The sequence below is a fragment of the Nesterenkonia sp. K-15-9-6 genome (genome assembly GCF_052656005.1).
This window is the reverse complement of record NZ_JBQYEY010000008.1, coordinates 57,672-114,507: the sequence shown is the minus strand read 5'-3', so window position 1 is coordinate 114,507 and position 56,836 is coordinate 57,672. Positions and strand designations below refer to the sequence as shown.

The following is a 56,836-nucleotide window of genomic DNA, read 5'->3' as shown; positions in this document are numbered from 1 at the left end:
CTCACCGAGGCCGCGCACAATGACCAGAAGCTCTACGACTCCACGCAGACGCTGCTCGGCAGCCTGCACTCCACCTCCGCGCGGGGGTACTGGGGTGAGGTGCAGCTGCGCCGCATCGTGGAGGCCGCCGGGATGATCCCCCATGTGGACTTCGTGGAGCAGCACACCGGCACCGGAGGCGACGGCGCCATGCTCCGACCGGACATGGTGGTCCGCCTGCCGGGGAACCGCCAGCTGATCATCGACGCCAAAGCCCCGCTCAGCCCGGAGGACCCGGCCGCTCAGGCGAAGGCGTTGAGGCACCATGTGGGCGTGCTGGCCTCGAAGGACTACGCGTCCACCGTGGAGCACTCCCCCGAGGTCATCTTCTGCTTCGTCCCCGCCGAGTCCCTGCTCTCCTCCGCCCTCGAGGCTGAGCCGGAGCTCCTGGACCACGCCCTGTCGCGCGGCGTCTCGCTGGTCTCACCCGCCTCGCTGCTCGCCGCGCTCAAAGCGGTGGAGACGTCCTGGCGGCAGGAGCGGCTCGCGCAGAACATCCGAGAGATCGTCGAGCACTCCCGAGAGCTCTACCGTCGCCTGGCCAAGATGAACACGCACCTCTCCGCCACGGGCAACCGACTGCGCCAGGCAGTGAGCGCCTACAACCAGCTGATCGGCAATATGGAGCGTCAGGTGCTGCCCAAGGTGGAGACGATCAGCCGCCTGCAGCTCGCCCCGACCGAGGACGAGCGCGGCGGCGACGAGCAGGCGCCCTTGGAGGACCTCGGCGAGACGCTGACGCTGGACCACGTCGACGCCGAGGTCAACGACCTCGGCCCGCGGCTCTCCCGCGGCGCGGAGTGACCGACAGGCTCATCGTGACCTACAGGCTCAGGCCGAACACCCACAGCAGCAGCGTCATCGACACCAGAGTGATGACGACGACGGCGGCGACGTTGAGCCACACGCCTCCCTTGACCATCTGTCCGATGGTCACGTACCCGGAACCGTAGGCGATCGCGTTCGGCGGGGTCGCCACCGGCAGCATGAAGGCGCAGGTGGCGGCCAGCGCCACTGGGGCTGCGAGCACCAGCGGGTCCACCCCGGTGCCCATCGCCACACCGGAGGCCACCGGCAGGAACGTCGCCGCCGTCGCCGTGTTGGAGGTCATCTCCGTCAGGATCAGCACGCCGGCGGCGGCCAGCAGCACCAGCACCCAGACGGGCACGGTGTTCAGGCCCTCCATCTGCTCACCCATCCAGGCGCTCAGGCCGGAGGCGGAGAACTGCGAGGACAGCGCGAGCCCGCCGCCGAAGAGAAGCAGCACGCCCCACGGCAGCTTCGCCGCGTACTCCCAGTCCAGCAGGCGGCCCCCACGCTGGGCCCCACCGGGCAGCAGGAACAGCAGCAGCCCCACCACCATGGCGATGCCGGCGTCCGAGATGAACGGGTCCTCCATGCCCAGCAGCTGCTCGGACACCAGCGGGATGAACACCCAGGCCACCGCCGCGGCCACGAAGATCAGCAGCACGCGCAGCTCCCCCGAGCTCATCGGGCCCAGCTTGTGCAGCTCACGGCTGATCAGGTCGGCACCACCCGGGATGGTCTTGATCTCGGGGCGGAACAGCAACCTGGTGAGGACCACCCACACCACCACCAGCATCACGATCGCGATCGGCACGCCCACCAGCATCCACTGACCGAAGCCGATGGTGACGTCGTGGTTGCTGGCCATATGACCCACCAGCAGAGCGTTCGGCGGGGTGCCGATGATGGTGGACACCGAGCCCACCGATGCGGCGTAGGCGATCCCCAGCATCAGGGCGGTGCCGAAGTTGGACTTCACCGCCTGGGCCGTCTCCCCCGGATCGGCCTCGGCGTCCGTGTCAGCGGCCGAGGCTGTGGCGGGGTCCTCCCCCTGGGTGATGCGGTGGACCAGCATGAGCACCGAGATGCCGATGGGCAGCATCATCACGGCGGTGGCCGTGTTCGAGACCCACATCGACAGGAACGCGGTGGCGATCATGAATCCACCGATGAGGTTCGCCGGCTTCGAGCCCATGGCCCGCAGCGTCATCAGAGCGATCCGCCGGTGCAGGTTCCATCGCTGCATGGCCAGGGCCAGCATGAACCCACCCATGAAGAGGAAGATGATGTTGTGCCCGTAGTTCGCGCCGATGACGTCGACGGTGACCGGGTCCTCGCCGGCCTCCGCGGCCGGCACGAGCACTGGGAAGACCACCAACGGCACCAGGGCGGTCGCCGGGATCGGGATCGCCTCAGTCATCCACCACACCGCCATGAGGACAGCGGTGGCGGCGGTGAGCCTCGGCCAGACCTCGAGGTCGCCTGGCATCACCAGGTAGATGAGCACGGCACCGAGCAGTCCGCCGAACAGGCCGATCATGCGGCGCAGGAACGTCGGCTTCGGCAGGGGCTCGGCCCGGGCGCCCACCGAGAGGCGCTCACGCTGATCGCGGGCCGAGGTCTGCGGGTCGTACTTCTTCAGGTGGTCGCCGGTGACGCGGGAACTCGGGGTCATCATCGATCTGCGCTCCTGGTCTGAGGTCGTCAGGGCGTCACAGATCACACACCGTGACGCGCGGCACAGATTCTACCCCGTGGTAGTCCTCGCTCAGCCGCGCTTGCGGCCTCCGCGCGTGTTCGATTCGTCCCCGACCTCCTGGAGCGCCTTGCGGATCTCCTTGGGCAAGCTGAAGATGATGTCCTCCTCGGCGGTGACGACCTCCTCGACGTCGTCGTAGCCGTACTCCTCCAACAGCCGCAGCACGTCCTGGACCAGGACCTCCGGCACCGACGCCCCGGAGGTCACCCCGACGGTCTGGGCGTCCTCGAACCAGGCCTCGTCCACCTGGTTGGCGAAGTCCACCCGCTCGGCACGCGTGGCCCCATACTCCTTGGCGACCTCCTTGAGCCGCACCGAGTTGGAGGAGTTCGCGGAGCCCACCACGATCACCAGGTCGGTCTGCGGGGCCACCTTCTTGATGGCGGCCTGCCGGTTGGAGGTGGCGTAGCAGATGTCATCGCTGGGCGGGTCCTGCAGGTTCGGGAACCGCTCCTTGAGCTTCTGGACGGTCTCCATGGTCTCGTCCACCGACAGCGTGGTCTGCGAGAGCCAGATGAGCCGGTCCGGGTCCGGGACCTCGATCTGGTCGACCTCCCAGGGGCCGTTGACGATCGTAGTGCTCTCCGGCGCGTGCCCGAAGGTGCCCTCGACCTCCTCGTGCCCGTCATGGCCGATGAGCAGGATGTGGAAGTCGTCCTTGGTGGTGAACCGGACAGCCTCGCGGTGGACCTTGGTCACCAGCGGGCAGGTCGCGTCGATGGTCCGCAGCTTCCGGTCCTCGGCAGTCTGCTTCACCGCCGGAGAGACGCCGTGGGCGGAGAAGATCAGCAGCTCACCCTCGGGGACCTCGTCGGCCTCCTCCACGAAGATCACGCCCTTCTCCGTGAGCGTGTCCACCACGTGGCGGTTGTGCACGATCTCCTTGCGCACGTACACCGGGGGGCCGTAGCGCTCCAGGGCCTTCTCCACGGCGACGACGGCGCGGTCGACTCCGGCGCAGTAGCCGCGCGGGGCGGCGAGCAGCACCTTCCGATCGCCCGAGAACGACGATGCGGCGGCCACCTCCTCCGGGCTGCGGCGCTTGCGCGGCACCATCGGCGTGGGCACGGAGATGTGCCGGGCGCGCGCGGGTGCTTCCGTGGTCGCACTGGTAGTCATGCGGCTCAGTCTACCGGCCTGGCCCTACGGAATCAGACCCGATGCAGGGGATCGTGACCCACGGAACGCCGCCCTCGCGCACCGCTGGTCGCCGCCCCGAGCAGGCCGATCACGACGGCGACGCCTCCTGCGGCGGAGAACACCCACCAGGCCGGCTGGGCCCAGTCCGTGAAGCGACCCTCCACATGGTCCAGCAGCACCGCCACAGCCTCCGGCACCGGCTGGTGCGGGGTCATGTCCGGGGAGGCGACGGTCGACGCCATCCAGATCCCCGCCACCACGGCGACCAGCCCGGCCAGCGCCAACGCCGCCCAACGTCCTCTCCCCGCACCGATCAGCAGCGCCAGCGCACCCACTACGACGGCGGCCCCGGCGATCACCGGCCAGTGGCGGGCCGCCTCGGCCGCGGTCGCCCAGGGGTAGGGATCCACGCCGTCCTCGGCGAGGGCGTCGAGGTCGATGACCACCTCGGGGGCCAGCGCGTCGAAGCTGGATTCGTCGAGGAACGGCAGCCAGCCGAGCATCCCGTCGAGACCGTCACGCAGGGGCTCGGTCACCGCGGCCGCCACGGGACTGAGATCCAGGGTGATGTCCAGGTCCTGAGGGGATCCGGTGCCGCCGTCATGGAACAGCCGGGCCAGTTCGGCATCCACCCCTTCCCGGGTGGTCTGCAGGGTCTCGTCCCAGGCCTGAAGGGTGCGGTCCTCCTGCAACAGAGACCCGGCGAACCCGGAGACGGTGTCCCGCACCCCTGAAGGCAGCGCCTCGACGTCCTGTCCGGTGAGCTCCTCCACCAGGAGACCCACCACGGCTTCGCCGAAGGGTTCCTGGGCGGGGAGGTCGCCGGCGATCTCCCGGACGGGCTCCTCCTCGCGGAGCAGCTGATCGAGCTGTCCTCCGGCGAGCGCGGCCGCCGCCAGCAGGGCAGCGAGCAGGGCGCACAGTGTGCTGAGCAGGTGTCGCACGAGCCTCCTGTCCGCGTCCGGACCGCGTTCCTCCACAGGCCGGGCGAGCCCAGGGGCGTCGTCCACAGTCCGGTCGGCTGGGAGGAACGTGTCGGCGGGGATGAGTAGAGTGTCTGGCAGCACCGATCGTACCGGCGTCCGAGGAGGAACAGTGACCGAGGCACACCCCGGGGACGGTCCGCAGCGCTCTGCGATGCCGGCCAACAGCCGGGAGACCTCTCCGGAGACTCCGTGGCCGCTGAGCCACTTCTCCGGGAAGCTCAAGGCGCATATCGAGAAGGTCACTCCCACCTGGGTGGAGGGCCAGCTGGTGGAGTTCACCCTGCGCAACGGCAACGCGTGGATGACGCTGCGGGACCTGGAGCAGGAGGTCTCCTTCAGTGCGGTGGCCTGGCGCAACGTCGCCTCCGGGCTCGACGGCGTGGTCCAGCCCGGCTCCCGGGTGGTGGCGCAGGTGCGCCCCAACCTCTATGAGAAGACCGGCAGACTCTCGCTGGTCACCCAGCAGATGCGCCCGGTGGGTCTGGGCGATCTGCTGGCCCGGGTGGAGCAGCTGAAGAAGCAGCTGGCCGCCGAAGGGCTGTTCGCCGCCGACCGCAAGAAGCCGCTGCCGCTGCTGCCCTCCCGGATCGGACTGATCACCGGCCGGGACTCGGACGCGAAGAAGGACATCCTGCGCAACACCCACGCCCGGTGGGCCGCCGCGCAGTTCGAGATCCGGGAGGTCGCCACCCAGGGCGCCACCGCGCCCGTGGAGGTGGCCGCGGCCCTGGCCGAGCTGGACGCCGACCCACAGGTGGACGTCATCGTCATCGCCCGCGGCGGCGGCGCGCTGGAAGAGGTCGTCCTGCCGTTCTCCGACGAGCGTCTCATCCGTGCCGTGGCCGCCGCCCGGACCCCCGTGGTCTCGGCCATCGGCCACGAGGCGGACCGTCCCCTGCTCGACGAGGTCGCCGACGTGCGCGCCTCCACCCCCACCGGCTCGGCGAAGCTTCTGGTGGTGGACGAGGCGCTCGAGCGGGAGAACATCTCACAGGCGCGCGCCCGCATGTCCACCGGCGTGCAGCGCATGGTGGCCCGGGAGGCCGAATGGCTCAGCGCCGTGCGCTCCCGGCCGGTCCTGGCCCAGCCGGAGACCATGGTCACGGTCCGCTCCGAGGAGCTGGCGGGACTGCGCCGCCGGGCCCTGGTCTCGGTGGAAGCCTCCGTGGCACGGGCGCGGGACTGGGTCGGTCAGGCCCGGGCCCGGGTCACCGGCCTCTCCCCGCAGTCCACACTGGACCGCGGCTATGCGGTGGTCCAGACCCATGCCGACGACGGCGCCCTGGATGCCGAAGGGCTGCCCACGGCGCGCGGCGGGTGGCAGATCGTCCGCGATGCCGAGACGGTCGCCGTCGGGGCACCGCTGCGGGTGATGGTCGCCCGCGGAGAGCTGACAGCACGGGCCGCGCGGGTGATCGCGGCCGAGGACGAGAACTGAACGGGAGAAGGCAGCACATGACGCAGAGCACGGATCAGAACCCTGAGCACGGCCCTGGGCAGAACTCTCAGTCCGACCCCGGGCAGAGCTTCGCCGGAGCGCAGCTGGAGGACATTGAGACGATGAGCTACGAGCAGGCCCGGGAGGAGCTGATCGCCGTGGTCACCAAGCTGGAGACCGGCGGTGCCCCGCTCGAGGAGTCGCTCGCCCTCTGGCAGCGCGGCGAGGCGCTGGCCGACCGGTGCGAACGATGGCTCGACGGCGCCTCCGCCCGCCTGGAGGAGGTCCGCCGCAGCCTGGAAGGTACCGGACCCGACCAGGGATGAGCCGGAGCGGGTCTGAGTCGGCGCTCAGCTGCTCAGCAGGCGCTGCCGCTCGGTCTCGATGTCGAACCCGGCCCGCGGCCACCCCAGCTCCAGGTCCTCCAAGGTGGCGATCAGCAGCTCCTGGACCGCCAGCCGGGAGTACCACTTGCGGTCGGCCGGCACGACGTGCCAGGGCGCCCAGTCGGCGTCGGTGGCCTCCAGCAGCCTCGAGTACACGGTACGGAACAGGCCGAAATCCGCTCGCGCCTCCGCGTCGGAGGGATCGTACTTCCAGTGCTTCTCCGGCCGGTCCAGTCGGGACAGGAGCCGCTCCAGCTGCTCCTGGGGAGACAGGTGCAGGAACACCTTCACCACGGCCACACCGCGGCGGACCAGCTCCGCCTCGAACAGCCGCAGGACCTCGGTCCGCTCGGCCAGAGGCTCCGGGCTGAGCGTCCCCGTGACCGCCGGGACCAGCACGTCCTCATAGTGCGACCGGTCGAAGACCCCGACATGGCCCGGCGCAGGGAGCCGGCGGATGATTCGGCGCAGGAAATGCTCCCGCCGCTCCGCCTCCGTCGGTCGTCCGAAGCCCGCCACCGAGACTCCCAGGGGATCCATCGACCCGACCACATGCTTGACGGTGCCGCCCTTGCCGGCGGCGTCCATCCCCTGCAGCACCAGCAGCACCCGAGGCCCTGGCGGCACCTCATCCAGGGCGCGCGTCACCTCGGGGGTGAGCAGCCGTGCGGCGCGTTCCTGCTCCGTAGCCTCGCCTCGGGGCACACGGTGGACGAACCTGTCCATGACGACGCGACGAGTCTGCTCCTCCGCGGCCGCCTGATGGGCCCAGAGCCGCTCCTGCGCCTCGGCCAGGACCTCGGCCCGCTCCGCGAGCAGCCTCCGGCCGCGCGCCTTCTTCCCGGAGAACTCCAGACGCCGGCGGGTGGGGACGTCGTCGAGGCTCAGCGGGGAGCCCCACCGATCGACTCTGAAGATGCGACGGGGGTCGGCGTCGAAGGGCTGGTCTCCCATGACTGGTCTCTCAGCCGCGTGCCGCGGCGGTGCGGTACTCCTCCAGGAACTCGGCGATCCCGGCGATGGCGACCTCCAGGTCCTCCACGCTGGGCAGGGTGACGAGTCGGAAGTGGTTGTCATCGATCCAGTTGAACGCCCGCCCGTGGGAGACCAGGATCTTCTGCTGCCGCAGCAGCTCGATGACGAACTGCTCGTCGTCGCTGATCGGGTACATCTCCGGGTCCAGGCGCGGGAACAGATACAGGGCGCCGTCCGCCTGCTCCACAGTGACCCCGGGGATCTCCGCCAGCAGCCGGTGCGCCGTGGTGCGCTGCTCGTAGAGCCGCCCGCCCGGGGCGATGAGATCCTCGATGGACTGGTGACCACCCAGGGCGGCCTGGATCGCATGCTGGGCCGGCACATTGGCGCACATGCGCATGTTCATCAGCAGGGTCAGGCCCTCCAGATAGTTCTTCGCCCGGTGCGTGGGCCCGGAGACGAAGATCCATCCGGACCGGAATCCCGCCACCCGCCAGGTCTTCGACAGCCCAGAGAACGTGATGGTGAAGACGTCGTCGGCCAGCGTGCAGACGTTGACCATCTCCGCGTCGTCGAAGGTGATGTTCTCGTAGATCTCATCGGCCAGCAGGATGAGGTTGTGCCTGCGGGCGATGTCCACCATCGCCTCCAGGACATGGCGGGGGTACACCGCCCCGGTGGGGTTGTTTGGATTGATGATCACCAGGGCCTTGGTGCGGTCGGTGACCTTCGACTCGATCTCCTCCGGGTCCGGCCACCAGTGGTTCTGCTCGTCACAGACGTAGTGCACGGCCCGGCCCCCGGCGAGGGTGGTCGCACCGGTCCACAGCGGGTAGTCCGGAGCGGGGATCAGCACCTCGTCCCCGGGCCCCAGCATCGCCTGCAGCACCATGGTGATCAGCTCGGAGACCCCGTTGCCCAGGTAGATGTCATCCGGGTCGGTGTCGGTCATGCCGCGGGACTGGTAGTACTGGGCCACCGCGATGCGCGCCGAATAGATCCCCTGCGAGTCCGAGTAGCCCTGGGCGTTCGCCAGGTTGTTGATCATGGTCATCCGGATCGAGTCCGGCGCCTCGAAGCCGAACGGGGCCGGATTGCCGATGTTCAGCCGGGTGATCCTGTGCCCCTCGCGCTCCAGCCGGGCCGCCTCCTGGGCGATCGGGCCGCGGACGTCGTAACGGACGTCCCGAAGCTTGGGCGACTGGGTGAAATCCTCGAACTCCTGCATCCCCCCATCTTGCCTCACTGCGGGGCGGCCCGGCGCAGATGACACCCGCAGGGCCGCTCATCGGCATCCACCGAGGCTCAGCCCCAGTCCTCCGGCTCGGCGATGAGGTTCTCCTCCACCAGCCAGTACTCGGCGGCGTCCTGCGGCTCCAGCCCGTCGTCACCGTCGATGAGCTGCCGCAGGGTCACCATCGCCTCATCGTCCAGCCGGGAGGCGATCTGGTCCACCACATCAGGCATCTCCTCGGATATCCCGGCCTGGACCACCGGGACATGCTGCTCCTCTCCGAACGCCTGTTCCGCGTCCTGCAGGACGATCAGCGCATGCTCCCGGATGCCCGGATGGGAGTCGGTGATGATGGCCGCGTCGATCTCGGCAGTGATCACCTGACGCAGCAGCTCTCCCTCCGTACCGGTGAGCACCTCCTCCGGCTCACAGTCATAGAGCTCCTCCAACAGCGGCTCCGGATCCGGAAGGTCCTGCCGGATGCCGATGCGCAGCTCATCACAGACGGCGGCGAAGGCCGGATCGTCCGCCTCTGCGCTGAGGTCGATCTCATGCTGCTCCGCCGTCACCGTGGTGATGACCATGGCGTTGGAGAGCACGGCGGTCGCCGGCTCCAGCAGCTCGGTGCCCGGTGCTTGGGCCTCCAGCTGGGACTCGACGACGCTCAGCAGCTCCTCCGCGGACGGTCCCGGCTCCACCTCCTCAGCCGTGTCGTCCTCCGCCTGCAGCTGCTCGGCCAGCGGCAGCGTACGCGCCAGGACCATGTCGTAGCCCGGGTCCTGCTCCTCGGCCATCGCCAGGACGAGCTCGCCGACCTCGGCGTCGCGGGGCTCCACCACCGCAGGGGTCTCCCGGGAGTTCAGCGCCAGCGAATAGATGTGCGCCACCGTCCGGTCCAGTCCGTGGTCCGGGACCGCGATGGTCCACGCACGTTCGGCCGCCTCCCCCGTAGGCTCCTGGGCAGGCGGCGGCCCCGAGCAGGCCGAGACGACGAGGAGCACCGGAAGAAGCGCCGGAAGAAGCACCGGAAGCAGGGCCGGAGGCAGGGCTGAGCGACGGCCGGGCGGAGAGGTCATGGCTGCCATTCTAGGGGCGGACCGCCCGCCCGCAGCGCGCAGCAGGAGGCACCGTGGCCGCACACGCGCGACGGCGTCCGTGCACGTCACGCGCCCTGAACGCTTAGGCTGGAGGTGATGACACGTGATCCTGCCGATGTCGAGGTGGAGCTCAGCGGTGCGGCGCCGCTGATCACCCGTCTGCAGTCCCTGCTCCACGGACCGCAGGCCGATGAGCCGCGTGCCGAGACCGCGCGCGGCTGGCTGGACCTGGCCTACGAGGCCGCCTACGGCGAACGGTATTCAGCCGCCGCTGCCGCCGCACAGGCGGGCCTGTCCGCCGCCGGCGGGCAGGACCCGGAGAACCGGCTGATGCTGCTGCGGATCCTCGCCGGCGTCCACGAGATGCGCGGCGACACGGAAGCCTCCACTCCCTACGTGACCCAGCGTGTCGCCCTGCTCCGGGAGCTGGGGCGCACGCGCCAGGCCCGTATCGAAGAGGAGCTGGGCCCGATGCTGCTGCGAGAACCCGATCACGTGGAGGGCGAGATCCTGGCCCGTGTGGCCGAGCAGCTGCGCGACGAGGATGCGACCGCTGGCCGACCCAGCCTGGAGCTGGCCGATGTGCTCTCCTCCCAGGCGGTCCGGGTGCTGCATGACGAGGGCCCCGAGGCCGCTCTGCCGGTGGTCGAGGAGGCCGTCGACATCCTCATCCGCCTGGATCGCCCCGAGGCGCTGGCCGGGGCCCGTATGTTCCTGGCCCACACGTTGCTGCTCACCGGCGAGTCCGCCCGGGCCCTGCACGTGGCCGAAGAGGTCATGGCCGCGCCGGCGAACCGTGCGGTCCGCGGAGCGATGGCGATGCTGCGGGCCACCATCCACCACCATGACGACCGGCCCGAGGAGGCGATCGCCGACGCGATGACCTCCACCGAGCTCTACGCGGCCTGCGGAGTGCGCAAGGGTGCGGCCTCCGCGGCGGCCCTGCTGGCCAGCCTGACCTCCGCCGCCGACCAGGACGAGACCTCCGTGCTGGCGTGGCGGGTCGCCGTCCAGCAGGCCGAGCTCGGTGAGTTCCCCGAATCGCGGATGCTCACCCTCGCCCTGGGCCAGCAGCTGCTCGAGCTCGAGCGGTTCGAGGAGGCAGAGAAGGTCCTCGACGCCCTCTCCGTACGGCTGACGGGATCCTCCGAGGACGCGTCCGTGCGCGCGCGGGCGCTCATGGGTCTCGGCCACGCGGTCACCCAGCAGAAGCGCCCCCTGGAGGCCATGGCGCACTGGGAGGAGGCCGCCGCCCTCTTCCGCTCGGTGGACGAGATCGAAGAGTCGGCGCGGGCCCACCTCGCCGCCGGTTCCCTGGCGGCCTCTCTGGAGCGCCTCGACGCCGCAGAGTCGCACCACCGCAAGGCCCTCGAACTGGCCCGGACCTCCCAGGAGGACGACCCTGCGGTGCTCGTCCAGGCGCTGCATTCGCTGGGCCATCTGCTGACCCGCACCGAGGACCCCTCCGGGGTGGCGCATCTGCAGGAGGCCCTCGACGTCGCCCAGGAGCACGGCACCGACTGGCAGGTCGCCGACATCACCGACTCCCTGGCGCGCGGCTATGTGGCCCTCGGCGACGGCGCCGCCGCCGTCGCCCGCGCCCTCGACGCCGCGGACCTGTTCCTCGCCGCCGGGGACGATCGGTCCGCCGGCGGGGCGGAGATCTTCGCCGGGAAGGTCCTGCTGGAGATGGGCCGCGCGGACGAGGCCGAGGCGATCCTGCGCATGGCCGTGGGCGACCGGCAGTCCGAGCATGATCTGGTCGCCGAGGCTCTGGAAGGGCGCATCGACGCGCTCATGCGGCAGGGCAAACCCGAGGAGGCCGCCGAGCTGCGGCGGGAGCTCACGCGCCTCAAGCGCCGGATGAAGCCGTGAGACAGCTGACCGTCCGCACGCGGGCGCTGCTGATCATGGTGTTCCTCACCGTGCTCACCCTCGTGCTCGCCGGCACGGCCGCCTACCTGCTCCAGCGCGTCGAGACCTACCGGACCATGGACGACTCCCTGGCCCGGACCGTCACCGAGTTCATCCAGCTCGGCGAGGACGGCAACGACCCCGAGACCGGAGAGCCGTGGCGCACCGCGGACCGGCTCATCTACGTGGGCATGCAGCGCACGCTGCTGGCCGAGAACGAGTCCATGGTCGCGATGCGAGAAGGGAACGTACGCCAGACCCCCAACGCACAGCAGCCGGTGCGGCTGGAGAACGACCCTCAGTTCCTGGACTGGGTCCTGGCGCAGGATCCCATCACCGAGCGGCGCATCCAGACCGTGACCACCGATGTCTCCACCTACCGCGCCGTGGCCGTGCCGGTGCAGATGGCCGAGGACGACTCGCACACCCTGTTCGTGCTGGCCGTCGACGTCGAGGCAGGGATGACGGCCCTGAACCGGACGTTCCTGACCTACGCCGGAGTCGGCCTGGGCGCGGTGGCGATCACCGGAGTCGTCGGCTGGCTGATGGTCGGGCGCCTGCTCGAGCCGATCCGGCGGCTGCGCCAGACCGCCCGCTCCATCACCGAGACCGACATCTCGCGGCGCATCGACGTCCACTCCCGGGACGACCTCGGCGAGCTCACCGTCACCGTGAACGAGATGCTGGACCGGCTCGAGACCGCCGTGACCTCCCAACGCCAGCTGCTCGACGACGTCGGCCATGAGCTGCGCACCCCGCTGACCATCGTGCGGGGCCACCTCGAGCTGGTGGACGCCCACGACCCCGACGACGTCGTCGCCACCCGTGACCTCAGCCTGGATGAGCTGGACCGCATGAGTCGGCTCGTGGAAGACCTGGTCACGCTGGCAAAGTCCGCACAGGTGGACTTCCTCGCCCCGGCCGCCACCGATGTGGACCTGCTCACCGACCAGGTCTTCGACAAGGCGGCCCTGCTGGGTGACCGCAGGTGGCGGCAGGACGGCACGGCCCGGGCCGTCGTGCCCCTCGACGCCCAGCGCATCACCCAGGCGTGGCTGCAGCTGGCGCACAACGCCGTGAAGTTCTCCGAGCCCGGTTCCGAGATCGCGGTGGGCTCCGCGCTGCGCGGCGGCGCCCTGCGCCTGTGGGTGCAGGACTCCGGAGCCGGGATCAGCCCCGAGGACCAGGAGGCGATCTTCTCCCGCTTCGCCCGCGGGACGAACTCCTCCCGCACGGAGGGCTCCGGGCTGGGGCTGACCATCGTGGACAGCATCGCCCAGGGCCACGGCGGGTGGGTGGACGTCATGTCCTCCCCGGGTCATGGATCCACCTTCACCATCGTGCTGCCGATCCAGAGTCTCGAGATGCTCCAGACCGCCCGCCCGACCGCCCCGACCAGCCTGACCAGTCTGACCAACCCAGGAGGGACCCGATGAGCAGGATCCTCGTCGTCGAGGACGAAGAACGGATCAGCGCATTCGTCGCCAAAGGACTCCGAGCCGCCGGCTTCGAGCCGCACATCGCCCGCACGGGGACGGAGGCGATCGTGGCGCTGGCCAACGCCCACTTCGACCTGGTGATCCTGGACCTCGGGCTGCCCCAGATGGACGGCTTCGAGGTGCTGCAGAAGGTCCGCTCCACCGGCAACGCGGTGCCGGTGATCATCCTCACCGCCCGGTCCTCCGTGGAGGACACCGTCCAGGGGCTGTCCTCGGGTGCCCAGGACTACATGGCCAAGCCGTTCCGGGTGGAGGAGCTCGTGGCCCGGGTCCGGCTGCGCCTGCGGCCCGACCCGCAGGCGCCCAGCGGCCCCGAGGAGGTCACCGAGCTGGAGCACGCCGGACTCCGTCTGGACCTGCCCAGCCGGCAGGCCAGCGTGGACGGCCGGGCCGTGGAGCTCTCCGCCCGGGAGTTCACCCTGGCAGAGGTGCTGCTGGAACATCCGCGGCAGGTCCTCTCACGGGACCAGCTGCTGGACATGGTCTGGGAGTCCAGCTCGGAGACCAGCTCGAACGTCGTCGACGTCTACATCCGGTACCTGCGCGCCAAGCTGGGTGCCGAGCGGATCGTCACGGTGCGGGGCGCCGGATATCGTCTGGCCACTGCGGAAGAGCTGGCCCGGCGCTGACGAAGCCCAGCAGCGCCTCCGCACAGGTGAGCCGATGCTCGGCCTGCGCCTCCCAACCATCCCGCCGCGAGTCCCGGGCGCCAGCCACCAGGGACAGCGCCACCGAAGCCGCCCGCAGGCGCAGCGCCTGGGGATCCACCGCCTGGGCGAAGACCCGGGCGAACCGGTCCAGGGCGGCCGGGGCGTGGACGTACCGCGAGTCCACCGCCGGCAGGACCGCGACGTGCCCCAGGAAGCAGGCCAGGTCGTCCACCCGGTGCCCCGGCCCCAGGGAGTCCACGTCCAGCAGGCAGGAGATCGTCTCCTCCTGCATCAGGACGTTCGCCTCGTAGAAGTCACCGTGGGTGGGCACCACAGGGCCGCGCTGAGTGAGCGGCAGCCCCTCCATGATGGCCCGCTCCAGCCGACGGATCCGATCGGCACAGTGCGGCAGCGCCGACACGGCCGCGGAGGCATAGGCAGGAAGGCGGTCCGTCCAGGCGTCGCGCGCCGGCAGAGTCATCACCGCCGCCGGCATCGCATCGAGCAGCTGGACGAATCGGGACGGGTCGACGGCCGCGCCGCCGTCGGCGAGCAGCTGCTCCGCCAGCGACTCCCCCGCTCCCTCCTGCAGCGCGACGACGTCGCCCACCGGCTCACGGACCGGCCGCGGCGCAGGGATGCCGGCGTCAAGAAGCATCCGGTGGCGGGCATCGAGGTCGCGCGCCCGTCCGGCTCGCAGCACCTTCAGGTACAGGCGCGTGCCGTCGTCGAAGTCCGCGGCGATGACCGCCCGGCGCAGCGGCCGGTAGCTGATCGTCTCCAGGGCGACGAGCCGTCGCCCGGCTCCCCAGTGCTCCACCACGGAGGCCGGGTCGGTGGCCAGGCGCAGACCGGGAAGGCAGGGGTCCAACGGATGCTGCCAGATCGCCAGTCGGCCGTAGGGACTGTGCGAGTGGACGATGCCGTCGGCGTCGGCCGGCACGGACTCGGTCGTCATCCCCACATAAAGCTCGTCCACGTGGTCCGAGGTCTCCGTGTACACCCCGGAGGGCCAGTGCCGGGGCACCACCGGGCGGGCGGTGGCCACACGGTAGATGCCGGTCACCCCGGCGCCGGGACGGTGCTGGAGGGACTCCAGGTGGATGGAGGTGGCGTAGACCCCCGTGTGCTGGACGGCCACCGAGATCGGCGAGTGGGCGTCATAGGACTCCATGAAGGCCAGCTGCTTGGCCTCCAGCTGCGCCGTGCTGGGCGAAGGGGCGGCCCGAGGGGCCTGCGGCGGTAGGTCGACGGCCATGGAGTGGTCGCGGCTCAGGCGCGTCGGCGCTTGAGCACCGCGTCGAGGTCGAGGGACTGCTGGACCGCCGTCTGGGGGCGGGTCGGCGTCGGCGGAGCGACGGCCGGGCTCGAGGCCGTCCGGCCGATCTTCACCTCACCGGAGGGCTTCGGCTCCGACGGGGTGAGCGGCTCCGGAAGGGGCCGTTCGGCCTTCTCCGCCTCCAGGTACTTCGGAAGCGGCAGCTCCCGGGGCTCCCACGGCTCGGCCGGCGAGGAGGCGGCTGCCGCGGGTGCGGCGGGCTCCTCATCAGCGGGGAACGTCTCAGCCAGGTCCACCGGCAGGCCGTCGTCGTCGACCTCCTGCAGCGACCGCGGACCGCCCACGCCGCGCTCATCAGAGGTCAGGGCGTCGAACGGCGCCGTGCGGCCGGTCTGCTCCGGCACCGCCGCCGCCGTGTTCGGCACGGTGGGACGGCGCAGCCCCGCGGCGTCGACGTCTGGGTTCATCGCCTCCTGCAGGGCGGCGTCGAGACGCCGCCGCCGGCGACGACGACGGCGCGTCACGGCCATGGTGCGCAGCGTGGCCAGGCTGGCCAGCACCACGGCGGCGCAGAGCAGCGGGGTGACGACGGTCAGTGAAGTGACGGCGGCCAGGACACCGGTGACGACGGCGGCCAGCAGCGCGATCAGCCCGATCACCGTCACCAGGGTCCTGCCCCAGTGGATGGTGAGTCGGCCCGACGCCGCGGCCGCGGGCGCTCCGGTCCTCGATGCGGCGCTGGCTCCGCCGCGTGGAGTGGTCGCAGACATGCTTGCCCTTCTTCGGGAGGTCTCCGAGGGTCGGCTCGGGAGGCGCTGGGCCCGGATGATCAGCGCCGCCAGGAAGAGCCCGGCGATCAGGGCGAACAGCACCGACGAGTGGATGGGCAGGCTGGGGATCACGTTGATGATCGCCATGTCGAGGCGACCGATGCCCAGCGTCACCGTGAGTCCACCTGCCCTTCGTCGGCACCATCGCGTCCTGCACACCGGGGGTTACGCAGATCATGAGGTACGGCACCAGCGTAGCCGATCCGCGGCCCGGTTCCGGCGATCTGCGGCCGGCGACGCGAGGCGTGTCACATCAGCCGCCTCAGCAGCCCGTCACCGATCTCCTCCGAGGTCAGCGCGAAGCTGTGATGGTCCCGCCACTCCCCCGCGATGTGCAGGAACCGCTCACGCAGTCCCTCCTGCCGGAAGCCGAGCTTCTCCACCACGCGCAGGCTCGCGGCGTTCTCCGGCCGGATGCTGATCTCCACCCGATGCAGACCCCGGGAGATGAACAGGTGGTCACACGCCAGCGCGACGGCGGCGGTCATCAGGCCACGCCCGGCGTGCCCCTGATCCATCCAGTAGCCGATCGAGGTGCTGCGCGCAGACCCTCCGATGATGGGGCCCACGGTGACCTGGCCGATGAGACGCTCGGCGGCGTCCTCAGAGTCGGCGACGACATCGCCCTGTTCCGCGGGGCGGAACCACAGCAGCCAGGGCAGGTGGCTGCCGGCCCGGGCCTGGCGGGCCATGGTGCGGGCCATCTCCCGGAATCCGGCCGGGGTCACCTCCGTGACAGGATACTCGGGGGTGGTGGCGTCCCAGGGGGCGAGCCAGTCACGGTTGGCGGCCCGCAGCGCCAGATAGCGGTGCTCGTCCCGCATCGTCAGCGGGCGAAGTCGGATCTCCCCCGCCGGGACGGCGGCTCTGAGAGTGGTCGGCCAGTCCATGGCTGTGCGTCTGCGTGCCATCGTCGGCGAGCCCCTCAGTCCCGAGAGAGCGCGAAGCTCAACGTGTCCAGCCCCAGCATGCCCAGCTGGAGGACCTCAGTGTGGAAGGCTCGCAGGTCGAAGGCGGCCCCGTCGACGGCCTCACGCCGAGCCCGCTGCTGTTCGATGATGCGCTGACCCACCTTGTAGGAGGGCGCCTGTCCGGGCCAGCCGAGGTACCGGACGAACTCGAAGTCCAGCTGAGCCTCGGAGATCGGCAGGTGCTCCCGGAGGAAGGCGCGCCCCGCCTCCGGGGTCCAGGTTCCGCCGCCGTGTTCCCGAGGCGCCGGCATTCTGCAGTGGACCCCGATGTCGAACACCACGCGGGCGGCCCGCATACGCTGCATGTCCAGCATGCCCATCTGGTCGCCGAGATCGTCGAGGTGCCCGAGCTCGGCCATCAGCGTCTCCGCGTACAGCGCCCATCCCTCGGCGTATCCGGAGACGAAGCAGCCGTGGCGCCGCCAGGAGTTCAGTCGGTCCTTCACCAGGGTGGCGGTGGCGATCTGCAGGTGATGGCCCGGCACGCCTTCATGGTAGACCGTGGTGGTCTCGGCCCAGGTGGTGAACCGGGTGTCCGACGGCGGCACCGACCACCACATCCGGCCCGGCCGGGTGAAGTCGTCGCTGGGGCCCGTGTAGTACACCCCTCCGTCCTGGGTGGGCGCGATGCGGCACTCCAGGACGTCCATGGGTGCGGGGATGTCGAAGTGGGTGTCCTTCAGCGCGGCGACGGCGTCGTCGGAGAGGCGCTGCATCCACGCCTGCAGGGCCTCGGTGCCGTGCAGCTGCCGGGCGGGGTCCTCGTCCAGGATCCGTTTGGCCTCCGCGATGTCGGCGCCGGGGCGGATCCTCTCCGCCACCTGCTGCTGAGCCTCGACGATCCTGGCCAGCTCCTCGAGCCCCCACCGGTAGGTCTCCTCGAGGTCCAGCACGGTCCCGGTGAACACCTGGGAGGCCAGCCGGTAGTGGTCCGGACCCACCGCGTCCTCCTCGGGAGCATCGGGCAGCAGATCGTCGGAGAGCCGCTCCGCGAGCCGCTGGTAGCCTGCGGCGGCCGCGGCGACGGCCTCGGCGACCTCGTCGACCGTGCTCTCCTGGACTCCGGCTCTCCGAGCGGCGTCGACGAAGGTGCTCAGGGCGCCCTCGGACCGCGCATAGTCCCGGCACTGCTCGGCCACGGCGACGACCTGTCGACGGGCCGGGACCTGACCGAGGCTGCGCGAGTGGCGCAGGGACTCCCAGTACCCGTCCAGCGCACCGGGCAGGTTGCGCAGCCGCCCGGCGATCTGGGCGAAGTCCTCTGCGGTGTCCTGGGGCATCAGCTCCAGGACCATGCGCACGTCCTGAGGCGCGGAGGCGAGGTTGTTCAGCTCGGTGCGACCGGTCTCGTGCAGGGCGACCTCCAGGCCCAGCCGTTCACGCATCGCGTGCAGCGTCACCGCGTCGGTGTGGTCTTCCGGGATGAGCCCGTCCAGCCCGGCCAGTGCCCGACGGTGCTCCGCGACGACCTCCTCCCGTCCCGCCGGGGACAGGTCGGAGTACTCGGTCTCGACGCCGCGTCGACCCAGGACCGTGGCCTGTTCGGGGCTGAGCGCGAGCAGCCGCTCGAAGTGCTCCTCGGCGTGGGCGTCGACGGCGGTGGGTGTGCGTGAGGTCATATCCGCATGCTATCGCGCGCTGATCAGGCGAGGCGCGGGCAGCGGACCCGTCGGGCCGGGTGCTACAGGTGCACGTGCAGGCGGCGGGCCGCCTCCGCCAGGGAGCCCGACAGCGACGGGTACACGGTGAAGGTGGCGGCGACGTCGTCGACGTGGATCTTCTGCGTGACCGCCAGAGCCAGCGGGAAGATCAGCTCGGAGGCGCGCGGGGCGACCACGACGGCGCCGATCACCGTGCCCGAACCCTTGCGGGAGAAGATCTTGACGAAGCCGTCCTTGACGTTGGTCATCTTGGCCCGCGGGTTGGTGGCCAGGTCCAGCTTCACGACGTCAGCCTGATACTTCCCGGAGTCCACCTGCTCCTGGGTCACCCCCACAGTGGCGATCTCCGGAGAGGTGAACACGTTGGAGGCCACCTGGTGCAGCTTCAGGGGCTTCACGGCGTCGCCCTGCATGTGGGAGATCGCCACCCGGCCCTGCATGGCGGCCACGGAGGCCAGCGGCATGACCCCGGTGCAGTCGCCCGCGGCATAGACGTTGTTCGCGGTGGTGCGGGAGACGCTGTCCACCAGGATGTGCCCAGACTCGGCGGTCTCCACCCCGCACTCGGCCAGTCCGATGTCCTCGGTGTTGGGGATCCCGCCCACGGCCATCAGGCAGTGGGAGCCCTCGAGCACGCTGCCGTCGGTCAGGGTGACGCGGACTCCCTCGGCGGTACGCTCCACCGCCTCGGCACGGGACTGGGAGGCGACCTGCACGCCGACCCGGGCGAAGGAGTTCTCCAGCACGCGGGCCGCGTCGGCGTCCTCACCGGGCAGCACGCGGTCCCGCGAGGAGACCAGGGTGACCCCGGCCCCGAGGCGCCGGTAGGCGGAGGCGAACTCGGCACCGGTCACGCCTGAGCCGACCACGATCATGTGCTCGGGCACCTCGGTGAGGTTGTAGGCCTGGGTCCAGTTCAGGATCCGCTCGCCGTCGGGCTGCGCGCTGGGCAGCTCCCGCGGGTGCGCCCCGGTGGCGACCAGGACGGCGTCGGCCTCCACCAGCTGCGTCTCCCCGCCGGCAGTGGTGACCTCGAGGTGATGCGGCGGCACCAGTCGACCGCGGCCCCTGATGACCGTGACCCCGATGGCCTCCAGGGAGGCCTGGATGTCCCGGGACTGGTCATGGGCGAGCTTGAGCAGACGTTCGTTGACCTTGGAGATGTCGGCCCAGGCCTCGGTCTCATAGGCGTCGCTGCTGTGGTCTCCGAAGCGGACGCCGAAGGCGGTGGAGGCGTTGACCCGACGCATCGCATCGGCGGTGGCGATCAGCGTCTTGGACGGCACCACATCGGTGAGGACCGCCGAGCCGCCGAGCCCCTTGTCCTCCACCACGGTGACCTGGGCCCCGGCGTCGGCGGCGACGAGCGCGGCCTCATATCCGCCCGGGCCGCCGCCCAGGATCGCAACACGGTCAGGGGCGAAGTGCGTGCGGAAGTCAGGTGAAGTCACGGGGACCATTGTGCCGACTCGTCGGGGGTTTTCATAGCTGGCCGCGGGACCGCCCAGGTAGATTGGTGTCGATGAGCGAGAACATGCAGCACGTGGCCCATGAGCCCGACCTGACCCCCACCAACGACCCGACCGCCCCGGCGAACAAGCTCGCCGAACAGGCGGCGTCTGTCCTGCTCGAACGCGCCGGCGTCGACGCCTTCGACCTCGCCTGCACCCTGGGCTCCGGATGGGGCGAGGCCGCCGAGCAGCTCGGCGAGCAGATCGCCGAGATCAGCGCCGACGACGTCCCCGGCTTCCACGTCTCCGGAGTCTCCGGCCACACCGGCACCCTGAAGGTCTTCCGCACGCCCGCCGGCGCCACGATCCTGGTGGTGGGCGCCCGCACCCACTACTACGAAGGGCGCGGCGTGGACGCTGTGGCCCACGGAGTGCGCACCGCGGCAGCGGCCGGGGCGCGGACCATGGTGCTGACCAACGGCTGCGGCGGACTCGACCCGGACTGGGCGCCCGGGACTCCCGTGCTCATCAAGGACCACATCAACCTCACGGCGACCTCCCCGCTGCGCGGGGCGCACTTCGTGGACATGACGGACCTGTACTCCCCACGGATCCGGCAGATCGCCCGGCAGATCGACCCTGCGCTGCCCGAGGGCGTCTACGCGCAGTTCCCGGGCCCGCACTACGAGACCCCCGCCGAGGTCCAGCACGCCCGGATCATCGGCGCCGACCTGGTGGGCATGTCCACCGCGCTGGAAGCGATCGCGGCACGGGCCGCCGGCATGGAGGTCTTCGGGATCTCCCTGGTCACCAACCTGGCCGCCGGCATCTCCGACGAGCCGCTGAGTCACCAGGAGGTCCTCGACGCCGGACGCGAAGCCGCCCCGCGCATCGCCTCGCTGCTGGCGAAGATCATCGCCGGATCCCTGGAGGACTGAGGAGGGCTGGATCTCCCGTCGTGCTCGCCGCCGCGCCCGGATAAGCTGGACCCACCCGCTGGACACCAGGGTGAGCCCACGACCGAGGAGCTGAGACGAGTGCCGGAGACCACGAACGTCACTGTCAAGGACGAGCTGCGCAGCACCGTCCGCCGCTGGATCCAGCTGGATCCGGACCCCGCCACCCGCGGAGAGCTCAGCTCCCTGCTGACCCGGGCCGAGGGCTCCGACACCGAGGCGGCCGACCAGCTGGCCCGACTCTTCGCCGGTCGGCTGGCGTTCGGCACCGCCGGGCTGCGCGCCGAACTCGGCCCGGGCCCGCTGCGCATGAACCGGCTGGTGGTCCGGCAGACCGCCGCAGGGCTGCTGCGGCACGCCGAGGAGAAGCTGGCCGAGGCGGACGGCGACGCCGCCGGCGCGCGGCGGATCGTGATCGGCTACGACGCCCGCCACCAGTCCGACGAGTTCGCCGCAGAGACCGCCCAGATCTTCGCGGCGGCCGGCTGGGAGGTCCACGCCTTCGACCGACCGGGCCCCACTCCCCTGCTGGCTCGTCAGGTGTTGGTCCGGGACGCCTCGGTGGGTGTGATGGTGACCGCCAGCCACAACCCTCCCCGAGACAACGGCTACAAGGTCTATCTGGGCGGCGTGCTGTCCCGCCTGCTGGAGCCTCACGGCCGCGGTGCCGGAGCGCAGATCACCGCCCCGGTGGACACGCAGATCGCGGCGACCATCGCCGCCGTGGTGGCCGAGGAGTTCGCCGGCGACCTGGAGGTCCGGCCGGCGGCGGCCCCGCAGATGCCCGAGGGCACGCTGCCCATCGACGACGACGCCCGCGCCGCCTACCGGGAGGAGGCTCTGGAGCTCCTGGATCCGGCGGAGTTCCCGCACCGGGACCTGACAGTCGTCTACACCGCCATGCACGGCGTGGGCGGAGAGATGGTCACCGAGCTGCTCGGCAAGGGCGGCTTCGCCCGCGTGGTCCCGGTGGCCGAGCAGTTCGACCCCGACCCCGACTTCCCCACCGCGGACTTCCCCAATCCGGAGGAGCCCGGCGCCCTGGACCTGGCCCTGCAGGCCGCCGCCGAGCACGACGCCGACCTGGTGCTCGCCAACGACCCTGACGCCGACCGGCTCTCCGCCGCCGTCGTCGACCCCGCCACGGGCCGGTGGCGGCAGCTCTCCGGCGACGAGATGGGGGCGCTGTTCGGCGCCCATCTGCTGCGCCGGGGTCCGCTGCGGGGCGCCGCGGACGGCGCGGCGCCGGTGATGGCCAACTCGATCGTCTCCTCCCGGCTGCTGGAGCGGCTCTGCGAGGTTCGCGGCGTCGGCCATTCGGCCACCCTGACCGGATTCAAGTGGCTGGCCCGGGTGGAGCACATGAGTTTCGGATACGAAGAGGCCATCGGCTTCAACGTCGATCCGACGCATGTCAAGGACAAGGACGGCGTCTCGGCGGCGCTGATCTTCGCGGAGCTGGTCGCCGATCTCAAGGCCCGCGGCAGCTCGGCCGTCGACGCCCTGGACGAGATCGCCGCCGAGGCCGGGGTGTTCGTCACCGACCAGGTGACCATCCGGGTGGACGACCTCAGCCAGCTGGGCGAGGTCACTGCGGGGCTGCGGGCGGAGCCGCCGGCCGAGATCGCCGGGGCCGCCGTCGTCGAGGCCCTGGACCTGACCCGGGACCCGCTGCCCGGCGGTGTCCTCGACGAGGCCACCGTGACCGACGCCCTGATCTACCTGACCGCGCAGGGCGATCGCGTGATCGTGCGGCCCTCCGGGACCGAGCCCAAGGTCAAGTGCTATCTGGAGGCCGTGGCCGACACTCCCGGCGTCGACTCCTCCACCGAGGCCATCGCGGAGGCACGGCAGCGTGCCGCTGCGCGGCTGGGCGAGCTCCGTGAGAGCATGGAGCGGCTTCTCGGCTGACCGCCGCAGACGGCATCCACCATCCCTCGGCCGACCCGCCGAGACACGACCTCAGCGACACCCGCGCAGGAGAGACCCATGAGCACCACGCCCGACGGCGCCCCTGTCCCCGCCCCCCGCGACATGGCCGGCCTGATCGACCACACCGTGCTGAAGCCGGAGACCGACGAGTCCACGGTGCGCCGTGTGGCCGCCGAGGCTCGCGAGCACGGCTTCGCTTCGGTGTGCGTGAACCCGCGCTGGGTGCCGCTGGTCGTGGAGCTGCTGGACGACAGCCCGGTGAGGACCTGCACCGTGGTCGGCTTCCCGCTCGGCGCCACGACGACGGCGGCGAAGGTCGCCGAGACCCAGGAGGCGACGGCCTCCGGCGCCGAAGAGATCGACATGGTGGTCGACATGGCCGCGGCGAACGCCGGTGACGCCGAAGCGGTCGAGTCCCAGATCCGGGCGATCGCCGAGGCGGCGCACGCCGGGGGCGCCACCCTGAAGGTCATCCTCGAGACCGCCCTGCTCAGCGAGTCCGCCAAGGAGCTCGTGTGCCGGGCTGCTGAGGCCGCGGGCGCGGACTTCGTGAAGACGTCCACGGGCTTCGCCGGCGGCGGGGCCACGGCGGAGGACATCGCCCTGATGCACCGGCTCGTGGGAGGCCGCCTGGGCATCAAGGCCTCCGGCGGTGTGCGCACCTACGAGGACGCCGTCGCGATGGTCTCAGCGGGGGCAACACGCATCGGCGCGAGCTCCTCTCTTGATATCGTGGGAGCAGACGACACGACGTCCGCAGCCGGCGCCGACGCCAGCTACTGAGCAGCGGACATCGACCACTGGCCGCCCAGCGGGGCCATGAAGACTTCCTCAGGGGGAACCACCACATGATCAGCAACGGCAAGGTCAAGGCCTACTCCGGCCAGGGCAACCTCGTCGGCAATCTCATCGCCTTCCTCTTCGTGTTCGGCCTCCTGGTCGGCTCAGTGGTGGCCATCGGCTTCTGGAGCCTGGAGAACGCCTGGATCCCGGGGCTGTCCTTCATGGCCCTGTGGACCCTGGCCTTCTTCGTGGCCAAGGAGGTCATCGGACGGTCGGACTCGCTGGAGCACCAGGACCTGCACGGTGAGCACGGCGATGCCGTCGAGCCGAAGGCCCACTGACCGCTCTGCCCCGCGCTGAGAGACCGCTGAGACCCTGACGGCACACCCCACGGCACCCGCCCGCTCCGATCGCGCCTCCGGACGCAACATCGGAGTGGATCTGCTGCGGGTCATCTCCGTGGCCGCCGTCGTCATCGGACACGCCTATCCGGGCATGCCCGGCGAGGAATATCTGCAGATCTGGCGCATGCCGCTGTTCTTCTTCCTGGCCGGGTTCTTCTTCTCCACCTCCCGGACCTTCTCCGGTGAGGTCGCCGTGCGCTGGCGGACCCTGGCCACCCCGTACCTCACCTGGTTCCTGATCCTGCTCGGTGCGGTGTGGGCCATGGAGCACACGCCGTGGCCGTTCGGGGAGTACGTGATCTCCGGGGCGCTGGCCGGCGGCGCCTCCACAGACATGCCGTTCCTGGCGTTCTGGTTCATCTCCGTGATGTTCTTCGCCGCCCTGCTGCTGCGCCTCCTGGTGACCCTGCCCTGGTGGGTGGGCGTCGTCGTCGCACTGGTGGGCCTCACCCTGGCGGAGATCCCGGAGTCCCGGATGGCCTATACCCTGCTGGGCATCGGACTGGTGCCGGCGTGCACCACCTACATGCTGGCCGGCTACTGGTTCCGCCGCCATTTCTGGAGGATCCCCCGCGCCGTGCCGGTAGGGGTGCTCTGCCTGATCGTCGGGTTCGGCGGCGTCGTGCTGGGCGCGGAGACCATGAACATGAAATGGTCCGGCTTCGGCACGTACCTGCTCTCGCCGATGCTGGCGATCCTGATCTGCTGCGGGATGGTGCTGATCTTCTCCACGCGGGTGGACGCAGTGCTGCGCCGCCTCCCCTCTGCGGTGACCGTGATCTCCGAGCTGGTGCGCACCGGAACCCTGGTGGTCTTCGCGCACGCACTCGTCCTCTACCTGGCGCTGCGCTGGCTCGGCATCGAGGAGCCCCTCACCCGCACAGCGCTGGCGCTGGCCCTGTGCTGGGCCCTGGGGGTGCTGGTCAACCGGACGCCGCTGTCGCCGTACCTGACCGGACTGCCGGCGCGAAGATCGCCTCGAACACCTGCTCCAGCCAGCTCAGCAGCGCCTCGTCGGTGAGGTCCTGGCCACCCACCCGGGCGGTGGTGGGCCGCGGGAGGAGCACCGCTGAGAGCGACGACTTGATCTGAGACCCCGGGTACAGGCGTTCCAGGCGCATCTGACGAGACTCGGGCAGCTCCTCCACCGGGGCGAAGCGGATGAACTTCCCCTGCACCCCGATGTCGGAGATCCCGGCGGCCCGGGCGCGGTTCCGCAGGCGGGCCACCTCCACCAGGTTCTGCACTGCCTGGGGCAGCTCCCCGTAGCGGTCCTGCCATTCGGTGACCACCTCGGTGATCTTCTCCTCGGTGTCCGCGGCCGCCATCTTCCGGTAGCCCTCCAGCCGCAGCCGCTCCCCCGGGACGTACTCCTCCGGGAGGTGGGCGTTGATGGGCAGCTCGATCTTGACCTCGGTGATCTTCTCTTCGGCGTCGCCGCGGTAGTCGGCCACCGCCTCCCCCACCAGGCGCAGGTACAGGTCGAAGCCGACCCCGGCGATGTGTCCGGACTGCTCGCCGCCGAGCAGGTTCCCGGCCCCGCGGATCTCCAGGTCCTTCATGGCCAGCTGCAGCCCGGCGCCGAGCTCGTTGTTCGCCGCCACGGCCTTCAGCCGCTCCAGGGCGACCTCTCCCAGCGGCTTCTCCGCAGGGTAGAGGAAGTAGGCATAGGCGCGCTCCCGGGAGCGGCCCACCCGGCCGCGCAGCTGGTGCAGCTGGGAGAGCCCGTAGGTGGAGGCGCGGTCCACGATGAGCGTGTTCGCGTTGGAGATGTCCAGGCCGGTCTCGATGATCGTGGTGGAGACCAGCACGTCGAAGCGCTTCTCCCAGAAGTCCTGGATGATCTGCTCCAGGCGGGACTCGCTCATCTGGCCGTGGGCCACTTCCACGCGAGCCTCCGGCACCAGCTCGCGCACCTTCGCCGCAGTCGCCTCGATGGAGGAGACGCGGTTGTGCACGAAGAACACCTGCCCTTCGCGCATGAGCTCACGGCGGACGGCCGCCGAGACCTGCTTGTCCGTGAACGGCCCCACATAGGTGAGCACCGGGTGCCGCTCCTCCGGCGGGGTGGCCAGGGTGGAGGTCTCCCGGATCCCGGCCATGGACATCTCCAGGGTGCGGGGGATCGGGGTCGCGGACATCGCCAGCACGTCCACATTGGTGCGCAGCTTCTTCAGCGCCTCCTTGTGCTCGACGCCGAAGCGCTGCTCCTCGTCGATGATGACCAGCCCCAGGTCCTTGAACTGGACCTCCTTGGAGAGCAGACGATGGGTGCCGATGACGACGTCGACGTCGCCTGCGGCGATCCCGGCGATGATCTCCCGGGACTCCTTGGCCGTCTGGAAGCGAGAGAGCGCCTTCACCGTGACGGGGAAGCCGGCGAACCGTTCGGTGAAGGTCTCCTGGTGCTGGGAGCTCAGCAGCGTGGTGGGGACCAGCACGGCCACCTGCTTGCCGTCCTGGACGGCCTTGAACGCCGCCCGGACCGCGATCTCTGTCTTGCCGTAGCCGACGTCGCCGGAGATCAGCCGGTCCATGGGAACCTCTCGCTCCATGTCCCGCTTGACCTCCTCCATGGTGGTCAGCTGGTCGGGGGTCTCCGGGTGCGGGAAGGCGTCCTCCAGCTCCCCCTGCCAGGGGGTGTCCGGGCCGAAGGCGTGGCCCCGGGAGGCCATGCGCGCCGCATAGAGTCGGATGAGCTCGCCGGCGATCTCCTTGACCGCGCGCTTGGCCTTCTTCTTGGTCTGAGCCCAGTCGCTGCCGCCCATCTTGGACAGGCTCGGGGCGTCCCCTCCCACATACTGGGACACCTGGTCCAGCTGGTCGGTGGGCACCATGAGGCGGTCCTTGGGGCCTCCACGCTTGGAGGGGGCGTACTCCAGGACCAGGTACTCGCGGATCCCGGCGGTGCCGGCCTTCACCGCCTGCGGAGAGCCCACACGCCGCTGGACCAGCTCCACGAACTGGCCGATGCCGTGCTGCTCGTGGACCACGTAGTCGCCCTGCTTCAGGGCCAGCGGGTCCACCGCGTGACGACGACGACGGGCCGGCATGCGCCGCGAACCGGTGGATCCCGAACGCATGGAGCGTCCCAGCATCTCGGACTCGGTCAGCAGCGCCAGCTGCAGCGGGTCCACGGCGAAGCCCTGCGAGACCTCCGCAGTGGTGACGGTGATCCTCCCCGGGGAGGGGGCCTCCTCGAGGCTCTCCACCAGCTCGGCGGGGACCTCATGCTCGGCCAGCAGCTCGGCCACCCGCTGGGCCGAGCCGTGCCCGGCGGTGGTGACCACCACGGACCAGTGGTCCCGGGCCCGCTCGGCCAGGAACTGCATGACATCCTCCACGCTGCCGCGATACCCGATGGGCTCACGGGAGTCGAGGGAGACGATGTCGGCGTCCTGCTCGAGCTCCTCGTCCAGCCCCAAGGAGGTGATCGACCACCATCCGGCGCCGTGCTGCAGGGAGGCCTCCCGGGTCTCGCCCAACGTGGCGAAGGAGCCGGCGGCCAGGCCCTCCTGCTCGGCGGCGGTGATGTCCAGCGGCGCGGCGCCGCCGTCGGGGGCTGCGGCCCAGGCCGCGGCGAGGAACTCCTCATTGGTGGCGGCCAGGTCCTGGGCGCGGCCGCGGGTGCGCTCCGGCTCCACCACTACGGTCAGTGATCCGGTCGGCAGCTGGCTGACCAGGGGGACCATACGGTCCACGAGCACCGGGGCCAGGGACTCCATGCCTTCGGGCGCCAGGCCGTCAGCGATCTTGGTCAGCAGGTCCTGGGCGTGCGGCATCTGCGGCAGCAGCTCCTTGGCCCGGGCCCTGACGTCCTCGGTGATCAGCAGCTCCCGGCAGGGGGCGGCGTCCACGGCGCTGGGATGCTCGTCCTCCTCCAGCGAGCGCTGATCGGCCACGGAGAACCGGCGCATCTGGTCGATCTCGTCGCCGAAGAACTCCACGCGCACGGGATGGGGCTCGGTCGGCGGGAAGACGTCGAGGATTCCACCGCGCACCGCGAACTCGCCGCGACGGGTGACCATGTCCACCCGGGTGTAGGCGGCGTCGGCCAGGCCGGCGACGACGTCGTCGAAGTCATGCTCCTGTCCGACCTCCAGCCGCACCGGGGCCAGATCGCCGAGGCCGTCCACCAGCGGCTGGACGACGGCGCGCACCGGCGCCACGACGACGTCGAGCCGACCGGCCTGCTGCGGGTGGGCGAGCCGCCGGAGCACGGCGAGCCGTCGGCCGACGGTGTCCGAGCGTGGGGACAGCCGTTCGTGGGGCAGGGTCTCCCAGGACGGGAAGTGGGCGACCTCGATCCCCGGGGCGTAGCTGCGCAGCGAGGTGGCCAGGTCGTCGGCCTCTCGATCCGTGGCGGTCACCGCCAGCAGCACCCCGGTGTCCTCCGCGCCGCGCAGTCGGGCGGCGATCTCCGCGACCAGAGCCGGCCGCAGACCGGTGGTGGCGGCGATCTGCAGCTCGTCGGTCCGTTCGGCCGCCGGGTGCGAGGCCGCGGCGGAGACCCGCCCATAGGAGGAGGAAGCCGCCAGTGCCGTGCGCAGACCGGACAGTGCCATGGAGTGGAACGCCTCGCTTCGTGACAGTTCAGGGGAGAGTCGCCGGACCAGGTGGCCGATGGGCCTCCCACAGGATACTGCGCCGCCCGCCGGCAAGGCATCCACGTCCGCTCTCAGCGGGAGGCGACGTGAGGGACGGACCGCGGCGTCGCGGCTCCAGCTGACCGGCGACCAGGGCCGCCAACGCCAGGCCGTACCCTCCCAGCTGGGTCCAGGTGAACACCTGGCCCAGCACCACCACACCCATCAGGGCGGCAGTGAGGGGCGAGAGCAGCCCCAACAGTGCCGTGGCGGTGACGGGCAGCCGCCGCAGTCCGTCGAACCACAGGCCGTAGGCCACCAGCCCGCCGACCAGCCCCAGCCACAGGTGGCCGAGCACCGCACCGGCGTCGAGACCGGTGGGCGGCCCCTCGACCAGGATTGCGGGGAGCAGCAGGACGACGCCGCCGGCGGCGAGCTGCCAACCCGCATAGCCCACGGGTCCCACCCCGTCGGGTCGGCCCCAGCGCTTGGTGAGGACCACTCCGAAGGCCATGCAGACGGCCCCGGCCAGGCCGGCGACCACGCCCAGCCCGTCCAGCGCCGCCGCCGGGCCGAGGACCACCATGCCCACACCGACCACCCCCAGCCCGCCCCACAACAACCGCCAGCGGCACAGCCGTTCGGAGAGCACGACGACCACCAGCAGGGTCACCAGCAGCGGCTGGACGGCGCCGAAGGTGGCCGCCACTCCCCCAGGAAGCCGCTCTGCCGCCAGGAACAGCAGCGGGAAGAACGCGCCGATGTTCAGCGTGCCGAGGACCAGGGACCGCCACCACCAGTGCCCGTGGGGCAGACGCTGCGCGATCAGCAGCGCCAGCAGCCCGGCAGGCAGCGCACGCAGCAGAGACGCGGTGAGCGGCCGGTCCGGAGGAAGCAGCTCAGTGGTCACCAGAAAGGTCGTGCCCCAGGCGATGGGGGCCAGGGCGGTCAGCACAGTGGTGCGCAGGACGGGGTTCATGGCACCAGCCTCCGCCAGCACTCATCGATGAGTCCAACACATCTTTGTCATCGCAACCATCGTGATGCACGATAGATGGATGGACCTGCAGCAGATCCGCTACGTGCTCGCCGTCGCCGAGCACCGTAGCTTCACGCGGGCAGCGCGGGCATGCTTCGTAGTGCAGTCCGCCCTCAGCCACCAGATCGCCGCCCTCGAGAAGGAGCTCGGCGTGCGGCTCTTCGCCCGCAGCAGCCGACGCGTCGAGCTGACCGCCTCCGGAGAGGCCTTCCTGCCGGCGGCACGCCAAGCCGTGGAGGCCGCCGAGCGGGCCGCGGCCGAGGCGGCCTCCGCCGCCGGAGAGATCCGCGGAACGGTGCGCATCGGGATCATCCCCACCGTCACCGCCGTCGATCTGCCGGCCCTGCTCCGCCTCCTCCACGAGGCCCATCCCGAGGTGACGGTGAGCCTGCGCATGGGGCGCAGCGACGAGATCGTCACCGAGATCCGGCACGGCCGGCTCGACATCGGGATCCTCGGGCTGGCGGCCGGCCAGTCACCCTCGGGGGTCAGCTCCCGAGAACTGGCGCGGGACCGGCACGTGGCCGTCGTCGCCCCGGACCATCGGCTGGCCCGCCGCCGGAGGGTCCGTCTCGAAGAGCTCGCCGACGAGCGCTTCGCCGACTTCCCCGCCGACTCCCCCGGGCGCACCCAGACGGACCTGGCCTTCGCCGAGGCCGGGCTGACCCGCGAGGTGGCCTTTGAGTCCACCACCGCGGACCTGATCCTCGGCCTGGTGCGTCAGCGGCTCGCCGTCGCGCTGCTGCCCTCCGCGCTCGACGACGAGTTCCAGGGTCTGCACACCCTTGACGTGATGAACGGACCGACGCGCACCGAGCATCTGGCCTGGGACGGGTTCAACACGTCCCCGGCCGCTGCGGCGCTGTTGGAGCTTCTGCCGGAGTGACCCCGCCCGCCCCGGCGGCTGATCAGTCGATCCCCACCTGGCGCCTGCCATGCCGGAGCCCGACCTCGTAGCCCACCAGGGCGATGATCCACAGGGCGGTGACCGGCAGGACGAACCACACCATGGCCGCGCTGAACGGCCCCAGCACGGCGTGATGGGAGGCGGCCATCACCAGATAGGCCACATACGAGGCGTAGAGGGCGACCAGCAGCGCACCCTCCCAGCGAGAGATCGCCTGGCCGGTGAAGGCCAGCGGCAGCAGCACCAGCGCGGTGGCGAGCATGACGGGCATGTCGAAGTGGATCGCCGCGGCCTCGACGTCGATGCCCGAGGGTGCGACGAGGGCGGTCACTCCGACCACGGCCCCGATGTTGAAGATGTTGGAGCCGACCAGGTTGCCCACGGCCATCTCCCGCTCGCCGCGCACGGCAGCGATGATGCTGGTGGCCAGCTCAGGCAGCGAGGTGCCGATGGCCACCACCGTCAGACCGATGATGAGGTCAGAGACTCCGAAGGCCTCGGCGATGTCGGTGGCCCCCGAGACGAGCATCTGCGCACCGACCACGAGCAGAGCCACGCCGACGGCGACCAGGACCAGGTCGGTGAGGACCGAGCGCAGCGTGGTGGCCCGCAGAGCCCGCATGAGTGGGCCCGGCTCCTCGCTCCACTCCTCCTCGACGCCGAGCGCAGGAACCCGGCCCTTCGACCGCTGACGTCGGGCATAGATGACCAGCGCCACCAGGTAGACGCCCAGGAGCACCAGCAGGAGGACCCCTTCCCAGGTGGCGATGCCGCCGTCGAGGGCCAGCACCACCAGCAGCACCGAGAAGACGATCATCACCGGGATGTCCGCGCGGATGAGCTGCAGGCGCACGGTCAAGGCGCCGAAGACCGCCGTGAGCCCCAGCACGAAGAGGATGTTGGCGATGTTGCTGCCCACCACATTGCCGATGGCCAGACCGGGGGATCCTGTCAGCGCCGCACCGGTGGAGACCGCCAGTTCGGGGCTGGAGGTGGCGAAGGAGACCACGGTCAGCCCCACGATCAGCGAGGACAGTCCGGCTGTGCGGCCCAGCGACCCCGCGCCGCGCACCAGCGCCTCGCCGCCGGCGACGAGCAGCACGAAGCCGCCCAGGAGCAGAAGAATGCTGAGAATGCTCACCGGTCCAGCCTACTCTCGAGCATCTGCTCAGGGCAGAAACCCTGGAGAGCCACACAGCGCCCGGTCTACTGTGGGGCCATGAGCCAGCAGCAGGGGGACCGCACGACGTGGCGACGCGCCTCGCCGGGAGCCCTTGCGCAGCAGGAGCCGCTGTGGCGCGAAGTGCTCGGTGCCCGCCTCCGTCGGCTGCGAAAGCACCAGGGGCGAACCCTGCATGAACTGGCCGCGGAGGCCGGACTGTCCCCGCAGTACCTCTCCGAGATCGAGCGGGGCCGCAAGGAACCCTCCTCGGAGATGATCGCCGCCATCGCCGGGGCACTCGGAATCGGGCTGGTGGATCTCACCCTCGAAGTCGCCGACGAGCTGCGCCGCGACACGCTCTCCTTCATCGGCTTCGCCCCCATCTCCGACCTGCGGACGCACACCGGCCCACCCCCACGCGACGTCAGTGCCTCCACCGTGGTCAGCCTCAGCGCCGTCGCCTGAGCCGCCGCGATCGACCCACCGGTCATTGAAACCTTTTACTCCCGCATGACGCCTGCTACTGTGCCGCACGTCATGTGATCTGCGACACATTCGGTCGCCGGGAGACTTTCGACCTCATCGTCGTCGTTCGCCCTCCGTGCTGACTTTGCAACGTTGCATGACAGTTCTGATCCCCACGAGAGGACGACATGACGACTCTTCCCGCGATGAACCATCCGCCGACGGCTCCCTCGACGCCACCCGCCTCCCCCGACGTCCGACGTCGACCCGGGCTCCTGAGGAGAGCATTCGGCGCCGCTCTCGCCGTGCTCGCCCTGCTGGCAGCCACTCTCACCGGCGGCGCACCCGCCATGGCGCAGCAGGACTGCGGCGGCGGAGACGCCGTCGTGACCGGCAGCCAGCAGCAGGGCTTCACCACCAGCTATCGCGGACAGACGGTCTATCAGGGTGAGAGCTACATCGTCGCCATCTGGGAGGCGGTCGGCAGCCTGACGCCAGGACGCACGTCCCAGGAGAGCGTCTCGGTGATGGCCAGCGGCTGGATCGGCCACCACACCATCGACCTGCCCAGCCACACCTCCTTCGAGGTCTGCGGCACCATGGACGTCGGCAACGCCACCGGTCGCGGCGCCATCGAAGCCTTCGGCGCGACGGATGTCGCCATCCCGCATCTGACCATGACCGGGCGCCCCTGGTTCGGACTCCACTTCGGCGCGGTGCGCGGGCTGCACCTGGGCCAGATCACCCTGGACCTCACCGGCGGCCTGGGCGTCCGCTTCGACCGCGAGAGCCCAGACAGCACCTCCGTGGTCATGGACCGCATCCACGTCTCCGGCACCGACAACCACGGGGTGGAGACGTGGAACGTCAACGGCCTCGACATCGGGGCGGTGATCGCCCGGGACGTCGGCTACGCAGGGCTGCTGCTGAACAACACGCGCAACGCACGCATCGGGCTGGTGGACGGCCACAATGTGGCCACCGGCACGGGCTACGCCACCTTCCGCATGGCCAACACCGCAGGACGCGCGGCCGACGGCGGATATGACACCAACGTCGTCGTGGACAAGGTGGTCGCCCACGGCGGCGGACGCGGCATCTTCTGCGTCTCCCAGTCCGGCGGGCTGCACGTCGGGGAGGTCGAGCTCAGCGGCCCCGGCGGCAACGCCGTGCTGATCGAGAACTGCTACAACGTCACCCTGGCCTCCGGCACCGTCGACGGCGGCGGGGAGGTCCGCATCGCCTCGCGCAGCGAGTTCCCCCTCACGCGTGATGTGAGCATCACCCTGGAGGTCAACGGCACCTCCGTCCGCGAGTCGCCCTGCGGGGAGAACATCACCTGGCGCATCACGGGGGACGCCCCTCAGCACATCTGCTGATCACGGAGCCGCCGCGATCGACACAGGCCCTGCTGCTGCGCGATCCACGAGTCACTTTCCCGTGCATCTCCGCACGCTGACACGTGTCAGACTCGGGATGATCGACGGGAATGTGACGCCTCGATGGAGGGATCACCCCGCGGCCGGGCTCGCCGCCGTCGTGGGGCGGGTGCTCAGCACCTCGTCCACGAGCCCGTAGTCCAGGGCCTCGGCGGCGGCGAACACCCGGTCGCGGTCCGTGTCCCGGCGCAGCTGGTCCGGGCCGCGACCGGTGTGACGAGCCAGGACCCGCTCGATCTCGCCCCGCACCCGGACCAGCTCGTCGGCGTGCAGGATGAGGTCCGGGATGGCGCCGCGGCCGGCACCGATCGCCGGCTGGTGGAGCACGATCCGGGTGTGCGGCAGCATGGACCGCATCCCGGGCTCTCCCCCGGCCAGCAGCACCGCGCCGGCGGCGAAGGCCTGCCCCACGCAGGTGGTGGCCACCGGCGCGCGGATGTACTGCATCGTGTCGTAGATGGCCAAGGTGGCCGAGGGGTCGCCGCCCTCGCAGTTGATGTACAGGTTCACCGGCACCTGGGGGTCCGCGGACTCCAGATGCAGCAGCTGCGCGATGATCGCATTGGCGACCCCGGAGTCGATGCCGGTGCCCAAGTAGATGATGCGCTCGGCGAGCAGCTGGGAGTAGACGTCCATGACCCGTTCGCCTCGGCCGTCCCGGCTGATCACATGCGGAATGGTGTAGGCGCTCATGATCCCTCCCCGTCGGCCCCCGGCGCGCTGCGCTCCACCTGGGAGGTGAGCCCCACCGGGCGGCGTCGTGCGCGCGGGATGATCGCGGAGAAGTCCGCGACGACGGCGTCGACGAAGCCGTAGTCCACCGCCTCGGCGGCGGTGAACCAGGTGTCCCGCAGGGAGTCCTCGAACACTCTCTCCGGCGGCTGGCCGGTGTCTGCGGCGATGAGCCCCAGCACGGTGTCCCGGGTGCTGCGCAGATCCTTCGCCTGCAGCTCGACGTCCACCGTGGAGCCCCCGATCCCCGAGGATCCCTGGTGCATGAGGATCTTGGCGTGCGGCAGGGCATGCCGGCGCCCGGGCTGACCGGCGGAGAGGAGGAACTGCCCGGCGCTGGCCGCCACGCCGAGCGCCAGGGTGGTCACCGGGCAGGGCACGGTGCGCATCAGGTCCCGCAGAGCCAGCATGGCCGGCACGGAGCCGCCCGGCGAGTGGATCCACAGGGCGATCTCGGTGTGCGGGTCGTCGGCGGCCAAGGTCATCAGCTGGGTCATCAGCAGCGTGCCGTTGTCGTCGTCGAGCACGCCGTCGAGGACCAGGACTCTGCGGTGGAGCATCTCCTGGCGGGCGGACTCGCCGAACAGCGGGGCTGCGGGGGTCTCATCACTCATGGTCCCAGGATCACCGTCGGCTCCCCGTCACAGCGACGAAACCTGCTGTCGGCTGATCCGCCGTGGGCTGATCAGCTGACAGCGGCGGCGGGCCTATGATGAGAGGAGCCGCGGGCGACGTCACCTCCGACGTCGCCTTCCCCACGTCCTCACTCTGAAGGAGCACCGCCTGTGGCGCTTGAAGCCGAGACCGTCATCTCCCACTCCGTCGACAAGATCGTGACCGCCTACGCCTCCCGTGACTTCCACCAGCACCTGGCCGACACCGTCGGCTCCACGCTGGAGAGCTTCGAGGTCAGCGGGGACACGGACGGCGCCTTCCAGGTGACCTCGCAGCAGTCGATGTCCGTGGACCGGCTGCCGGACATCGCCAAGAAGGTGATGAAGGGGCAGGTCACCGTGACGGTGACCGAACGCTGGTCGACGCCCGACGCCGACGGCTCCCGCCGCTCCGACATGGACGTGAAGATCCACTCGGCCCCCGTCAGCGCCGAGGCCTCCCAGGTGCTGCATGCGCGCGGGCCCGAGGAGACGCTGTCCACGGTGCGCGGCGAGGTCTCCACGTCGATCCCGCTGATCGGCAAGAAGCTCAAGGCCGCCGCCGAGCCGTACATGAAGAAGTTCGTCGCGGTGCAGTCCCGCGAAGTGGCGCAGTGGATCAGCGCGAACGGCTGAGCAGCGCTCTCTGAGAGGGGGCAGAACGCCGTCCGCCGGGTGCGCCTCAGCTCTGGTGGACGGTGTTCTGCGCTGCGGTGAGACCGTCGGTGATGATCAGCTCGACGGCGTCGGCGGCCCGGTCGATCACCTGCGGCAGGTCTTTCGCCTGTTCGGCGGAGAACTTCTGCAGCACGTAGTCCGCGGTGTCCATCCGTCCGGGCGGCCGCGAGACCCCGACCCTGACCCTGATGTAGTCGCGGTCCCCCTGCAGGTGCTGGGTGATGGACTTCAGCCCGTTGTGGCCGCCCTCGGAGCCGCCGCGTTTGAGCTTGAGGCGCCCGAAGTCCAGGTCGACCTCGTCGTGGACCACCACGAGTCGCTCGGGGTCGATGTCGAAGTAGTCCATCAGCCCGCGCACAGGCCTGCCCGAGGTGTTCATGTACCCCTCGGAGACGGCGAAGACCACCTTGGGCCCGCCTGCACCCAGACGGGCGGCCACGACCTGCGCTCCGACCTTGGTCCGTGTGTACTTCGCGTCCATGCGGTCCACGAGCTCATCGAGGACCATGTGTCCGATGTTGTGCCGAGTATGACGATAGCGGGGCCCGGGATTCCCGAGCCCCGCTATCAGCCAGGTGTCAGATGCCATGCCCCGCAGTCTATCGAGGCGTGGCCGTCGTGGGCGTCAGCTCACGCGTGTGGCGCTGATCAGGCGTCTTCGCCCTCACCGGACTCTTCGGCAGGAGCCTCGTCCGCAGCCTCGGCCTCCTCGGCACCCTCGTCCTCGCCCAGGTCCTGCGCAGTGGGCTCGTAGATGGTGACGACCGGGGACTCGAGGTCGGTCAGCGCGAGGGTGACGCCGGCCGGCAGCTGGAGGTGCTCCGGCAGGGCGTTCTCGTCGCGGTCGGTGATGTCGATGGAGATCGACTCCGGCAGGTGGGTCGCCTCGGCCTCGACGGCGACGGTCGGCTGGTCGAGCAGGTACTCGAAGCCGGAGGCCGGCTCACCGATGACCTCGACCGGGGCGTCGACGACGACCTTCTCACCCGAGCGGACGGCCAGCAGGTCCAGGTGGTCCACGCTGCGGTAGATCGCGTCGCGCTGGATGTCCTTGGGCAGGACGAGCTGCTTCTTGCCCTCGATGTCCAGGGTGATCAGCGCGTTGGGGTTGCGGACCGCCAGGGTGGTCTCGTGGTTGGGCAGCAGCAGGTGGATGGGGTCCTCACCGTGGCCGTAGACGACGGCGGGGATCTGGCCGCTGCGGCGGGCCTGGCGGGCGGCACCCTTGCCGAACTCGGTGCGGAGGGTCGCGGGGATGACGATCTTGTCAGCCATGATGTGTCCTTCGTCGGTTGTCTGGTGGAGTTCCAGGGCCTGGAGCCGGAACCGACGATTTCACGGGGCAGGTCGCCGCACACCTGGTGGAACACCGGGATTCCTCATCCCGGGCCGGGCGGCTGATGCGTCCTGTCCGTCGCCTCGTCGATCACGGAGTCACCGGCGGCCTGTACGGGCCGACGGCGCTCCCTCGCCTGGGCACAGTCGACCATGCTATCACGCACGCGCCGGGGCTTGTCCGGGCGAGAACGGGGCCACCATACTCGGTGCCATGAGCGATGATCCGACTGCCTCAGACGTGGCCGGGGCCCCCGCGCTGGAGGCGACCAGCCTGCGTGAGACCGAGAACCCGCGGCTGCTGCTGGTGCTCGTCCCCGGGTTGGGCACTGACGTCGCCTCCACCTGGGGGGCGGCGGCCGCACACCTTCCCGAGGACGTCTGGGCCGTGGGCCTGGATCTTCCAGGGCATGGCCGATCCGCACCGTGGACGGATGCGCCGGCCACGCCGTCGATGCCTCAGCTGGCCCGGGCCGTGGTCGACGCCGTGCAGCGCCTGCGCAGCACGCACCCGCGCCTGGAGCACAGCCCGCTGCGGGTGGCCGGCACCTCGCTGGCCGGCGGACTGACCCTGCAGCTGGCCGTCGAGCACGGCGCCGTCGTCGACTCCGCCACAGTGTTCGGAGGCCTTCCGCGATTCGGCACCGCCGAGGCCTGGCGGGACCGCGCCCAGCAGGTGCTCGACGACGGCACGGAAGCCTTGACGGAGGGCAGCATGCCCCGGTGGTTCTCCCCCGCGTTCCGCGCCTCCGCGCCAGAGGCAGTCCACGCAGTCATGGCCTCGCTCCGGGCGGCGGACGACTCCTCCTATGCCGCCCTGTGCACAGTGCTCAGCGGCTTCGACCTGCGCAAGGAGCTGCCCGCGATCTCCACACCTGTCCATCTGGTGGCCGGCGAGCTGGACCCGGTGGCTCCGCCGGAGGAGATCCGTGCGGCCGCCGAGGCGATCCCGGGAGCACGACTCACCGTCGTCGACGGCGTCGCACATCAGATCGCCGTCGAACGCCCCCAGAAGGCGGCGGAGCTGCTCAGCAGCTGAGGCACGGCCGGGCGTGGGCCCGGCAGCTCCTCCCCAGGCGAGGTGCTGTGATCCGCAGCACACCACCCCTGGTCCCTTTAATGTAATACCTGGTACGTTACTTGCCATGGTGACCTCCATCGCATCCGTCTGCCTCTCCGGCGGACTCACAGACAAGATCCACGCCTGCGCTGAAGCGGGCTTCGACGGCATCGAGATCATGGACTCCGACCTCACGGTGGCCCACGAGTCACCGGAGGAGATCCGCGCCCTCTGCGAGCGCCTGGGGCTCCGGATCGACATGTTTCAACCGTTCCGCGACGCCGAAGGCGTCGACGACGAGACCTTCGCCGACACGCTGAGGCGGGCCCGCGAGAAGTTCAGGACGGCAGGACGACTCGGCACCGACCTGATGCTGGTGTGCAGCAATGCCGGCACCGCCACTGTGGACGACGACGCCCTGGCAGCTCGCCAGCTCGGCGAGCTGGCGGACCTCGCCGCCGAACATGGGATCAGGCTGGCCTACGAGGCTCTCGCCTGGGGGCGGTTCGTCAACGACTATCGCCACGCCTGGCGGATCGTACAGATGGCCGACCGGCCGAATCTGGGAACCTGTCTCGACAGCTTCCACATCCTGTCCCGCGGGCACGACCCCTCCGCCATCGAGGACATCGATGGCGAGAAGATCTTCTTCCTGCAGCTGGCGGACGCGCCGGACCTGAGCATGGATGTGCTCTCCTGGAGCCGCCATCACCGACTCTTCCCCGGCGAGGGCTCCTTCGATCTGGTGACGTTCCTGCGCCATGTGCTGCGCGCCGGCTACACGGGACCGCTGTCCTTGGAGGTCTTCAACGACACGTTCCGTCAGACGGACACCCAGCGGACGGCCGCGCACGCGCGGCGATCCCTGACATGGCTGACTGACCGCGTGGCCGTCGCCGAGGGGCACCAGACGGGCCGCATCCCGCCGCCCCAGCCGCCGCGTGGAGTCGACTTCGTGGAGCTCGCGGGCGCGGACCTCTCGGCGGTCGACCACATGCTCGAGCAGCTGGGGTTCACCTTCCGCGGGACCCATCACCGCAAACCCGTCCGACTCTGGGCCTTCGGCTCAGCGCGCCTGATCCTCGATGAGCAGGACCGGCAGGAGGCACCGCACCTCTCAGGAATAGGGCTGTCCGTGGACGACGCGGCCCAGGCCTCCGGACGCGCCCAGGCCCTGGGGGCTCCCCCCGCGTTCCGTCGCACCTACGCCGGCGACCATGAACTGAAGGCCGTGGCGTCACCGGACGGCACTCAGGTGTACTGGAACGACCGACCCGCAGAGACCTGGGCGGAGGAGTTCGTCGGCGGCAACGATCCTGACGCCGACGTGATCGCCGTCGTCGACCACATCAATCTATCCTACCCCTGGCAGGACTTCGACGAAGCAGTGCTGTTCTCCACCAGCGTCCTCGGGCTGGACGCACAGGCCTCCTCCGAGGTTCCGGGGCCCCGAGGCCTGGTGCGCAGCCAGGTGATGCGCTCCCCGGACGGCGCGGTCCGAGTGCCGCTGAACCTGGCCCCGCCGACGGCCCCGAACCCGCCGCGCCATGTGGCGATCCGTTGCCGGGACGTGATCGGTGTGGCCGAGCGGGCTCGCGCGCGGGGACTGCACTTCCTGCCTGTGCCGGACAACTACTATGACGACCTCGCCGCCCGGTTCGCCCTCGACGGCGAACTCATCGATCGACTGCGCGGCCTGGATCTGCTCTACGACCGGGACGACGACGGCGAGTTCATCCACTTCTACACCCCGACGCTCGGGGACGTCTTCCTCGAGCTCGTGGAGCGCCGCGGCAGCTATGACGGCTATGGCGCGCCGAACGCTCCTGTGCGCCTGGCCGCCCAGCGCCCGCGGCCCTGACCCCTCCACCCTCCGGTCCTGCCGCTCCTGTTGACGCCTAATGTAATAACCGGTACGTTCGTAAGCACACCACGTGACTCCCGTCACATGCTCCCCGCTCCCCTGGGAGGGATCCCATGACACCACCGCCCCGCGGACCGCTTCGCCGAGCCGGACGGATGATCGACGCCCTGGAGATCTCCGCGGGCTCGGTGATGCTGCTGACGATCTTCGTGCTCGTCCTCATTCAGGCCGCCCAGCGCCACCTCCCCGGCGAGAGCCTGCCCTGGACGGGCGAAGTCTCTCGGTTCGCCCTGGCGTGGCTCACCTTCACCGTGGCCGGAGTCCTGATCAGCCGAGGCGGCCACATCACCCTGGAGGTGGTCGACATCCTGCCCAAGCCACGACTGATCCGTGCGGTCCAGGTGTTCGCCCTGGTCATCGTGGCCATCACAGCAGGGGCCTTCACACTGGAGGCCTGGGAGCTCGTGCAGACTCAGGGCGCCCTGCGCTCCCCGGTGCTCGGACTGTCCATGGCGCTGGTCTACGTGCCGGTCCTGCTGGGACTCATCAGCAGCACCGTCCGCGCCCTCATCGGCGCGGCCCGCATCGCGCTCCACGGACCCGTCCGGTCTGAGCTCGCCGAGGAGGTGGCCCGATGACACTACTGCTGCTGGCCCTGGCCATCGCGGTCCTGCTCGTCCTGCGGGTCCCGGTCGCCTTCGCCTTTCTGGGACCCTCGCTCGTCTACATGCTCGTCCACGGACACTCCTCCGGCATGAGCCTGCGCCAAGTCACCGACGCCGCCCAGAGCTTTCCGCTGCTCGCGGTCCCACTCTTCGTCTTCCTCGGCGCGCTGGCCAACCATGCCGGAATCGCGGACCAGCTCTTCCGGTTCGCGCTGGCGCTTCTGGCCCGCCTGCGCGGCAATCTCGGCTATGTCACCGTCGGGGTCAGCGTCGGCTTCTCCTGGATGAGCGGCTCTGCGGTCGCCGACGCGGCCGCCCTCGGCAAGGTCCAGATCCCGGCGATGCTGCGCAACGGCTACAGCCGCCGGTTCGCCACCGGAATCTCCGCGACCTCCTCCCTCATCGCTCCCGTCATGCCGCCGAGCATCCCCGCGGTGATCTTCGCCGGACTGGCCGCCGCGTCCACCGGCGCGCTGTTCGCCGCCGCCGTCATCCCGGCCCTCGCCGTGGCCCTCGGCCTGCTCGTCGTCGTCTTCCTCCTGGTGCGCCGCGAACCAGGGGTCAGCCGGGGGACCTTCGACGCCCGGGAGCTGCTGGCTTCGACCCGAGGGGTGCTGCTGCCGGCCCTGACTCCGGTGATCATCCTGGGTGGGATCCTCGGCGGCTGGTTCACCCCCACGGAGGCGGCCTCAGTGGCCGTGGCCTACGTCCTGCTGATCGCCCTGGTCCAACGGTCGCTGTCCTGGTCGGGCTTCCTGACCGCAGTGCGCGAGACGGTGGTGACCACCGCCGGCATCATGCTCATCGTCGCCTCGGCCGCGCTGCTGGGCCACATCCTGGCCAGAGAGCGTCTCCCCCAGCTCATGACGGAGCTGCTGTTCGGCATCACGGAGAACCCCGTCCTGTTCCTGCTGCTCATCGCCGGGCTGATGCTGGTCCTGGGGACGGTCATCGACGCCACGGCCGTCCTGGTGCTGACCGTGCCGGTCCTGCTGCCGATCGCCGTCCAGTACGGCGTCGACCCCATCGTGCTCGGCGTGGTGCTCATCCTGTCTCTGATGATCGGCCTCCTGACGCCGCCGGTCGGCACCGTCCTGTTCGTGACGGCGGCCGTCTCGGAAACACGCGTGGGCGAAGTGTTCCGCGGAGCGCTGCCGTTCATGATCCCGGCCGTGGTCGTCACGGTGCTGGTGATCCTCTTTCCCGAAGCCGTGCTGTTCATCCCGGAGGTGCTGGGCCTGTGACCGAATCCGAAGACCGTGCTGCGGACCGTGCTGTGCTGATCGGCCTGATCGGCCATGGTGTGGGACCGTCTCTGACGCCCCGCATGCATGAGCTGGAGGGGGCCCGCCACGGGCTGCGGCACATCTATCGGACCGTGGAGTTCCCCGAGACGCAGGACCCAGCGGCGGCATTGGATCACCTGCTCTCCAGCGCCGAGGCCTTCGGCTTCGACGGGCTCAACCTGACCCACCCGGTCAAACAGACGGTGATCCCGCTGCTGGATGAGCTCTCCGGGCCTGCCCGGCGGGTCGACGCCGTCAACACCGTGGTCTGGCGCGAGGGTCGGCGCGTCGGCCACAACACGGACGTCTCCGGCTTCTCCGCCTCCCTCGAGGACGCGATGGGCCGCACACACCGGGGGCGCGTCGTGCTGCTCGGCGCCGGCGGAGCGGGCTCCGCGGCGGCCCATGCCCTCGCCGCGGCCGGCGTGGAGGACCTGACCGCCGTCGACGTCGATCGCCGCCGGGCCGGCGAGGTCGCGGAGGCGGTGGCCCGGCATCACGAGGTGGCCAGCGTCCCGGCGACTCCTGAGGACCTGCCGGCGCTGCTCGCCGACGCTGACGGATTGGTCAACGCCACGCCGATCGGCATGGCCCACCACCCGGGCACTCCCGTCGACCGGCGCCACCTGCATCCCGGACTCTGGGTGTGCGACGTCATCTACCGGCCCGTGGAGACCCAGCTTCTCCTCGAGGCCCGTGCCCTGGGCTGCCGGACCGTCAGCGGCCTCGGCATGGCGATGCACCAGGCCGCCGAGGCCTTCGAGATCTTCACCGGCGAACCGGCCGACCGGCACGCGATGCTGGCCGATCTCCAGTCTCTGGTCGCCGCCGAACAGAACCTGTCCCCCACTCCCCGTTGAAAGGTCGCATCATGACACGCACGACGAAACTCCCGGTCCTCCTGACGCTGGCGACGGTGCCGGCGCTGGCCCTGGTCGGCTGCGGAGGCGACGGCGGCGACGCCGCCGAGGGCTCAGTCTCTCTGACCCTGGCCCACAGCTACAACGACGACCAGCCGCAGGCCCGCTGCGGAGCCGACCTCATCAAGGAGGAGGTGGAGGCCGCCGACGTCGGACTCGAGATCGAGATCTTCGGGTCCAGCCAACTCGGCGGGGACGCCGACCGGATCGCCTCCGTGGCCTCCGGTGACATCGATCTCGACATCCAGGGAGCCTCCGCGCTGGGGGCGGTGCACGAGCCGATCAGCGTCCTGGACGCCGCCTATGTGTTCGATGACGCCGAGCACCTGGCCGCCTTCATGGACAGTCCTGAGGGCCAGGCGGTGGTGGAGGACTTCGCGGACTCCGCAGGCATCCACACCCTCGGCGCCTGGTCCGCCGGGGCCCGTCACTTCACCGCTGACGATCCCATCCGCTCCCCGGAGGACCTCTCCGGTCTGCGGATCCGCTTCCCCGGCTCCCCCCAGTTCCTGATGAACGCCCGCGCCCTGGGCGCCGACGCGACCGAAGTGGCCTACGAGGAGCTGTACCTCTCCCTGCAGCAGGGCGCGGTGGACGGTCAGGAGAACCCGATCACCAACATCGATTCGGAGAACCTGTCCGAGGTGCAGGACTACCTGAGCCTCTCCGCCCACCAGCTCAACACGAACCTGGTCATCATGTCCGACCGCTGGGAGGAGCTCGACGACGCCCAGCAGGAGGCCCTGACCTCCGCCGTGGAGTCCGCGGTGGCGTCGGTGACCGACTGCGTGGCCGAGGACGAGGAGGCCACCCTCGACGAGTGGCGCGCCGGAGACGACTGGGAGGTCATCGACGACGTCGACGTCGACGCCTTCCAGGACCAGGCGCTCGACTACCTGGATGAGGCGCTGGACGACGAGTCGCACGACGTCTTCGAGGCCATCCGATCCACCAGCGAGTGAGCCGCTTGGCCGCGGGTCTGGTCGAGACCGTCACCGGGGCGGTGCCGGGCGAACAGCTCGGCACCACGCTGGTCCACGAGCATCTCTTCGTGGGTGATCCGCAGCTGGCCCGGGACCTCCCCCACCCCGAATGGGAGGAGTCCACGGCCGTGGACGAGGCCGTCGACCTCCTGACACGCCTCGCGGCCCTGGGGGTCGACAGCATCGTCGACCTCACCGTGCCGGGCCTGGGGCGGGACGTCCGGCTCATCCAGGAGGTCGCCCGCCGAGCTCCGGTGCGCGTGCTGGCCGCCACCGGGTGGTACACGATGGATGCCCTGCCGCCGTTCTTCCATCTCAACGGTCCAGGGAGGACCGTCGATGGACCGGATCCTCTGGTGGAGCTGTTCCGGCGGGATGTCACCGACGGCATCGCCGGCACCGGGGTGCGGGCGGCGATCATCAAGGTGGCCTCCGGCGCACGGGGCCTCACCGAGGATGTGGCGCGGGTGTTCGCCGCCGCCGCCACAGTGCACCGGGCCACCGGCGTGCCCATCATCACCCACTCTGACCCGGCCACGCGCAGCGGGATCGAACAGCAGCGGCTGCTCCGGGACCTCGACGTCTCGATGGACAGTGTGGTGATCGGACATGCCGGAGACTGCCCCGACGGCGCACGGCTGCGACGCCTGGCGCAGGCCGGTTCCTTCCTCGGCTTCGACCGGTTCGGCATGGCGCACACCGGCGACGACGAGGACCGCCTCCGCAGGCTGCTCGACCTTCTGGAGGCGGGCTATGACCGTCAGCTCCTGCTCTCTCAGGACGCCGCAGTGTTCAGCCGAGTCACCCCGCCGTCGTGGCGGCAGGCCCATGCACCCTCCTGGCGGATGGACCATCTGCATACGGAGATCCTCCCGCGGCTGCGCCGCCTGGGGGTGGACAGCAGACTTGAGCATCAGCTGCTGGTGGAGAACCCCCGACGTCTGCTCGCCGGCCGGCGAGACGGTTCTGATAATCTCGCGGAGCGAGAGGGGAGGTTCCCGTGAGCGAGACGCACATCCGGCAGCGCGACGCTGTCCGCACCCGTGCCGAGCTTCTCGACGTGGCCACCGAGGTCTTCGCCGACTCCGGCTACTCCGGTGCTCGCATCGATGAGATCGCCCGCCGCACCCGCACGACCAAGCGGATGATCTACTACTACTTCGGCGGCAAGGAGCAGCTGTACTTGGCCGTGCTGGAGAAGGCCTACCGAGGCATCCGCGACAAGGAACAGACCCTCCACGTCCATGACCTGGACCCGGCGGAGTCCCTGCGCCGGCTGGCGGAGCTGACCTATGACCACCATCTCGAGAACACCGAGTTCATCCGCCTGGTGGCGATCGAGAACATCCACCGGGGTCGCTTCATCCGGCAGATCGAGTCGCTGCGCGACCTCGGCAAGCCTGCCCTGGGCCTCTTGGAGGACATCCTCGCCCGCGGGCGCGAGGACGGCTCGTTCCGTGACGACGTCGACGCCGTCGACGTGCACCTGCTGATCAGCGCCTACTGCGTGTTCCAGGTGGCCAACCGTTACACCTTCGGGCATCTGTTCGAGCTGGAGCTGGAGGCCTCCGAGAACCGTGACCGGCTGAGGTCCGTGATCGGCGACGTCGTGGTGGCCTGGCTGACGAACCCGGAGGACCGCCCCACGGGCTGATCTCCCCGCCGGAACGACGACGGCGCCGCCCCTGATCTCAGGGCGGCGCCGTCGTCGTGTGTGCGGGTGGGCCTCAGGCGTTGCCGTCGAACAGCGAGGTGACCGAGCCGTCGGCGAAGACCTCGTGGATGGCCCGAGCCAGGATCGGGGCGATCGAGAGCACGGTGAGCTGCTCGAAGCGCTTCTCTGCCGGGATCGGCAGCGTGTTGGTGACCACGACCTCCCGGGCGCCGCAGGCGGCCAGCCGCTCGGCGGCCGGGTCGGAGAACACGGCGTGGGTCGCGGCGATGATGACGTCCTTGGCCCCGGCATCCTTGAGGACCTTCACGGCACCGGAGATCGTGCCCCCGGTGTCGATCATGTCATCGATGAGCACACAGGTGCGGCCCTCGATCTCGCCGACGACCTGCTTCGAGACGGCCTTGTTCGGCATGGTCAGATCGCGGGACTTGTGCACGAAGGCCAGCGGTGCACCCCCCAGGCGCTCCGCCCACTGCTCGGCCACGCGGACGCGCCCGGTGTCCGGGGAGACGACGGTGATCTCGTCGTCGGCGACCTGCTCGCGGATGTAGTCGGCCAGCAGCGGCACCGCGAAGAGATGGTCCACCGGGCCGTCGAAGAAGCCCTGGATCTGGGCGGTGTGCAGGTCCACGCTCATGATGCGGTCTGCACCGGCGGTCTTGTAGAGGTCGGCCACCAGCCGGGCCGAGATGGGCTCACGGCCGCGTCCCTTCTTGTCCTGGCGTGCGTAAGGGTAGAACGGGGAGACCACGGTGATCCGCTTGGCGGAGGCACGCTTCATGGAGTCGACCATGATGAGCTGCTCCATCAGCCAGTTGTTCAGCGGCCAGGGGTGGGACTGCAGCAGGAACACGTCCTTGCCGCGCACCGACTCGGAGGACCGCACGTAGAGCTCGCCGTTGGCGAAGTCGTAGGCGCTCATCGGCAGCAGCTCAGTGCCGAGCTCCGTGGCGATCTCCTCGGCCAGTTCGGGGTGGGCACGCCCCGAGGCGACCACCAGGGTCTTCTCGCCGCTCAGCCTGATCTCATCCATGCTGTAGTTCCTTCTCTCCGGTTCCCTGGGGTGTCACTGCTTACTCGGAGTCTGTGTTCGGCTCGGTGCGGCCCGCCTGCTGGGCGGCCTGGGCGGCCGCGGAGCCGGGCCGCTTCCGCTCCACCCAGCCGTCCGCATTGCGCTGCGGCGCCACCGACAGCGCCAGGGCCCCCGCCGGCACGTCCTTGCGAACCACGGCGCCGGCACCGGTGTAGGCGCCGTCTCCGACCTCCACGGGCGCCACGAATACCGTGTTGGAGCTGGTGCGGACATGGCTGCCGATGACGGTGCGGTGCTTGTTCTCACCGTCGTAGTTGGCGGTGATGTTGCCGCAGCCGATGTTGGTGTGCTCGCCGATGGTCGCATCCCCGGCGTAGCCGAGGTGGGAGAGCTTGGAGCCCCGGCCGATGGTGACGTTCTTGGTCTCGTAGAACGCGCCGATCTTGCCCTCAGGACCGAGGTCGGTGCCGGGCCGCAGGTAGGCGAAGGGACCGACCGTCGCGCCGTCGCCGATCCGGGCGCCGGAGCCATGGGTGCGCACCACCGAGGCGCCCTCCCCCACGACCACGTCGGTCAGGGTGGTGCCCGGGCCGACGACGGCGTCGCGACCGATCCGGGTCTCGCCGTGCAGCTGGGTGCCGGGCAGGACGGTGGTGTCCTCCTCCAGGACCACGGTGGCGTCGATCCAGGTGGTGGCGGGGTCCACCACAGTGGTCCCGGCGCGCATCGCGGCCTCCACGGTGCGCCGGTTCAGCTCGGCGCCGAGAGCCTGCAGCTGGACTCGATCGTTGGCGCCCTCGACCTGCCAGCGGTCCTCAGTGACGACCGCGGCCACTCGACCGCCCTCGGCGCGGGCCAGGGCTAGCACGTCGGTCAGGTACTTCTCCCCCTGCGCGTTGTCGGTCGTGACCTGACTCAGTGCGCGGGTGAGAACCTCCGCGTCGAAGGCGTAGATGCCGGAGTTGATCTCACGGACCTCGCGCTGGGCGGGGCTGGCGTCCTTGTGCTCCACGATGCCGGTGACCGAGCCGTCGTCGGCACGGATGATGCGCCCGTAGCCGGAGGCGTCGTCGAGGACCGCGGTGAGCACGGTGGTCGCGTTGCCTTCGGCCTCGTGGGTGCTGACCAGCTCGGCGAGCATCTCGGTGGTCAGCAGCGGCACATCGCCGTAGGTGACCACGATGGTCCCGCTCAGCTCAGCGGCCTCAAGGCCGGTCAACGCTGCCAGGCCGCATTCGACGGCGCGGCCGGTGCCGGGGATCTCATCCTGGTCCGCAATGACGGCCTGCGTGCCCAGCGAGTCGATATGAGCGGCCACCGTGTTCCGCTGGTGCCGGACCACCGCCACGAGGTGCTCAGGGTGCAGACCCGCCGCGGCGGACAGAGCGTGCCCGATCATGGAGCGCCCACCGATGCTGTGCATGATCTTCGGTGTGCGGGACTTCATCCGGGTACCCGCCCCTGCGGCGAGGACGATCACTGCGGCGGGACGGGTCTCGGGTACAGCCACGGGCAGAAGCTCCTTGACGTGGGAATCGGAGAACCCCTCAATCCTAACGGCGGCGAGGCCATGAGGGGCCGTTCCGCCCCTAGGACTCGAACCTAGACTGCACAGCTCCAAAGGCTGGCGTGCTGCCATTACACCAGGGCGGAGTGCGGGCCGGTGACCGCGCGTGGTTCATCTTCGCATGGGAGACCCATCAAGTTCACATCTTGACTTCCCTATCGCGAACATCTATATTTACTTCTGTGAACACCAGCGAAGATCCTCGGGGATCTCTTCACAGACGGGAAGAATCATGACACGCACTGCACTGGCCACCGGATCCGTCGGCATCGCGCTTCTGACACTGACCGGCTGCGTCACCCTCGGCCCCGGAGAGAGCCAGGTGGACTCGGCATCGACCCCGGCGCCCGAGGCGGAGCGGACCAGCCACGAGCACCGGGGGTCCTCCCTGGCCCATCCCGTGGAGGACGCCGAGGTCTTCACTCACATGCTCGAGACGCGGGAGACCGTGGAGACCCTGCGCGCCGAGATGGTCATGACCTTCGAACTCGACGCCCTCTGGACCGCTCAGGACCAGCGGTTGGAGATGACCGCTGAGGGGGCTGAGGACTTCTCCGAGGTCTTCGTCATCGGATCCCTCACAGAAGACGGACAGGTGGTGGAGTCCTTCGAGACCTACATCACGGACGGGATGGCGATCTCCACCACCGACGACGGAGGCTGGGAGGACGACCCCGGAGTCAAGCCGGCGGACGGCGAGGACGACAGCCGGTACAGCCGCGTGGTGCAGGGCATCGGCGACCTGGAGCAGCTGCTCGAGGTCACCTTCGACGACGATGCCTACACACTCAGCTACAGCGGCAGCGACCCGGCGGCCTTCGACGCCTTCGAAGAGCCCTTCTCCCTGAGCCTCGACGGCTATGAGCCGGAGGACACCGATATGACCGTCGACGCCGTGGTCGACCCCGAGACCTTCTATGTGGAGGAGCTCTCCTTCACGCTGCACACGAAGGACTCGCCGCACCCGGTCGACCTCGGTATGGAGATCACCGCGGAGTACTCCCAGTTCAACGAGATCCCGGCGCTGGAGATCCCCGAGGACGTCCTCGAGGAGGCCTACGGATCACAGGAGTGAGCACAATCTCCCGTTCTGGCCGCCGCTGAGCCCACAAGGACCTCTCAGAAGAGGTCCTTGTGGCGCGTGTAGTGATCCAGGGCAGGCCCGACGGAGCCGAGCCCATAGGTCCGCAGCACCTCGGCCAACCCGGGAGCACTCCCTTCGAGCTGGTCGGCGGCCTCCTTGATCTGCTGCCCCGACGCCACAGCCCGCAGCAGGTGGCGCACACCCGCGACGACGGCGGCATCCCCACCTTCGGCCGAGACCATCGAGGTCGTCCGGGTGAAGCGCCCGGTCGACGACCTGATCCCTTCGAGCCGACCCGGAATCTCTGCCGGCTCCACAGCACCCTGATCCAGCTGCTCGGCGAGCTCATCGAGAGCCTGGAGCCGCTGAAGGACCGCCGGATTGCCGATCTTCACCCGCTGGGCGCTGTTGAGCTGAGAGAGCATCGGCGCAGACATCCCCAGCACACCGGCCAGCTCGGACTGATTCATGCCGAAGGCCTGCTTGACCCGGCCGAAGATCCCGGACAGCGGCTCGCCATAGGCGGCCCGCTGAGCCTCGATGTTCTCCTCCACCGTCATGGACGCCTCCTCTCCATCCGTCACCGTCATTCACTCATGCGAAGTCTACTCCGCCGGGGGACGGCATGCGACGGCACCCGAACACCGGAGCACACCCCCGCCCCACCGGACCATCCCCCATGGAGCTGGTGCTTCACCGGATGACACCTGAGGGCCACCATGAAGACCCTTGACTTTGCAGTCGCAACTCCTTAGAGTTGCTAGTGCAAAGTTCATCTCACGGAGGAGAACATCATGGACACCCCAGCATGGCGCACCATGACCGCACTGGGCCTGGCCGCCGCCCTCACCGGTGCCGCCGCCCCCGCCGCGCACGCCAGCATCACCGCCGACGTCGACGACCGGGAGGAGCAGAATGACCGGGACCGCCGCGAGGACCGCGACGTGCGGACCGAGCGGCCTGACATCACCCAGGATCCGACGGACTCTGACGAGGGCGAGCTGCTGCTGGTCCTCGACGCCTCCGGATCCATGTCCGAGCCGGACGCCGACGGCACCACCAGGATCGAGGCGGCCCGGGAGGCCCTGCACCAGGTGGTCGACGGCCTCGACGAGGACCAGCAGGTCGGCTTCCGCGTGTTCGCCGGTGAGGTCACGGACTACACCGACCCCGCCGCCTGCGAGGACTCCGAGCTCGTGGTCCCGGTCGGCGCCGACAACCGTGCCGAGCTGCGAGACGCGATCCAGGCCTATGACGCCGTCGGCGGACGCACTCCCTTGGCGCACGCGCTCTCCGAGGCCGCCGGCGACCTCGGCCAGACCGGCCCGCGGACCATCGTGCTGGTCTCCGACGGCGAGGAGAACTGCGTGCCGGACCCCTGCGAAGTGGCCGACACCATCGCCTCCCAGGGCGTGGACGTCACCATCCACACCGTGGGCTACCACGTGGAGGAGACCGCCCGTGAGCAGCTGCAGTGCATCGCCGCCGTGGCTGACGGGGAGTACTACGACGCCGACGACGTCGACTCGCTCACCCGCACCCTGGAGCGGGTCTCCGACCGGGCCTTCGAACCGTTCAGCCTGATCGGCGAGGAGGTCACCGGTGGAGAGAACTGGGGCGAGGCTCCGCAGCTGGAGACGGGCCACCAGTACGTGGACACCCTGACCGAGCACACGCTGCACTTCAGGATTCCCCGCCAGCTGGAGAACTCCTCGGTCCACGTGGGCCTGACCACCCACAATCCGCACGGCGACTCCGACTGGATCCGGATGGAGCTGGAGACCTGGGACGGCGACCGCTGCGACCGGGAGACCATGTCAGGCTTCCACTTCGCCACACTGAACTTCCTCGGCACCGCGCAGGTCAGCGGATACCGGGACCCGGAGCGCGACGCCGGGGAGGACCCGTGCGGCGAGGCCGACGAGCTGATCCTCTCCGTGGAGCAGATCGGAGACCCTGCGGAGGCGGAGACCCTGGGGCAGGCCTTCGAACTGATGATCTACGAGGAGCCTGAGGCGCTGAACGTCGCGGATCTGCCCGCCGAGGCGGAGCGCGGCGAGGTGGAGTGGACCGACATGGGCCGCGACCCCCGGGGCGCCCAGGACGTGGTCGGCGGCACCTCGTTCAACCACGCGCCGATCCTGGAACCCGGCACCACCTATGACGGGGACATCATCCCCGGTGAGGCCCTGGTGTTCCGGGTGCCGGTGGAATGGGGTGAGCACCTGCAGGCCGAGGCCTACTTGGAGGCCCCGGACATGGAGACTGCGGAGAAGTTCTCCTCGCTGCGCACCAGCGTGGGCATCCTCTCGCCGAACCGCGGGATGGTCGACTACGACTCGGGCCGCACCGGCGCCCAGCGTTCGGACATCTTCCAGGCCATGACCCAAGAGGTCCGCTGGCACAACCGCGTGTCCTCGACCTCCGGGATCGCCGCGACGGACACCGCCGGTCACTACTACGTGACGCTGGTGATGGACCACACCGACGACGGCGCCACCTTCAGCCTTCCCTTCCGGCTCACGGTGGACACCTTCGGCGACTCCGGTGACGGCACCCCGGAGTACGCGGGGGACCCCGAGGAGCTGCGACCGGGGCGCGACGAACGGGAGGACGAGCAGGAGGACGGGCAGGCCTGAGGGAGGGTCGCTCACGCACCCGACCGCACGCTTCGTCCACGTGACGGCCCCGGGCCGGGAGGAGGCCCCTCCTGGCCCGGGACCGCCACCAGTAGACTGCACGATGAGGGTTCCTGACCTCCGGTCCCCGAGACCGTGCCGTCGACATGCCGCCAGAGATGCCGACCCCACGATCGAGGGCACCACCCGGGGAGGACGCCGTGAGAGGCCGCCACACCGCGACCGGTCACCAGGACCCACCGCACCGCACCGTCGAAGAGGCCCGGGAGATGACCATCAGAGCCCCCTACCGGACCATCGCCGCCCTGGGCGGCGCCCTGCTGGTCATGCTGCTGCCCGGCCCTGAGGCCGCTGCCGCAGGCGAGGAGGCTGTGCGGGAACCGGTGCAGGAGCAGGTGCAGGAGCCGGTCCTGCAAGGTGAGGAGATCACCGGCGGATCCAACCCCGGCGACGCCGTCGCGCTCAGCTCCGGCACCCAGTACCTGGACGAGTTCACCACCGGCACGCTCCACTATCGGATCCCCCGAGAGGTGGCGCATTCGACCCTCCACGTGGGGATCACCACGCTGGGTCAGTCCGGCGACGGCGACCAGGTGCGGGTGGAGATGGGCACCTGGGAGGGCGATCTGTGCGCCTCGGACACCATCTCGAGCTCTGCCTCCGGGTTCCTGGACCATCTGCGCACCACCCATGTCGCCGCGGGTCCGCCCTTGGACGGAGGAGCCGACGGGACCTGCGGCTCCTCCGAGGAGATCGTGCTGACCATCGAACTCAACGCCGACCCCGAGGACGCCGTCAGCGTGGGCCAGCCGCTGGAGATCCTCGTCTATGAAGAGCCGCGACCGGTACGCCTGGGGGAACTGCCTCCGCCGGACGAAGGCTTCGACCATGACTGGCGAGACATCGGCCGTGACGTCTCGGGGGCCCTGGAGGTCGAGCCCGGCCGGTCCTTCGGCATGGCACCTGAGCTCGAGCCCGGCAGCACCTATGAAGTGACCATCCGACCCGGCGAGACGCAGATCTTCCGTGTGCCGGTGGACTGGGGCGAACGCCTCCAGGCCGAAGCGTTCTTCCCGGAGCCGGACGAACAGCGCGCCGACCGGCTCGCCGGGATGGGTTCGGTGTCCCTGGCGGTCACCAACCCACTGCGGGCGCTGGTGGACCATGACTCCGGCACGCTGAGCACGTCCTCCGCCACCCAGAACCGGGTCAACCCCGGTCCGGTCCGCTGGTTCAACCGGGAGTTCAGCTACACCATGCTCGCCGGGGACCACTACCTGGTGGTCACCGCAGATGAGCACGACGCCTCCGAGAGCCTCTCCCTGCTCTACCGCCTCACCCTGGACACGTTCGGTGAGGCGGGCGACGGCGCTCCCGCCTACCCTGACGACTACGAGGGCGCGTGGCCGACGTTCTCCGGCGGCGAGGTGACCGCCGACGGGCCCGGCACCGGCGCTCTGACCAGGATCAGCGCGCTGGGCGACAGCACGGCCGTCGTCGCGGTCCTGGCCGTGGTCGGGCTGCTCCTGATCGGCTCCGGATCCATCGTGCTGGTCCGGGTGATCCGGGATCCCCGACCGCTTCCGGACGGAGCAGGGCCCGTCCCCTGGCAAGGACCAGCACCTCAAGGACCAGCACCTCAGGGACCAGCACCTCAGGGACCAGCACCTCAGGGACCAGCGCCTCAGGGACAGCAGGTCTACGGGGCCGGACCGTATGGCCAGCCGCCGTCCTCTCCGAGCCGCTATGGGCAGAGGCCCGACGACCACGGGCCTCCCGCCGGCGGTGCCGCACCCGAGCCGCCTCCGTGGGGGCCGGGTCCTGAACGGCGCTGAGCGGCACTGCCCGGCGCTGACCCGCACCGGCCTGGACCGGGAGTGACGGGTCAGGTCAGCACGATCCAGAAGGTGAAGAGCAGCACCAGCAGGCCCAGCAGGATCAGCCCCAGGGCGATCCCGATGCCACGGAGCCGCGAAGGGCGCTGAGGCGCCCCACCGCGCGCCAGGGGGCTCCCCCCTGTGTGTGCGGACAGGCTCGCCTCCGGCTGTCCGCCGGTGTATTGACCCAGCTCCGGCTGCGGGGATCGCGGAGGCAGGCCGGAGTTCGGGCTGGGGCTCGGACCTGTAGCCGCTGTGGGGTTCGGCGTGGGACTGGGTGCGGGGTTGTGTCCAGGGTTCTGGGCGGGGTCCTGTCCGGCTGGCCGGGTCGCCGCAGGCGCTACCGGTCGAGCCGGTGCGGAGCGACGGTCGAGCATCGCCGTCGACGCGTCCTCCGTGGCCGCGTCCTCTGCGCCTGCGGCGGCGCCCTGCGCGGGCTCAGGCTCGCTCGGTGGGGGCCCTGGGACCGCGGCCCCGTGCCCGTCGACCGGGCCGCGAGGCGTCCAGCCGGGCGGCAGCTCGGGGACCTGGTCGAAGACCTCGACCTCCCCGAGGATCCCCTCCAGCGGGACCCGGTCCGTGAACAGCTCCGACTCGGCCAGGGCCTGTCGCGCCGTCGTCGCGTCCTGAGTGCGGGCCGTGATGCTGGGAGCGGCCATGCGGGTGACGACGTCGACCAGTCTCGGTGGAAGCGGGTACGGCAGGTCCGCGCCAGCGAGCGCCTCGGCAGCCGCGGTGTCCTGGTCGGGACGCAGCCCGATGAGCATCTCGACCGCACACATCCCGGCGGAGTAGAGATCCGCCCGAGGATCGGGGTCCCACCCCAGGCGCAGACATTCCGGCGCCAGATAGCCGGGCGTGCCCAGCGCGTAGGGCCCCTGGGTGAGACGGGGCTCGTCGATGCCCGCGGCGATCCCGAAGTCGCCGAGCCACAGCTGGGGCCGGTCCCGTCCGGTGGCGTCGAGCAGCAGGTTCGCCGGTTTGACGTCCCGGTGGACGAGTCCCTCGGAGTGGATGGCCTCCAACGCAGCGAGCAGCTGGTCCAGGAGCAGGGCCACCAGGCGGGGCGGCAACGGCCCGAAGTCCCCCACCAGTGTGGACACTGAGCCGCCGCGGATGATCGGCATGGTGAACAGGACCTTGTCGTCCTCCCCCGCCCATCCGGTGGGGGCCAGCACATGCGGGTGGTCCAACCGCAGGCTCTGTTCGCGGATGAAGCGCAGCAGGGAGGTGGCATCCACCTGGCGGAGGACCTTCGCGGCGCAGTAGGTCTGCCGTCGGTGATCCCAGGCGCGCCAGACCGTGCCGACGCCGCCTTCGCCCAGCGGGTCGACGAGTTCGTAGCGTCCTGCGAAGACATCCCCCATCGGGGCCAGTCTAACGACGCACCGACCGTGCGGCGGGCAGCATCACCCCGACCATCACCTCGTCAGAGGCCGGGCTCCGATCCGGGCAGCGCCCAACGCAGGGGGTTCGCGTTCCAGGAGTTGCCCACGGAGAGCAGGACGCGTCCAGAGATGTAGCGGTCAGTGGACCATTCCAGCACCCTGCCGGCCGGGTCCCGGGAGACGCGCCGGTGCATCAGCAGCGCCGTGCCGCGGGAGACGCCCAGCATCGCCGCGTCGCGGGCCTTGGCGCCTTCGGCACCGAACATATGCTCCGCGTGGCTGAAGTGCACCCCGTGGTCCTCGGCCAGCACAGCCGTCACCGAGGGAGTGTCCTGGGGGATCCGCTCCACGATCTCACCGAGCCACTCGGGGTAGTGGGTCCGCTCGAGCATCACGATCTCGCCGTCCAGCGAGCGAAGCCGCGTGATCGCCAGAACCCGCTGGCCCGACCGGGCCTGCAGCAGCACCTCGTCCATCTCAGAGGCGATCAGCCACCGACTCTCCATGACCTGTCCTCCGGGCTCACGGCCTTGGCCGCGCGCCCACTGAGCGAAGCTGTGGAACTCGCCGAAGCTGGACGGCTGGCGAGGGATACGCACCACGGTCTTGGGTCTCCCCCGTGTGCCGTCGACGGTGCCCTCGGAGACCAGCTCCTTCAGGGCGACGCGCACAGTTCCGGGTGAGACCCCGAAGCGCTCGCTCAAGACACGTTCCGACGGCAGCGAGTCACCGATGCCGAGCACGCCGGTGCGGATCTCCTCCCGCAGCGCCTCCGCGATGCTGGTGAAGGCGAACCCTGCCATCTTCCACCCCTTCCCTGTGCTGGTCAGTGCCTGTGCTGGTCAGGGCCCTGCGCTGGTCAGTGCCCGTGCTGGTCAGTGTAGGCCCCGCAGGCCCTGGGCGGATTCGTCCGCCGTTGTTCATCCGGCGTGCACCATACCGCTTCCCGCACGCCACTTCCACTAGTGATCTTTGACTTGACTTCGCCGAGTTCACTAGTGAACATGGTGTCGTCGACGCCGACGATGTGCCCCGAGCCACAGGCCGGGCCCGGCGACCCCGTTCACTCGACACCTCCGACGAAGGGCATGGAACTTTTCTGATGCGCACCCGAGACCTCACTCTGCTCAGCACCCTCACCATCACGACGCTCGGCCTCGCGGCCTGCGGAGGGGACGGAGGTGAGTCCGAGTCTTCGGCGACGTGGCGAGACGCCAGCACCGTGGAAGACGGCGGCGGCATGGATCAGCTCATCGAGGACGCCCAGGCCGAAGGCACGTTCAACGCCATGGGCCTCTACGAGGACTGGGCCAACTACGGCGAGCTGCTGGAGGCCTTCTCCGAGAAGTACGACATCGAGATCGTCAACGACACCTCCACCGGCTCCAGCCAGGACCTCATCAATGCGGTCGTCAACCGCCAGGGACAGGACAATTCGCTGGACTACCTGGACACCGGGATGAGCTTCGCCCAGCAGGCCGCTGCGGACGAACTGCTGGCCGGCTACACCCCGCAGACCATCGACGACATCGACGAGGACCTGCGCTCCGGCGACGGCACCTGGATCAACCACCTGGGCGGAACCATCGCGATCGGCTGCGACACCTC

The 56,836-nt window shown here is 70.1% G+C and carries 50 protein-coding genes and 1 tRNA gene (2 of these 51 only partly in view); 27 read left to right on the top strand and 24 right to left on the bottom strand.

Translation table 11 applies throughout. The annotated features are described in order from the left end of the window. Positions 1-843: the 3' portion of a DNA recombination protein RmuC gene (gene rmuC / locus SD455_RS07240; RefSeq protein ID WP_445507661.1), read on the top strand. It extends 339 nt beyond the left edge of the window; the window shows 843 of its 1,182 coding nt (coding positions 340-1,182); its start codon lies beyond the left edge, outside the window; the stop codon is at positions 841-843. Positions 844-862: 19 nt separating this feature from the next. Here the strand turns inward: rmuC and SD455_RS07235 are convergent, their stop codons facing one another. From SD455_RS07235 to SD455_RS07225, 3 genes are all read right to left on the bottom strand, one after another. Then, the gene (locus SD455_RS07235; RefSeq protein ID WP_445507680.1) at positions 863-2,521 is read right to left on the bottom strand and encodes an SLC13 family permease; all 1,659 of its coding nucleotides are present in this window, start codon (positions 2,519-2,521) and stop codon (positions 863-865) included. A gap of 93 nt (positions 2,522-2,614) precedes the next feature. Continuing rightward, the gene (locus SD455_RS07230) at positions 2,615-3,724 is read right to left on the bottom strand and encodes a 4-hydroxy-3-methylbut-2-enyl diphosphate reductase (protein ID WP_445507660.1); all 1,110 of its coding nucleotides are present in this window, start codon (positions 3,722-3,724) and stop codon (positions 2,615-2,617) included. A 32-nt stretch (positions 3,725-3,756) separates the two neighbouring features. Beyond that, a complete protein-coding gene (locus SD455_RS07225; protein ID WP_445507659.1) occupies positions 3,757-4,689 on the bottom strand; it encodes a hypothetical protein in 933 nt (310 codons plus the stop codon). 193 nt (positions 4,690-4,882) lie between these two features. Here SD455_RS07225 and xseA point away from each other — a divergent pair, with 193 nt between their 5' ends. Together xseA and SD455_RS07215 are read left to right on the top strand one after the other, a co-directional pair. Then, positions 4,883-6,169 (top strand): exodeoxyribonuclease VII large subunit, encoded by a 1,287-nt coding sequence (xseA, locus tag SD455_RS07220; RefSeq protein WP_445507679.1) that lies wholly within the window; start codon positions 4,883-4,885, stop codon positions 6,167-6,169. 17 nt (positions 6,170-6,186) lie between these two features. Then, positions 6,187-6,495 carry an exodeoxyribonuclease VII small subunit gene (locus tag SD455_RS07215; RefSeq protein ID WP_445507658.1) on the top strand — a complete coding sequence of 103 codons (309 nt, stop codon included), beginning with the start codon at positions 6,187-6,189 and terminating at the stop codon, positions 6,493-6,495. A gap of 24 nt (positions 6,496-6,519) precedes the next feature. Here SD455_RS07215 and SD455_RS07210 read toward each other — a convergent pair whose 3' ends face one another. The 3 genes from SD455_RS07210 to SD455_RS07200 all read right to left on the bottom strand — a co-directional run bounded on the left by SD455_RS07210 (position 6,520) and on the right by SD455_RS07200 (position 9,840). Continuing rightward, positions 6,520-7,509 (bottom strand): PPK2 family polyphosphate kinase, encoded by a 990-nt coding sequence (locus tag SD455_RS07210; RefSeq protein ID WP_445507657.1) that lies wholly within the window; start codon positions 7,507-7,509, stop codon positions 6,520-6,522. Between the two features lie 10 nt (positions 7,510-7,519). After that, positions 7,520-8,758 (bottom strand): pyridoxal phosphate-dependent aminotransferase, encoded by a 1,239-nt coding sequence (locus tag SD455_RS07205; RefSeq protein WP_070159819.1) that lies wholly within the window; start codon positions 8,756-8,758, stop codon positions 7,520-7,522. A gap of 77 nt (positions 8,759-8,835) precedes the next feature. Continuing rightward, positions 8,836-9,840, bottom strand: coding sequence for a glycine betaine ABC transporter substrate-binding protein (locus SD455_RS07200; protein WP_445507656.1), 1,005 nt, complete (start codon positions 9,838-9,840; stop codon positions 8,836-8,838). 117 nt (positions 9,841-9,957) lie between these two features. On the opposite strand from SD455_RS07200, the gene SD455_RS07195 reads away from it, so the two are divergent. From SD455_RS07195 to SD455_RS07185, 3 genes are read left to right on the top strand one after another with little or no spacing between them, the layout of a single operon-like run. After that, the gene (locus tag SD455_RS07195; RefSeq protein ID WP_070159816.1) at positions 9,958-11,736 is read left to right on the top strand and encodes a tetratricopeptide repeat protein; all 1,779 of its coding nucleotides are present in this window, start codon (positions 9,958-9,960) and stop codon (positions 11,734-11,736) included. Continuing rightward, on the top strand, positions 11,733-13,211 hold the full coding sequence (locus tag SD455_RS07190) for an ATP-binding protein (RefSeq protein WP_445507655.1): 1,479 nt from the start codon (positions 11,733-11,735) through the stop codon (positions 13,209-13,211). The genes SD455_RS07195 and SD455_RS07190 overlap by 4 nt, the downstream gene beginning before the upstream one ends. Beyond that, positions 13,208-13,903: a response regulator transcription factor gene (locus SD455_RS07185; protein WP_311025926.1), complete on the top strand. Its 696-nt coding sequence runs from the start codon at positions 13,208-13,210 to the stop codon at positions 13,901-13,903. Before SD455_RS07190 ends, SD455_RS07185 begins: the two co-directional genes overlap by 4 nt. Here SD455_RS07185 and SD455_RS07180 read toward each other — a convergent pair. The 5 genes from SD455_RS07180 to SD455_RS07160 all read right to left on the bottom strand — a co-directional run bounded on the left by SD455_RS07180 (position 13,845) and on the right by SD455_RS07160 (position 20,125). Next, the gene (locus SD455_RS07180; RefSeq protein ID WP_085437533.1) at positions 13,845-15,182 is read right to left on the bottom strand and encodes a hypothetical protein; all 1,338 of its coding nucleotides are present in this window, start codon (positions 15,180-15,182) and stop codon (positions 13,845-13,847) included. The genes SD455_RS07185 and SD455_RS07180 overlap by 59 nt on opposite strands. A 14-nt stretch (positions 15,183-15,196) precedes the next feature. Next, positions 15,197-16,147, bottom strand: a complete 951-nt coding sequence (locus SD455_RS07175; RefSeq protein ID WP_311025927.1) for a hypothetical protein — start codon at positions 16,145-16,147, stop codon at positions 15,197-15,199. Between the two features lie 134 nt (positions 16,148-16,281). Continuing rightward, complete coding sequence (locus SD455_RS07170; RefSeq protein ID WP_070159805.1) at positions 16,282-16,944, bottom strand: GNAT family N-acetyltransferase; 663 nt, start codon at positions 16,942-16,944, stop codon at positions 16,282-16,284. Positions 16,945-16,958: 14 nt separating this feature from the next. Continuing rightward, positions 16,959-18,623, bottom strand: coding sequence for a DUF885 domain-containing protein (locus SD455_RS07165; RefSeq protein WP_445507654.1), 1,665 nt, complete (start codon positions 18,621-18,623; stop codon positions 16,959-16,961). 62 nt (positions 18,624-18,685) lie between these two features. Then, complete coding sequence (locus tag SD455_RS07160) at positions 18,686-20,125, bottom strand: NAD(P)H-quinone dehydrogenase (RefSeq protein ID WP_070159801.1); 1,440 nt, start codon at positions 20,123-20,125, stop codon at positions 18,686-18,688. Between the two features lie 62 nt (positions 20,126-20,187). Here SD455_RS07160 and SD455_RS07155 point away from each other — a divergent pair, with 62 nt between their 5' ends. From SD455_RS07155 to SD455_RS07135, 5 genes are all read left to right on the top strand, one after another. Then, positions 20,188-21,054 (top strand): purine-nucleoside phosphorylase, encoded by an 867-nt coding sequence (locus tag SD455_RS07155; protein WP_445507653.1) that lies wholly within the window; start codon positions 20,188-20,190, stop codon positions 21,052-21,054. 99 nt (positions 21,055-21,153) lie between these two features. Beyond that, positions 21,154-22,983 carry a phospho-sugar mutase gene (locus tag SD455_RS07150; RefSeq protein WP_445507652.1) on the top strand — a complete coding sequence of 610 codons (1,830 nt, stop codon included), beginning with the start codon at positions 21,154-21,156 and terminating at the stop codon, positions 22,981-22,983. A gap of 78 nt (positions 22,984-23,061) precedes the next feature. Continuing rightward, positions 23,062-23,787, top strand: a complete 726-nt coding sequence (deoC, locus tag SD455_RS07145; protein ID WP_070161529.1) for a deoxyribose-phosphate aldolase — start codon at positions 23,062-23,064, stop codon at positions 23,785-23,787. 65 nt (positions 23,788-23,852) lie between these two features. Further along, positions 23,853-24,128, top strand: a complete 276-nt coding sequence (locus tag SD455_RS07140) for a hypothetical protein (RefSeq protein WP_070161531.1) — start codon at positions 23,853-23,855, stop codon at positions 24,126-24,128. A gap of 94 nt (positions 24,129-24,222) precedes the next feature. Then, positions 24,223-25,212, top strand: coding sequence for an acyltransferase family protein (locus tag SD455_RS07135; protein WP_445507651.1), 990 nt, complete (start codon positions 24,223-24,225; stop codon positions 25,210-25,212). Here SD455_RS07135 and mfd read toward each other — a convergent pair. Together mfd and SD455_RS07125 are read right to left on the bottom strand one after the other, a co-directional pair. Next, positions 25,115-28,756: a transcription-repair coupling factor gene (mfd, locus tag SD455_RS07130; protein ID WP_445507650.1), complete on the bottom strand. Its 3,642-nt coding sequence runs from the start codon at positions 28,754-28,756 to the stop codon at positions 25,115-25,117. The two genes, SD455_RS07135 and mfd, sit on opposite strands and share 98 nt — an antisense overlap. Positions 28,757-28,784: 28 nt before the next feature. Next, on the bottom strand, positions 28,785-29,756 hold the full coding sequence (locus SD455_RS07125) for an EamA family transporter (RefSeq protein ID WP_445507649.1): 972 nt from the start codon (positions 29,754-29,756) through the stop codon (positions 28,785-28,787). Between the two features lie 79 nt (positions 29,757-29,835). Between SD455_RS07125 and SD455_RS07120 the strand changes: the two genes are divergently transcribed. After that, positions 29,836-30,702: a LysR family transcriptional regulator gene (locus SD455_RS07120; protein ID WP_445507648.1), complete on the top strand. Its 867-nt coding sequence runs from the start codon at positions 29,836-29,838 to the stop codon at positions 30,700-30,702. A 22-nt stretch (positions 30,703-30,724) separates the two neighbouring features. Here SD455_RS07120 and SD455_RS07115 read toward each other — a convergent pair whose 3' ends face one another. After that, a complete protein-coding gene (locus SD455_RS07115) occupies positions 30,725-31,864 on the bottom strand; it encodes a calcium/sodium antiporter (RefSeq protein WP_311025935.1) in 1,140 nt (379 codons plus the stop codon). A gap of 78 nt (positions 31,865-31,942) precedes the next feature. Between SD455_RS07115 and SD455_RS07110 the strand changes: the two genes are divergently transcribed. Both SD455_RS07110 and SD455_RS07105 read left to right on the top strand, forming a co-directional pair. Further along, complete coding sequence (locus SD455_RS07110; protein ID WP_445507647.1) at positions 31,943-32,350, top strand: helix-turn-helix domain-containing protein; 408 nt, start codon at positions 31,943-31,945, stop codon at positions 32,348-32,350. Between the two features lie 188 nt (positions 32,351-32,538). After that, positions 32,539-33,729, top strand: coding sequence for a hypothetical protein (locus tag SD455_RS07105; protein ID WP_445507646.1), 1,191 nt, complete (start codon positions 32,539-32,541; stop codon positions 33,727-33,729). A gap of 132 nt (positions 33,730-33,861) precedes the next feature. On the opposite strand, the gene SD455_RS07100 is transcribed toward SD455_RS07105, so the two are convergent. Continuing rightward, complete coding sequence (locus SD455_RS07100) at positions 33,862-34,482, bottom strand: ClpP family protease (RefSeq protein WP_070161543.1); 621 nt, start codon at positions 34,480-34,482, stop codon at positions 33,862-33,864. Continuing rightward, positions 34,479-35,135, bottom strand: coding sequence for a ClpP family protease (locus tag SD455_RS07095; protein WP_070161545.1), 657 nt, complete (start codon positions 35,133-35,135; stop codon positions 34,479-34,481). The genes SD455_RS07100 and SD455_RS07095 overlap by 4 nt, the downstream gene beginning before the upstream one ends. 171 nt (positions 35,136-35,306) lie before the next feature. Here SD455_RS07095 and SD455_RS07090 point away from each other — a divergent pair, with 171 nt between their 5' ends. Further along, a complete protein-coding gene (locus SD455_RS07090) occupies positions 35,307-35,810 on the top strand; it encodes a DUF2505 domain-containing protein (protein ID WP_070161547.1) in 504 nt (167 codons plus the stop codon). A 46-nt stretch (positions 35,811-35,856) separates the two neighbouring features. Here the strand turns inward: SD455_RS07090 and pth are convergent, their stop codons facing one another. Both pth and SD455_RS07080 read right to left on the bottom strand, forming a co-directional pair. Then, complete coding sequence (pth, locus tag SD455_RS07085; protein WP_311025939.1) at positions 35,857-36,441, bottom strand: aminoacyl-tRNA hydrolase; 585 nt, start codon at positions 36,439-36,441, stop codon at positions 35,857-35,859. 59 nt (positions 36,442-36,500) lie between these two features. Next, complete coding sequence (locus SD455_RS07080; RefSeq protein WP_070161552.1) at positions 36,501-37,127, bottom strand: 50S ribosomal protein L25/general stress protein Ctc; 627 nt, start codon at positions 37,125-37,127, stop codon at positions 36,501-36,503. A gap of 274 nt (positions 37,128-37,401) precedes the next feature. Here SD455_RS07080 and SD455_RS07075 point away from each other — a divergent pair, with 274 nt between their 5' ends. The 8 genes from SD455_RS07075 (at position 37,402) to SD455_RS07040 (ending at position 45,619) form a co-directional block, all read left to right on the top strand. After that, on the top strand, positions 37,402-38,226 hold the full coding sequence (locus SD455_RS07075; protein WP_445507645.1) for an alpha/beta fold hydrolase: 825 nt from the start codon (positions 37,402-37,404) through the stop codon (positions 38,224-38,226). Between the two features lie 106 nt (positions 38,227-38,332). Next, positions 38,333-40,108 carry a bifunctional sugar phosphate isomerase/epimerase/4-hydroxyphenylpyruvate dioxygenase family protein gene (locus tag SD455_RS07070; RefSeq protein ID WP_445507644.1) on the top strand — a complete coding sequence of 592 codons (1,776 nt, stop codon included), beginning with the start codon at positions 38,333-38,335 and terminating at the stop codon, positions 40,106-40,108. 116 nt (positions 40,109-40,224) lie between these two features. Then, on the top strand, positions 40,225-40,749 hold the full coding sequence (locus SD455_RS07065; protein WP_445507643.1) for a TRAP transporter small permease: 525 nt from the start codon (positions 40,225-40,227) through the stop codon (positions 40,747-40,749). Next, on the top strand, positions 40,746-42,020 hold the full coding sequence (locus SD455_RS07060; protein WP_311025943.1) for a TRAP transporter large permease: 1,275 nt from the start codon (positions 40,746-40,748) through the stop codon (positions 42,018-42,020). The genes SD455_RS07065 and SD455_RS07060 overlap by 4 nt, the downstream gene beginning before the upstream one ends. After that, complete coding sequence (locus SD455_RS07055) at positions 42,017-42,922, top strand: shikimate dehydrogenase (RefSeq protein ID WP_445507642.1); 906 nt, start codon at positions 42,017-42,019, stop codon at positions 42,920-42,922. Before SD455_RS07060 ends, SD455_RS07055 begins: the two co-directional genes overlap by 4 nt. Positions 42,923-42,933: 11 nt before the next feature. Beyond that, entirely contained in the window at positions 42,934-43,944 is a 1,011-nt protein-coding gene (locus SD455_RS07050; RefSeq protein ID WP_445507641.1) for a DctP family TRAP transporter solute-binding subunit, read from the top strand. Next, on the top strand, positions 43,941-44,969 hold the full coding sequence (locus SD455_RS07045) for a phosphotriesterase family protein (protein ID WP_445507640.1): 1,029 nt from the start codon (positions 43,941-43,943) through the stop codon (positions 44,967-44,969). Before SD455_RS07050 ends, SD455_RS07045 begins: the two co-directional genes overlap by 4 nt. After that, the gene (locus tag SD455_RS07040) at positions 44,966-45,619 is read left to right on the top strand and encodes a TetR/AcrR family transcriptional regulator (protein WP_445507639.1); all 654 of its coding nucleotides are present in this window, start codon (positions 44,966-44,968) and stop codon (positions 45,617-45,619) included. The genes SD455_RS07045 and SD455_RS07040 overlap by 4 nt, the downstream gene beginning before the upstream one ends. 73 nt (positions 45,620-45,692) lie before the next feature. On the opposite strand, the gene SD455_RS07035 is transcribed toward SD455_RS07040, so the two are convergent. From SD455_RS07035 to SD455_RS07025, 3 genes are all read right to left on the bottom strand, one after another. Beyond that, positions 45,693-46,673 carry a ribose-phosphate diphosphokinase gene (locus tag SD455_RS07035; protein WP_085437917.1) on the bottom strand — a complete coding sequence of 327 codons (981 nt, stop codon included), beginning with the start codon at positions 46,671-46,673 and terminating at the stop codon, positions 45,693-45,695. A gap of 40 nt (positions 46,674-46,713) precedes the next feature. Continuing rightward, entirely contained in the window at positions 46,714-48,120 is a 1,407-nt protein-coding gene (gene glmU / locus SD455_RS07030) for a bifunctional UDP-N-acetylglucosamine diphosphorylase/glucosamine-1-phosphate N-acetyltransferase GlmU (RefSeq protein ID WP_445507678.1), read from the bottom strand. Positions 48,121-48,254: 134 nt separating this feature from the next. Next, a tRNA-Gln gene (locus SD455_RS07025) sits at positions 48,255-48,326 on the bottom strand. A gap of 146 nt (positions 48,327-48,472) precedes the next feature. Here SD455_RS07025 and SD455_RS07020 point away from each other — a divergent pair. Further along, a complete protein-coding gene (locus SD455_RS07020) occupies positions 48,473-49,315 on the top strand; it encodes a DUF6612 family protein (protein WP_085437918.1) in 843 nt (280 codons plus the stop codon). 44 nt (positions 49,316-49,359) lie between these two features. On the opposite strand, the gene SD455_RS07015 is transcribed toward SD455_RS07020, so the two are convergent. Beyond that, on the bottom strand, positions 49,360-49,884 hold the full coding sequence (locus SD455_RS07015; RefSeq protein WP_070158417.1) for a hypothetical protein: 525 nt from the start codon (positions 49,882-49,884) through the stop codon (positions 49,360-49,362). 234 nt (positions 49,885-50,118) lie between these two features. On the opposite strand from SD455_RS07015, the gene SD455_RS07010 reads away from it, so the two are divergent. Together SD455_RS07010 and SD455_RS07005 are read left to right on the top strand one after the other, a co-directional pair. Beyond that, the gene (locus SD455_RS07010) at positions 50,119-51,963 is read left to right on the top strand and encodes a vWA domain-containing protein (protein ID WP_070158414.1); all 1,845 of its coding nucleotides are present in this window, start codon (positions 50,119-50,121) and stop codon (positions 51,961-51,963) included. Between the two features lie 269 nt (positions 51,964-52,232). After that, positions 52,233-53,798, top strand: coding sequence for a hypothetical protein (locus tag SD455_RS07005; protein WP_445507638.1), 1,566 nt, complete (start codon positions 52,233-52,235; stop codon positions 53,796-53,798). A gap of 50 nt (positions 53,799-53,848) precedes the next feature. Here the strand turns inward: SD455_RS07005 and SD455_RS07000 are convergent, their stop codons facing one another. Continuing rightward, positions 53,849-55,207, bottom strand: coding sequence for a protein kinase domain-containing protein (locus SD455_RS07000; protein ID WP_445507637.1), 1,359 nt, complete (start codon positions 55,205-55,207; stop codon positions 53,849-53,851). 62 nt (positions 55,208-55,269) lie between these two features. Further along, the gene (locus SD455_RS06995; RefSeq protein WP_070159170.1) at positions 55,270-56,031 is read right to left on the bottom strand and encodes a GntR family transcriptional regulator; all 762 of its coding nucleotides are present in this window, start codon (positions 56,029-56,031) and stop codon (positions 55,270-55,272) included. 299 nt (positions 56,032-56,330) lie between these two features. Here SD455_RS06995 and SD455_RS06990 point away from each other — a divergent pair, with 299 nt between their 5' ends. Beyond that, positions 56,331-56,836 carry the 5' end (the start) of an ABC transporter substrate-binding protein gene (locus SD455_RS06990; RefSeq protein WP_445507636.1) on the top strand. The gene runs 634 nt beyond the window's last position, so only the first 506 of its 1,140 coding nucleotides appear in the window; the start codon lies at positions 56,331-56,333; its stop codon lies beyond the right edge, outside the window.

Bases quoted from the DNA above. Each gene is read 5' to 3' on its own strand.
- SD455_RS07015 (WP_070158417.1), bottom strand. From the start codon at position 49,884: ATGACGGTGGAGGAGAACATCGAGGCTCAGCGGGCCGCCTATGGCGAG.
- SD455_RS07140 (WP_070161531.1), top strand. From the start codon at position 23,853: ATGATCAGCAACGGCAAGGTCAAGGCCTACTCCGGCCAGGGCAACCTC.
- SD455_RS07215 (WP_445507658.1), top strand. From the start codon at position 6,187: ATGACGCAGAGCACGGATCAGAACCCTGAGCACGGCCCTGGGCAGAAC.
- pth (WP_311025939.1), bottom strand. From the start codon at position 36,441: ATGGCATCTGACACCTGGCTGATAGCGGGGCTCGGGAATCCCGGGCCC.
- SD455_RS07010 (WP_070158414.1), top strand. From the start codon at position 50,119: ATGGACACCCCAGCATGGCGCACCATGACCGCACTGGGCCTGGCCGCC.
- SD455_RS07035 (WP_085437917.1), bottom strand. From the start codon at position 46,673: ATGGATGAGATCAGGCTGAGCGGCGAGAAGACCCTGGTGGTCGCCTCG.
- SD455_RS07185 (WP_311025926.1), top strand. From the start codon at position 13,208: ATGAGCAGGATCCTCGTCGTCGAGGACGAAGAACGGATCAGCGCATTC.
- glmU (WP_445507678.1), bottom strand. From the start codon at position 48,120: ATGAAGTCCCGCACACCGAAGATCATGCACAGCATCGGTGGGCGCTCC.
- SD455_RS07050 (WP_445507641.1), top strand. From the start codon at position 42,934: ATGACACGCACGACGAAACTCCCGGTCCTCCTGACGCTGGCGACGGTG.
- xseA (WP_445507679.1), top strand. From the start codon at position 4,883: ATGCCGGCCAACAGCCGGGAGACCTCTCCGGAGACTCCGTGGCCGCTG.
- SD455_RS07075 (WP_445507645.1), top strand. From the start codon at position 37,402: ATGAGCGATGATCCGACTGCCTCAGACGTGGCCGGGGCCCCCGCGCTG.
- SD455_RS07125 (WP_445507649.1), bottom strand. From the start codon at position 29,756: ATGAACCCCGTCCTGCGCACCACTGTGCTGACCGCCCTGGCCCCCATC.
- SD455_RS07060 (WP_311025943.1), top strand. From the start codon at position 40,746: ATGACACTACTGCTGCTGGCCCTGGCCATCGCGGTCCTGCTCGTCCTG.
- SD455_RS06995 (WP_070159170.1), bottom strand. From the start codon at position 56,031: ATGGCAGGGTTCGCCTTCACCAGCATCGCGGAGGCGCTGCGGGAGGAG.
- SD455_RS07170 (WP_070159805.1), bottom strand. From the start codon at position 16,944: ATGGCACGCAGACGCACAGCCATGGACTGGCCGACCACTCTCAGAGCC.
- SD455_RS07160 (WP_070159801.1), bottom strand. From the start codon at position 20,125: ATGGTCCCCGTGACTTCACCTGACTTCCGCACGCACTTCGCCCCTGAC.
- SD455_RS07200 (WP_445507656.1), bottom strand. From the start codon at position 9,840: ATGACCTCTCCGCCCGGCCGTCGCTCAGCCCTGCCTCCGGCCCTGCTT.
- SD455_RS07065 (WP_445507643.1), top strand. From the start codon at position 40,225: ATGACACCACCGCCCCGCGGACCGCTTCGCCGAGCCGGACGGATGATC.
- SD455_RS07005 (WP_445507638.1), top strand. From the start codon at position 52,233: ATGACCATCAGAGCCCCCTACCGGACCATCGCCGCCCTGGGCGGCGCC.
- SD455_RS07230 (WP_445507660.1), bottom strand. From the start codon at position 3,724: ATGACTACCAGTGCGACCACGGAAGCACCCGCGCGCGCCCGGCACATC.
- SD455_RS07000 (WP_445507637.1), bottom strand. From the start codon at position 55,207: ATGGGGGATGTCTTCGCAGGACGCTACGAACTCGTCGACCCGCTGGGC.
- deoC (WP_070161529.1), top strand. From the start codon at position 23,062: ATGAGCACCACGCCCGACGGCGCCCCTGTCCCCGCCCCCCGCGACATG.
- SD455_RS07070 (WP_445507644.1), top strand. From the start codon at position 38,333: ATGGTGACCTCCATCGCATCCGTCTGCCTCTCCGGCGGACTCACAGAC.
- SD455_RS07080 (WP_070161552.1), bottom strand. From the start codon at position 37,127: ATGGCTGACAAGATCGTCATCCCCGCGACCCTCCGCACCGAGTTCGGC.
- SD455_RS07210 (WP_445507657.1), bottom strand. From the start codon at position 7,509: ATGGGAGACCAGCCCTTCGACGCCGACCCCCGTCGCATCTTCAGAGTC.
- SD455_RS07105 (WP_445507646.1), top strand. From the start codon at position 32,539: ATGACGACTCTTCCCGCGATGAACCATCCGCCGACGGCTCCCTCGACG.
- SD455_RS07205 (WP_070159819.1), bottom strand. From the start codon at position 8,758: ATGCAGGAGTTCGAGGATTTCACCCAGTCGCCCAAGCTTCGGGACGTC.
- SD455_RS07100 (WP_070161543.1), bottom strand. From the start codon at position 34,482: ATGAGCGCCTACACCATTCCGCATGTGATCAGCCGGGACGGCCGAGGC.
- SD455_RS07195 (WP_070159816.1), top strand. From the start codon at position 9,958: ATGACACGTGATCCTGCCGATGTCGAGGTGGAGCTCAGCGGTGCGGCG.
- SD455_RS07020 (WP_085437918.1), top strand. From the start codon at position 48,473: ATGACACGCACTGCACTGGCCACCGGATCCGTCGGCATCGCGCTTCTG.
- SD455_RS07095 (WP_070161545.1), bottom strand. From the start codon at position 35,135: ATGAGTGATGAGACCCCCGCAGCCCCGCTGTTCGGCGAGTCCGCCCGC.
- SD455_RS07235 (WP_445507680.1), bottom strand. From the start codon at position 2,521: ATGACCCCGAGTTCCCGCGTCACCGGCGACCACCTGAAGAAGTACGAC.
- SD455_RS07110 (WP_445507647.1), top strand. From the start codon at position 31,943: ATGAGCCAGCAGCAGGGGGACCGCACGACGTGGCGACGCGCCTCGCCG.
- SD455_RS07155 (WP_445507653.1), top strand. From the start codon at position 20,188: ATGAGCGAGAACATGCAGCACGTGGCCCATGAGCCCGACCTGACCCCC.
- mfd (WP_445507650.1), bottom strand. From the start codon at position 28,756: ATGGCACTGTCCGGTCTGCGCACGGCACTGGCGGCTTCCTCCTCCTAT.
- SD455_RS07165 (WP_445507654.1), bottom strand. From the start codon at position 18,623: ATGACCTCACGCACACCCACCGCCGTCGACGCCCACGCCGAGGAGCAC.
- SD455_RS07180 (WP_085437533.1), bottom strand. From the start codon at position 15,182: ATGGCCGTCGACCTACCGCCGCAGGCCCCTCGGGCCGCCCCTTCGCCC.
- SD455_RS07120 (WP_445507648.1), top strand. From the start codon at position 29,836: ATGGACCTGCAGCAGATCCGCTACGTGCTCGCCGTCGCCGAGCACCGT.